Source organism: Albidovulum salinarum, assembly GCF_025673475.1.
GTDB lineage: Bacteria > Pseudomonadota > Alphaproteobacteria > Rhodobacterales > Rhodobacteraceae > Albidovulum > Albidovulum salinarum.
Genome location: NZ_JAOVQO010000002.1, coordinates 1 through 57,671, shown reverse-complemented (window position 1 = coordinate 57,671; position 57,671 = coordinate 1). Strand labels below are relative to the sequence as shown.

The following is a 57,671-nucleotide window of genomic DNA, read 5'->3' as shown; positions in this document are numbered from 1 at the left end:
TTGATCGTGTTGCCGTGCATCGGGTCGCAGGTCCAGACGACCTTGGCGCCCTCCTCCTCGACCGCCCGGATCAGGCGCGGCAGGTGATCGCCGACCTTGCCCGCGCCAAAGCGCGCGATGAGGGTCAGGCGGCCGGCCTCGTTCTCCGGATTGAGCTTCTTCAGAAGCACCTTGAGGTCGTCCGAGGTGAGCGACGGGCCGCACTTGAGTCCGATCGGGTTCTGCACGCCGCGGCAGAACTCGACATGGGCGCCGTCAGGCTGCCGGGTGCGGTCGCCGATCCAGATCATGTGGCCCGAGCCCGCGACCGGCAGTCCGGAGGTCGAGTCGATCCGGCAGAGCGCCTCTTCGTATTCGAGAAGCAGCGCCTCGTGGCTAGTGTAGAAATCGACCGCCGCCATCGCATGGACGGTGTCCGAGGTCACACCCGCGGCAGCCATGAAGTCCATCGCGTCCTGGATCCGCGTCGCCACCTCGCGGTAGCGCTTGGCCTCGTCTTCGTCGGTGAAGCCCGCGATCCAGCTCTGGACCCGGTGCATATCGGCGAAACCGCCGGTGGAGAAGGCGCGCAAGAGGTTCAGCGAGGCCGCGGCCTGAGTATAGGCCTGCAGCATCCGCGCCGGGTCGGGCACCCGCGCATCCGCGGTGAAGTCGAAGCCGTTGATGATGTCGCCACGGTAGGAGGGCAGTTCCACCCCCTCCAGCGTCTCGGTAGCGGCCGAGCGCGGCTTGGCGAACTGGCCGGCGACGCGGCCGATCTTGACCACCGGGAGCTTCGCGCCCCAGGTCAGCACGATCGCCATCTGCAACAGCACCTTGAACGTGTCGCGGATATTGTCGGCCGAGAACTCGGCGAAGCTCTCGGCGCAGTCGCCGCCCTGAAGCAGGAAGGCGCGGCCCTGGCTCACCTCGCCGAGCGCGCGCTTGAGCTTGCGCGCCTCACCGGCGAAGACCAGCGGCGGATAGGCGGCGATCTGCGCCTCGACGGCGTTCAGAGCGGCCTGATCCGGATAGTCGGGCATCTGCACCCGCGGCTTGGCGCGCCAGTCGGATTTGGTCCAGCCCTTGGTCATCTCAACTCTCCTGAAAGCAGTGCCGTCAACGGGCGGCTTATACTCAAGCGACCGCGTCCCTGCAAACCGTTATGGTCGCAAATGTTGCTTGCGGGGAACCTGCAATAGTGATTTTTATGCGCAAAACGACAACGATGGGTCGCATTATGCCGGTCGCTCCCGTGAAGGGCAAGAAAGAGGCGGACAGCACGCTCCGGCAACGGCGCTTCGTGTTCCTGTTGCTGAACCGTTTCACCATGCTCTCCTTCGCCGGTGCGATCGAGCCGCTGCGCATCGCCAACCGTGTCTTGGGGCGCGAGGCCTACACCTGGGTCCTGGCCGGCGAGGGCGGCGAATTCAGCACCTGCTCGAACGGCGCGGCCTTCAAGCTCGACATGGGGCTCGAAGAGATCGACCGCGAGGACACGATTCTCGTCTGCGGCGGCATCGACGTGCAGTCCGCGACGACCAAGCCGATCCTCAACTGGCTGCGGCGCGAGGCGCGGCGCGGCGTGCCGATCGGCGGGCTTTGCACCGGCGCTTACACCGTCGCCAAGGCCGGGCTGCTCGACGGCAAGCGCGCGACGATCCACTGGGAGAACCAGGACAGCTTCCTCGAGGAGTTCGAGGAGGTGAAGCTGACGAAGTCGGTCTTCGTCGTCGACGGCAACCGGATGTCGACGGCGGGCGGCACCGCCTCGATCGACATGATGCTGAAGATCGTGGCCCAGGACCATGGCGAGGATGTCGCCAACACAGTGGCCGACCAGCTCATCTATTCCTCGATCCGCACCGACCAGGATACCCAGCGGCTGTCGATCCCGACCCGGATCGGGGTCCGGCATCCGAAGCTCAGCCAGGTCATCCAGATGATGGAGCAGAACATCGAGGACCCGATCAGCCCGGCGGACCTTGCCGAGGATGTCGGCATGTCGACGCGCCAGCTCGAGCGGCTCTTCCGGCGCTACCTCAACCGGTCGCCCAAGCGGTATTACATGGAGCTGAGGCTGCAAAAGGCGCGCAACCTCCTGATGCAGACCGACATGAGCGTGATCAACGTCGCGCTGGCCTGCGGCTTCGCGAGCCCCTCGCATTTCTCCAAATGCTACCGGGCGCATTACAAGACCACGCCCTACCGCGAGCGCGGCTCGCATGGCACGCCGAACGTGGCCACCCCACGCCTGTCGATCTGACCCGCGTCATTCCGGGCGGATCCGGTAGACGGCGCCGCGGTCGACGGAGAGGAACCAGATCGTGCCGTCCGGCGCCTCGCGGATGTCGCGGACGCGGGCGGTCTCGTCCGTCTTCAGCGCCTCCTCGGCCCAGCCCGCCTCGGGGTCGAGCCGGGCGATGTAGTCGAACTTGAGACTGCCGACGAAGTGATGGCCGCGCCAGCCGGGCCAGAGCTTGCCCGAATAGATCATGTGCCCCGAGGGCGCGATCGAGGGATCCCAGTAATGCTTCGGCTGCTCCATTCCGGGCGCCGAGGTGCCGCGGCCGATCTTCAATCCGCTGTAGTGGCGACCGTAGGCGATCTCCGGCCAGCCGTAGTTGGCACCACGCTCGATCAGGTTGATCTCGTCGCCGCCCCGCGCACCGTGTTCCGAGGCCCAGAGCCTGCCCCGCTCATCGAAGGCGAGGCCCTGCGGGTTGCGGTGGCCATAGCTCCAGATCACGCCGCCCGCGCCGTCGGGGAACGGGTTGCCGGGGGCGGCGGCGCCATTGCGGGTGATGCGGATGATCTTGCCGTGCAGCATGTCCAGATCCTGCGCCGGATCGAATGCGCCGCGCTCGCCGATGGTGAGGAAGATCGCACCGTCCGGCGCCTCGGCCAGCCGTCCGCCGAAATGCCGCCCGCCGGAGGAGCCCGCCGGCATTTCCCAAAGGATCCGCAGACCGTCGAGCCGGTCCGGCCCGAGCCGCGCCGCCACCACCGCGGTTCCCGCCCCCCGGCCCTGGGGTCGCGCGAAACTGAGGAGCACCTCGCCGCTTTTCCCGAAATCGCGCGGCACGAGGATGTCAAAGAGCCCGCCCTGCCCTTCGGCCCGAACCTTCGGCACGCCGCCGACCCGCACGGCCGCGCCGCCGGGGCCGATCCGCGTCAGCCGTCCCTCGCGCTCGGTGACGAGAAATCCGCCATCGGGCAGGAAAGCCAGCGACCAGGGCTCGCGGAACCCCTCCGCAACGGTATCGATTCCGAGCCTGCCGACCGTCGTTTCCAGGGGGGCGGCTTCGGCGGCGCCAAACACGAAGGTTAGCGCAAGGACAGTCCGCCGTGCGAGGGCCGCGACACCGGGCATGGTCTTCCCTTTCGGATTGCTTGTCCGAAAATAATGCCGTTCGGCGGCCGGTCCAGTCACATTGCCGACAGGCGCCGGCGAATTGCTAGCTGTTCTGTGGCTTTTCTTTTCGATTCAGCCGCTCTAGTTTGCCCTCAGGACAACGTTCCAACATGGGAGTGAACTATGAAAAAACTTCTGGCCGCCACCGCGGCTGCAGCCCTCATGACCGGCGCGGCCGGCGCGGAGGACATCAAGATCGGCGTGATCCTCGGCTTCACCGGACCGCTGGAATCGATCACTCCGATGATGGGCTCGGGCGCCGAGCTGGCAATGAAGGAAGTGTCTGACTCGGGCAAGCTGCTCGACGGCTCGACCGTGACGTCGGTCCGCGGCGACTCGACCTGCGTCGACGCCGCCGCCGCGCAGGCCGCCGCCGAGCGCCTCGTGACCACCGACGGCGTCAGCGCGATCATGGGCGCGGACTGCTCGGGCGTCACCGGCGCGGTTCTCGCCAACGTCGCGGTGCCGAACGGCATCGTGATGGTCTCGCCCTCCGCAACCTCGCCCGGCCTGACCTCGGCCGAGGACAACGGCCTGTTCTTCCGCACCGCGCCGTCGGATGCGCGCCAGGGCGAGATCCTCGCAGCGATCCTGAAGGAGCGCGGCATCGGCTCGGTGGCGATCTCCTACACCAACAACGACTACGGCAAGGGCCTCGCCGACAGCATCCAGGCGGCGGTCGAAGCCTCGGGCGGTTCGGTCACGATCTCGGCCGCGCATGAGGACGGCAAGGCCGACTACTCGGCCGAGGTCGGCGCGCTGGCCTCCGCCGGCGGCGACGCGCTGATCGTCGCGGGCTATGTCGACCAGGGCGGCTCGGGCGTCATCCAGGGCTCGCTCGACACCGGCGCCTTCTCGACCTTCGTGCTGCCGGACGGCATGTACGGCACCGTGCTCGAAGAGAAGTTCGGCTCCTCGCTCGACGGCTCCTTCGGCACCGTGCCGGGCACCGACAGCCCTGGTGGTGCAACCTTCCAGGAAATGGCCACCGCCGCAGGCTTCGACGGCACCTCGTCCTATGCGGGCGAGAGCTATGACGCCGCCGCGCTGATCATGCTCGCCATGCAGGCCGCCGGCTCGTCGAAGTCGGCCGACCTGATGGGCAAGATCATGGACGTCGCCAACGCTCCGGGCGAGCCGATCTATCCGGGCGAGCTTGCCAAGGGCCTCGAGCTGCTCGCGGCTGGCACCGACATCGACTATGTTGGCGCCTCGGCGGTCGAACTGATCGGACCGGGCGAAGCCGCCGGTGCGTACCGCGAGTACGAGTTCACCGACGGCAAGATCACCACGACGAAGTTCCACTGAGGGATCTTTCGCGCGACTTCGAGTCAGCCCGGCACGCCCGGGCTGACTTTTCGTTTAACAACAACAGCTTCTGACGCGAACCTTGCGTCACGGAAGCGAGGGGGATGCATGATCGTCGTCGAGGGTCTGCACAAGCATTTCGGCGGCTTCCGGGCCGTCGACGGCGCGTCGATCGAGATCGCCACTGGCTCGATCACCGGGCTGATCGGACCGAACGGAGCCGGAAAATCCACGCTTTTCAACGTCATCGCGGGGGTTTACCAGCCGACCGCGGGCCGGGTGATCATGGACGGCGAGGACATCACCGGGCTGCCGCCGCACGACCTCTTTCACAAGGGGCTGCTGCGCACCTTCCAGATCGCACACGAGTTCTCCTCGATGACGGTGCGCGAGAACCTGATGATGGTTCCCGCCGGTCAGTTGGGCGAGACGCTCTGGAACACCTGGTTCCATCGTGGCCGGATCGCCCGAGAGGAGGCGGAGCTTGCGAAGAAAGCCGACGACGTCCTTGACTTCCTGACGATTTCGCATCTCGCCGACGAGCGTGCCGGCAACCTTTCCGGCGGCCAGAAGAAGCTTCTGGAACTTGGCCGCACGATGATGGTCGACGCCAAGATCGTCTTTCTCGACGAGGTCGGCGCGGGCGTGAACCGCACCCTTCTCAACACCATCGGCGACGCCATCGTCAGGCTCAACAAGGAGCGCGGCTACACGTTCTGCGTCATCGAGCACGACATGGATTTCATCGGCCGGCTCTGCGACCCGGTGATCGTCATGGCCGAGGGCAAGGTGCTCGCCAAGGGCTCGGCTGACAGCATCATGAAGAATGAGGCGGTGATCGAGGCCTATCTCGGCCGCGGCCTGAAGAACAAGGTGAAGGCGGAGGCCGGGGCATGAGCAGTTCAGGAAATCCCTACAAGGACGACCGCGGCAACAAGGACCGGTCGATCACCAAATCCGGCGGCGGCGAGTTGGAATATCCGACCAAGGGCGGCAAGGCCCGTCCCGCCCCCGGTGGCCCGTTCCTCGCGGCCGAGAATATGACCGGCGGCTACGGCGCGGCGGACATCTTGCATGACTGCACGCTTACGGTCGAGAAGGGCCAGATCGCGGTCATCGTCGGCCCGAACGGCGCCGGCAAGTCGACCGCGATGAAGGCCGTCTTCGGCATGCTGAACTTGCGCGGCGGCCATGTGAAGCTCGACGGCGAGGACATCACCGCCCTCACGCCGCAAGACCGGGTGGCCAAGGGCATGGGCTTCGTGCCGCAGGTCAACAACGTCTTCCCCTCGATGTCCGTCGAGGAGAACCTCGAGATGGGCGCCTTCATCCGCAAGGACGATTTCCGCGCCACGATGGAGCAGGTCTACGACCTCTTCCCGATCCTCAAGGACAAGCGCCGCCAGCCGGCGGGTGAACTGTCGGGCGGCCAGCGTCAGCAGGTCGCAGTCGGCCGGGCGCTGATGACCAAGCCGAAGCTCCTGATGCTCGACGAACCGACGGCCGGGGTTTCGCCCATCGTCATGGACGAGCTCTTCGACCGCATCATCGAGGTCGCTCGCACCGGGATCTCGATCCTGATGGTCGAGCAGAATGCCCGCCAGGCGCTGGAGATCGCCGACAGGGGCTATGTGCTCGTGCAGGGCGCCAACAAATACACGGATACCGGAGAGGCGCTTCTGGCCGATCCGGAAGTCCGCCGCACCTTCCTCGGGGGCTGAGACATGGATTTCCTCAACGCGATCGTGGCACTTCTGAACTTCGTCGTGATCCCCGCCACCTCCTACGGCGCGCAGCTTGCGCTGGGGGCGCTCGGGGTCACGCTGATCTACGGGATCCTGCGCTTTTCGAACTTCGCCCACGGCGACACGATGGCCTTCGGCACCGCGATGGTGATCCTCGTCACCTGGGCGTTCCAGTCGGTGGGCATCCATTTCGGGCCGCTGCCGACCGCCCTTCTGGCCCTGCCCTTCGGCATCGCGATCACCGCGGCGCTGGTGCTGGCCACCGACAAGGCGGTCTACCGCTTCTACAGGCGACAGAAGGCGGCGCCGGTGATCCTCGTCATCGTCTCGATGGGCGTGATGTTCATCATGAACGGCGTCACCCGCTTCATCATCGGCGTGGGCGAGATCCGCTTCGACGATGGCGGCCGGTTCATCGTCAACGCGAACGAGTTCAAGAAGGCCACCGGCCTCGCCGAGGGCCTCGCATTCCGCTCGACGCAAGGTCTGACCATCCTCACCGCGATCATCGTCGTGGCGGCACTCTTCTGGTTCCTCAACAAGACCCGCACCGGAAAGTCGATGCGCGCCTATTCCGACAACGAGGATCTGGCGCTTCTCTCGGGCATCAATCCCGAGCGCGTCGTCGCGGTGACCTGGATCATCGCGGCGGGGCTCGCGGTGATCGCCGGCACGCTCTACGGGCTCGACAAGTCGTTCAAGGCTTTTAACTACTTCCAGCTCCTGCTGCCGATCTTCGCCTCCGCCATCGTCGGCGGCCTTGGCAGTCCCCTGGGTGCGATCGCGGGCGGGTTCCTCATCGCCTTCACCGAGGTCGGCTTCACCTATGCCTGGAAGAAGGTCGCGACCTACGTCCTGCCCGACGCGCTGGCGCCGGACGGGCTCGCCCAGCTTCTGTCGACCGATTACAAGTTCGCGGTTTCCTTCGCGATCCTCGTCATCGTCCTGCTCTTCAAGCCCACCGGGCTTTTCAAGGGGAAAGCGGTATGAACCTGCGCAACCTCCTCCTTTTCGGTTTCGTCGCCCTGCTGATCGTGCTCGAGGGCACGACGACCGCCTTCGGGCTTTTCGGTGGCAGCTGGAACACCGCGCTCGGCATCCTCAACATGGGGCTGATCTCGGCGATCCTTGCGCTCGGCGTGAACATGCAATGGGGCTATGCCGGGCTCTTCAACGTCGGCGTCGTCGGCTTCGTCGCACTCGGCGGTCTCGCGCCGGTGCTGGTCTCGACACAGCCGGTGACCGAGGTCTGGACCACGCAGGGCGCGGGCCGGCTGATCCTGGCGCTCCTCATCGGGCTCGCGGTCATCGTGCTTGCGATCGTGCTTTACGGCCGGCTCCGGGGTCGCAACCGCACGCTTGCGATCCTCGCGGTGCTGATCGGAGGCTTCTTCCTCTTCCGCGCAGTCTTCGACCCGGCTGTCGACGTCGTCGAATCCTTCCAGCCCGCGACGCATTCCAACCTCGGCGGTCTCGGCCTGCCGGTGCTCCTCGCCTGGCCGGTCGGCGCGCTCTTCGCCGCCGGCGCCGCCTGGGTGATCGGCAAGACCGCGCTTGGCCTGCGCTCCGACTACCTCGCCATCGCTACGCTTGGCATCGGCGAGATCATCATCGCGGTGATGAAGAACGAGGACTGGCTGGCGCGCGGCGTCAAGAACGTGATCTCGATCCCGCGGCCCGTGCCGTACGAGGTCGATCTGCAGCGCGATCCGGGCTTCATCGACCTGGCCGCGAGTTTCGGCTCCGATCCGGTCACGGCCTCGACGGTGGCTGTGAAGCTCCTCTATGCCGGGCTCTTCGTGGTGATCCTCCTCGCGCTCATCTGGGCGTCGGAGAAGGCGCTCAATTCGCCCTGGGGCCGGATGATGCGGGCGATCCGCGACAACGAGACCGCGGCCGAGGCGATGGGCAAGGACGTCACCCGCCGGCACCTGCAGATCTTCATCCTCGGCTCGGCGGTCTGCGGCCTCGCCGGCGCGATGATCGTGACGCTCGACAGCCAGCTCACGCCCGGCACCTACAACCCCTTGCGCTTCACCTTCCTCATCTGGGTCATGGTGATCGTCGGCGGCTCGGGCAACAACTGGGGCTCGGTCCTCGGCGGGTTCCTGATCTGGTTCCTCTGGATCAAGGTCGAGCCGTGGGGCCATGCGCTGATGGGTCTCATCACCTCGGGCATGGCCGAGGGCGCGCTGAAATCGCACCTGCAGGACAGCGCCGCGCATATGCGGCTCCTGACGATGGGGCTGGTGCTGCTGCTGGTGCTGCGGTTCAGCCCAAGGGGTCTGATCCCGGAACGCTGAGGCCACGCCATCGCAATCGACGATAGCAGCGCGTTCCCGGGGCCCGGGGGCGCGCTGCGGTCGTTTTGGAGGCCGTATCTTTATGACGGTTAGTCGCGAATGTTGCTGGTGACCGTCGCGCTGGACCAGAAGCCGTAGCGGATCCCGTTGTAGAATGCCTCGTCCTCAGGCTCCGCGGTAACCGGCACGCGATCGACGGGGCCGAAGAGGAGCCCCTCGGGATGCGCCGCACCCCAGCTGCGCAGGGCCTCGGGCCCCGACAACACGGCGACGGGCGTGGTCAGGCGCGCGCCGAAGTTGAACTCGGCATTGTAGATCATCTCGGCCACGGCGAGCCCGCCCTTCTCCGCCTCCGCCAGCTTCGCGCTGATCTCGCGGTGGTCGTAGGCGGCGTAAAGCCCGGTCGTCACGATGAGCACATGCAGCGCGGCGGCGAGTCCGATGCCAAACACCGCGTGGGCCGGCGTGAAACTCAGCCGCCAGCCGAAAACGCCGAGCGCGATGCCGACGAGGCCGAAGAGCGCCACCGCCCAGCCCGGCTTCAGCGGCGCGAGGTCGCCCGTGGCCGGGATCAGCCCCACCGCGAGCGCAAGCGCGGCGAGCCCGAGAATCACCGGAAAGACCGCTGCCGCCGAGCCGCCGCGGCCACTCCGCTCGATGCCCCCGAGCGCCCGCGCCATGAGGAGCGCCACCGCGGGAAACTCCGGGATGAGGTAGTGGATCTGCTTGCCCGAGATCAATGAGAAGAGGACGAGCCCCGACCCCGCCCAGATCGCGAGCATCCGCCCTCCGGCATCACCCCTGACCACCCGCACGGTGGCGGGCCAGAGGCGCCAAGACCAGGCCCAGGGAAAGAGCAGGATCGGCAGGAGTGCAACGAGGAACCAGACCGGCCGGTCATGGGCAAGCCCCCCAGCGACCCGCGCCGCCGACTGCGTCCACAAGAGCTCCTCGCGATAGGCGGCGGTGCCGCCGATCAGCGCCGGCACCAGCCAGACCGCGACGAGAATAAGCCCCGCGCCAAGCGCCATGCCGAAGCCCTTCCCGGCCTCGCTCAGCCGTGGCGGTTCCGGCGCCCAGAGCGGCATCGTCAGAAGAGCCGGCATCAGATGGACGAAGATCACCGGCCCCTTGGCATAGACCCCGAGCGCCAGCACGAGCCCGAAAGCGATCCAGAGCCGGCGGCCGCGCTCGCCCTGCCCGATGCGCCACAGGATGCCGACGCCGAGGATCGTGGCAAAGGTCAGCATCGTGTCGAAGAGCGTCAGGCTCGCATAGATCAGGAAGACCGTGAAACTCGCCAACACGAGGATCGATCGCGCGCCGACGCCGGAATCCTCGGGCCAGAGCCGCCGGGCGAGCCCCGCCATCGCGAGGGCCGAGGCGACGCCGAAGGCCGGCGCCACCAGCCGCGCAGCAAATTCGCTCACGCCGGTGAATTGCCAGACGAGGTTGATCAGCCAGAACAGGAGCGGCGGCTTGTGGGTGTAGAGGTCGAAGTTCCGCGTCAGGTGGAAGACGTCGCCCGAGAGCCACATCTCCCACGCGACACCGAGATAGCGCGTCTCGTCGATCGGCAGGAGCGGCCTGAAGCTGGCGAGGGTGACGAGGATGACGAGAAGGACGAGCGCCCAGACGGCGGATTGAGGACGAATCAAACTCGGCTCCATTGGCTGTCGGGCGTTATCCTCTCCTAAGCGCACCGCCCCCGAAGCGCAAATCCGGCCTGAGACCGACGCGGCTAATATCGATCCTGCGCGCAAGGAAAGCGACAAAGTTTGTCGCGGACGCGCTCTCGTGGTGATCGGCGATTTGCCATCCTCGCGCAAAACCGGCCCGACCGGGGCCGCAACGCGGGGGTATCCATCCATGAAGTCTCATGTCCAAGTCGCGGTCATCGGCGGCGGCGTCGTCGGCTGCTCGGTGCTTTATCACCTGACGAAATACGGCTGGAAGGACGTGATGCTGATCGAGAGATCGACGCTCACGTCGGGCTCCACCTGGCACGCGGCGGGCGGGTTCCACACGCTGAACGGCGACACCAACATGGCGGCGCTGCAGGGCTACACGATCCAGCTCTACAAGGAGCTGGAAGCGATCACCGGCATGTCCTGCGGGCTCCACCACGTCGGCGGCGTGACGCTCGCGGACAATCAGGCGCGCTACGAGATGCTTGTCGCGGAACGCGCCAAGCACCGCTACATGGGGCTTCATACCGAGATCCTTGGCCCGTCGGAAATCGAGAAGCTCACCGACGGCCTCGTCAACACCACGGGCATCATCGGCGGCCTCTACGATCCTCTGGACGGCCATCTCGACCCCTCCGGAACCACCCATGCCTACGCCCGCGCGGCGAAGATGGGCGGGGCCGAGATCGTCGAGCACAACCGGGTGCTGGAGACCAATCCGCGCCCCGACGGCGGCTGGGACGTGGTCACCGAGAAGGGCACGATCCACGCCGAGCACATCGTCAACGCGGGCGGTCTCTGGGCGCGCGAGGTGGCGGCGATGGCAGGCGTCTACCTGCCGCTTCTGCCGATGGCGCACCAGTATCTCGTCACCGACGACGTCCCCGAGATCATGGAGATCCTGAAATCCGGCCGCGAATTCCCCCATGTCATGGATCCCGGCGGCGAGAGCTATCTCCGCCAGGAGGGCCGCGGCCTCTGCATCGGATTCTACGAGAAGCCCTGCGAAGGCTGGTCGCTCGACGGCACGCCCTGGACCTTCGGGCATGAGCTTCTGCCCGACAACCTCGACAAGATCGAGGAGTCCGTCGCCTTCGCCTACAAGCGCTTCCCGGTGCTTGAGAAGGCCGGCGTGAAGAGCGTCATCCACGGCCCCTTCACCTTCGCGCCCGACGGCAATCCCCTGATCGGCCCGGTGCCGGGTTTGCGCAACTATTGGTCCGCCTGCGCCGTCATGGCCGGCTTCTCCCAAGGTGGCGGCATGGGCAAGTCGCTCGCCGAATGGATGATCCACGGCGAGACCGAATGCGACCCGCGCGGCTTCGACGTCGCGCGCTTCGGCAAATGGACGACGCCGGGCTACACCGTCCCGAAGGTGATCGAGAACTACCAGATGCGCTTCTCGGTCTCCTATCCGAACGAGGAACGCCCCGCCGCCCGCCCCTTCCGCACCACGCCGATGTACGACATCTTCGACGGCATGGGTGCGGTCTGGGGTCAGCAATACGGGCTTGAGGTCGTCAACTACTTCGCGCTCCCCGGCGAGCCGCGCTACGAGACGCCGAGCTTCAAGCGCTCCAACGCCTGGGAGGCGACGGCGGCCGAGGTCCGCGCGGTGCGGGAAGCGGTGGGCATCAACGAGGTCCAGAACTTCGGCAAGTTCCGCGTCACGGGGCCGAACGCGCGCGCCTGGCTCGACCGGATCATGGCCGGCGCGATCCCGAAGGCGGGTCGGCTGTCGCTGACCCCGATGCTCTCGCCCGAGGGCAAGATCATCGGCGACTTCACCGTAACCTGCCTTTCCGAGACCGAGTTCCGCATCACCGGCTCCTACGGCGCGCAGGACCAGCACCTGCGCTGGTTCGAGGCAAACCTCGACGCCGGCGTGACGGTCGAGAATGTCTCGGACCGCGTCACCGGCTTCCAGATCGCCGGTCCGAACGCGCGCGAGCTTCTAAGCCGCGTCACCCGGTCGGATGTCTCCGGCGAGGCGTTCCGGTTCATGGATGCGAAACGCATGACCATCGGCATGGCCGACTGTCTCGTGCAGCGCGTGAGCTACACCGGAGACCTCGGCTACGAGATCTTCACCGATTTCATGAGCCAGCGCACGCTCTGGCACACGCTCTGGACCGCCGGCCAGGATCTGGGGCTGAAGCCCTTCGGCATGCGGGCGATGATGTCCCTGCGCCTCGACAAGCTCTTCGGCTCCTGGGCGCGCGAGTTCTCGCCCGACTACTTCCCCGGCGAGACCGGAATCGACCGCTTCATCCGCTGGAACAAGGAGGCCGACTGGATCGGCAAGGCCCCCGCGTTGAAGGAAAAGGCAGAAGGTCCGAAGCGCCGGCTCTGCGCCTTCATCGTCGATGCGGCCGATGCCGATGTCGTGGCCTACGAGCCGATCTGGATCGGCGACGCGGTCGTGGGTTTCTGCACTTCGGGCGGTTATTCGCACTGGACCGGCCAGTCGGTGGCGCAGGGCTTCGTCCCGGTCGACTTGATCCGCGATGGGCTCGAGGCCGAGGTCGAGATCCTCGGCCAGCGCCGCAAGGCACGGATGGTGACCGGTCCGCTCTGGGACGCCGACGGCGCCCGCATGCGCGGCTGAACGCGCCGCGCCGCGGTCCGTCAGGGGCGCGGCGCGGGACGCAGCGTCGACAGGGTTGCAGCTGCAGGTTCCAGTTGGAATAGTGGGGCGGGACGAATGGCGGGCTCACGGCCCGCGATGCAGGAGCGCCGGGAATGGCTGGGCTTGCAATTCTGATTCCGGCCGCGGGGGCATCGCGGCGCATGCGCGGCTCGGACAAGCTGCTCGCCGAGGTCGATGGCCAATCTTTGCTTCGACGGGCCGCAGCAATGGCGGCCCGGACCGGCGAGCGGGTGATCGTGACCCTGCCCGAGAGCGGCCCATCCGCGCCGGGGCGCCGCGCCGCGCTGATCGGGCTCCCGCTGCAGATCGTACCGGTCGCGGACGCCCATGACGGGTTCTCGGCAAGCCTGCGCGCCGGCGCGGATCATGCCGGGCCGGTCGAGGGCCTGATGGTGCTGATGCCGGACATGCCCGATATCGAGCGAGAAGACCTGACGCTCCTGATCGCGGCATTCGCGGAGGACCCGACCCAGCCGCTGCGGGCCGCCACGGAGACCGGTGTCGAAGGCCATCCGGTGATATTCCCCCGCCGGCTCCTGCAGGAGCTGAGGGTTCTGACCGGGGACCGCGGCGCCCGCGTCGTCCTTGAAGGCGAATCCGTCCGCACCTGCACCCTGCCGGGAGACCGGGCCATCCTCGATCTCGACACACCCGAAGACTGGGACGCGTGGCGCCGCCGTCGCGAGGACTGACGAAGCGATCGGTCAGGCCGCCAGGGCGATACGCTTGTCGCCGGGACGGCTCCACCCGGCCCGCGCGGGCACGTAGGCGGCCAGACCGGCCTCGGTCGCGAGTTCGGGGAAGATCGCCAGGATTTCCCACAGCTGCGCCGTGTGCAACCCGTCGAGCGCCGCGCGATCCGGCCGGAAGCTCTCGCTCCAGGCGCCGTCGGCGAGGATCACCTCGTGGGCGTCGAACATGAGATGGAAATAGGTCACCTCGGTGTGGACCTCCGGCACGCGCTGCGCCGGGTGGAGGTCGCAGGCCGCCACCAGAACCTCACTCTCGGCGCCGAGAAGGCGCGCCGCCTCGCCACTCATCAGTATCCGGTGCTGCGGGCTGACGGTCAGGTCGCGTGACGGCATGTCGGGGCCAAGACTGCCGCGCCGGATCGTGACGGGGCGAAGCTCAGCGAACCGCTCCAGCGCGTCGGCATCGAAATGCCGCGCGCCGATCCAGCGCAGGGGGCGATAGCCGTTGTCGCGCGTCAGGACCCGATCGCCGGGCCGAAGGTTTTCGATCTCGACCTCGCCGCGCAGCGTCGCGATACGAACGCCCGCGATGAAACAGGGCGTGCGAGGGCATGTTTCGGGTATTTGCGCGTCAGCCGTCGACGGCATCTCCTTCACATCGGCCTCACAGGATCGGTTTGCCACAACCTTCGTTTCCGTTTCGACATTCATCGCGACTCGTTCCTACACCATGACCACTTAGCACAATAAACCACTCGATTTTGTGGCTAAGAGCTAAATGCGGTCGCATTTAGGCAAGCCTGCGACATTTCGGTCGCGTCGCGGTGAAACTCGCGCCCAACTCATTTTACGGTTGTTATTCGTGCAAAGAGTTCGCGCTTCGGAATTGAGTTGAACTCCGCTCCGCCGCGTCCCTGGCCTGGCCTGGACGACTCGCGTTACGCCTCGAGGATCCGGACACAAGCCCACAAAGGCTGTCCGCCTTGCGGGCGGCGTCATGTGATTGGAGGTTCCGCGCGATGCCGGCACCGGTCGTCAGGGCGGCGCCGATCGCTTTAATGGCGACGTAGGCTATTCCACAGTCGCCGCGATCTGAGCGCCGCCCTTGGCCGCGACGCCCCGGCAGCGGTTCGGTCTGAGGCTTTTACCATGCTGGAGGACATCGTCGGATTTCGATCCGAGACAAAGTCCGGCTATTTCTGCCGGATCGGCTTTCGATTTTTGGGAAAATTCGGCGGCCGGGAATCCGTCTTTGAAAATAAACCCCAGGCCGCCAATAATGCCGCACTCAGAAATTGCCATCCACCGTTTACCCACGCCTCGCACCCACTCAATGAACTCATAGACGTCCCGCAATTTCGGGTCGTGGGATGGCCGCACTCGTGACTAACCGCGGAACCGATTGTTTCCGCGCTACTCGTAATGGGGCTAAATCCCCATCGGTCGTTCTGGATATCCAGCTTCCTGCGGCGCGTCCATTTGCTTGCCGCCGCCAGAAAACCGAGACCCCCAGCCCCCAGACAATGCTCTCCGAAGGACGTCTATCAGGATACCTTTGGTGCCCCCCGAGGCCAACCAAAAAATGGCGACATAATGGCAGGAGAAGTTCAAAGAATATTGCCAATTGTTGAGAAAATTGATCTTGCAAGGTTCGAAAAAAGCGACGACCCGGATGCTCGGAAAACTAGATAAGGGGGGTCAACCCTTCACCCCACACTAATTAGCCGACACATTCGCCAGCCGACGCGAAACCGGCAAAGGCACGGACTCGCACCCCGCCTCACATAAGTTTCCTGCTTGGATACAATAAAGATCCTAGCGGTCACGCCGCCGCGAGCTTTGTGTCAAAATTAGGGCATCCAATCGTTCACAAACCACCGCCAATTCGGTGCGCCGCAGCCGGTTTGTTCGCCCTCGCCCATGCGTCTGCATGTTTCGATTCGCCCGCCAGTGGCAGACTCGAGGCCGACTCAGTCTGGGTGGTGCCCGAGGCGAGACTCGAACTCGCACGCCTTGCGGCGACGGATTTTGAATCCGCTGCGTCTACCATTCCGCCACTCGGGCAACGCGACGAGCGGTCTAGCTGCCCGCGCGGTCAAAGACAAGCTGTTTGGCGGTGCTCAGAGCGCGTTCGCGCTGAACGTGTCGCAGGCGGCGACCGAACCGCTCTCGTAGCCTTGCGCGAACCATCGCTGCCGCTGTTCGGACGTGCCGTGGGTGAACGTGTGCGGCATCGGCCGCCGGCCGGCATTGCGCTGCAACGTGTCGTCGCCGATCTGGCGGGCGGCATTCATCGCCTCGCCGATGTCGCCGGGCTCCAGACTGCCGAACCGCTCGCCGGCATGGCGCGCCCAGACGCCCGAGAGGCAATCGGCCTGCAGCTCGATGCGGACCGAGATCGCGTTCGACTGGGCCTCGCTGGAACGTTGGCGGATCTTGTTGGCCTCGCCAAGGATCCCGAGCTCGTTCTGGACGTGATGGGCGATCTCGTGGGCCACGACATAGGCGGCGGCGAAGTCGCCCTTCGCCCCGAGGCGCTGCGCAAGGGTCGTGAAGAACTGGGTATCGAGATAGGCCTTGCGGTCGAGCGGACAGTAGAACGGGCCGGTCGCGCCGGACGCGCCGCCGCAGGGTGATTGCGTCGCCGCCTTGAACAGGACCAGCGTCGCCGGCTCATACCGCTGGCCGAGCTCGCGAGAGATGATCTCGGCCCAGATCTCTTCGGTGTCGGCCAGCGTGACCGAGACAAACTCGCCAGCGCGCCTGTCGGCTTCGGTCAACTCGCCGCCGCCGCTCGTACCGATGCCCGGCCCGCCGGTCAGCATCGGCGTGACATCAACGCCGAGGAAATACCCGATTGCGAGGATCGCAATGAGACCGCCAATCCCGATCCCGCCTGCCCGCCCGCCGCTCATGCGGCGCCGGTCCTCGATGTTGCGGCTGCCGCGCCGCCCCTGCCATCTCATATCGTCCCCCTTGGACAGCCTCAGGTGTTCACAGCCTCCAAATTACCCCCGCGAAGGCTGGAAGACAAAGATTGTCCCGCTTGACGCCAAGGCCGGCACATGGCCTAACGGCGGCGAGGCTGTTTGGGCAGGTCCGATGATCCGCACCTTGTATGACTGGACGATCCGGCTCGCGGAGCATCCGCGCGCGTTGTCGGCGCTTGGCGTCGTCTCCTTCGTGGAAAGCTCGTTCTTCCCGATCCCGCCCGACGTGCTGATGATTCCGATGATCATCGCGCGGCCGTCGCGGGCCTGGCTCATCGCCGCGATCGCGCTCGTCACCTCGGTTCTCGGCGGGCTTTTCGGGTATTTCATCGGCGCAGTTCTCTTCGATAGCGTCGGCCAGCCGATCCTCGAGTTCTACGGCAAGACCGAAGCGGGCGCGGTCTTCGCGGAGCGGTTCAACGAATATGGCGGCTGGGCGGTGCTGATCGCCGGCGTCACCCCGTTCCCGTTCAAGGTCATCACGATCGTCTCGGGCTGGACCGGGCTGTCGCTGCCGGTCTTCATTATCTCGGCCATTATCGCGCGGGGCCTGCGCTTCTTCATCGTGGCCGGCCTGCTGTGGCAATTCGGCCCGCCGATCCGCGACTTCATCGAGCGCCGCCTCGGTATCGTCTTCAGCCTCGGCATGGCGCTCCTGATCGGAGGTTTCGCGGCGGTGAAATACCTGTGACACGCACACGACTGATCCTGCTTGCCGCGGGCGGCTCGCTCGCCCTCCTCGCCGGCGCCTTCGTCTTTCAGGCGCTCGGCTACGCGCCGTGCAAGCTCTGCATCTGGCAGCGCTGGCCGCACGGGATCGCGGTCGCGATCGGCGGGCTCGCGCTTGTCACGTCGCTTCCGTGGCTGCCCTGGCTCGGTGCTCTGGCGGCGCTGGCCACGGCCGGGATCGGCGTGTTTCACAGCGGCGTCGAACTGCGCTGGTGGCCGGGCCCCGACACCTGCACCGCGTCCGGCGACCTCGCCGGGTCGGCTGAGGATCTGCTGAACCAGATCATGGCCGCGCCGCTGGTGCGCTGCGACGAGGTCGCCTGGATGTTCGCGGGCCTTTCCATGGCGACATGGAACGCGATCCTGTCCTTCGCGCTCGCCGCGCTCTGGATCGCCGCCGCCCGCCGAACCTGAACAGTTTTCAACGCCTGCCGGCGCGCCGGGTAGAGAGCATCAGGCTCGTCTCGCTCGCAGTGACCCCGTCGAGCTTGCGGATCATCGCCAGCACCCGGTCGAACTCCTCGAGCGTCCGGGTTCCGATCTCGGCGATGAGGTCCCAGCGGCCATTCGTCGAATGCACCGCCTGCACCTCCGGCAGGCCGGAGAGCCGCGCCAGGACCCGGTCCGTGCCGCGGCCCTCGATGCCGATCATCATCAGTCCGCGCACCGGCATCGCGGTCAGGTCGCCGCGCGTGACCACTGTGAAGCCCTGAATCTCGCCGCGCGCCACCAGCCGTTCCATCCGCGCCCGCACCGTCGCCCGTGCAAGACCGAGCCGAGCGGCCAGTTCGGACAGCGACGCGCGCCCGTCGCGCCGGAGAGAGGCAATCAATGCCTGATCCGTTTCGTCCAGTTCGTTCATATTGGCCGCCGTTTTGGACATTCATCTGAACATATTGATCATTGATTTACTTCAAACCGACGCAATCCGGCAAGAGACTGCGCATCGCCCCCCGAAACACCGGAGACGCCCATGAAACCGACCTGCATCCTGATCGGCGCGCCGATCGACACCGGCCAGAAACGCGAAGGCTGCCTCATGGGGCCGGCCGCCTACCGGGTCGCCGGCCTCGCCCAGAGCCTCGAAGCACTTGGCCAGTCCGTGATCGACCACGGCGACGTGACGCCGGCGCCGCTGCGCGAGACCGACTGCGCCAACCCGGCCGTCCACCACCTCGCCGAGACCGTCGCCTGGACCGAGGCGCTCGCCGAAGCCGGCGAGGAAGCCATGGCCAAGGGCCTGCCGATCTTCATGGGCGGCGACCATTCGCTCTCGCTCGGCTCGGTCGCCGGGGTCGCGGCCCATGCCGCGAAGGTCGGCCGGCCGCTCTTCGTGCTCTGGCTCGACGCGCATTCCGACTACCACACGCCGCTCACCACCCAGTCCGGCAACTTGCACGGCACGCCCGTCGCCTACATCGCGGGCCGGAACGGCTTCGAGGCTTTCCCGCCCTTCCCCGCGCCGGTCCCGGCCGAGCGCATCTGCCTTTACGGCATCCGTTCCGTCGACTCGGCCGAACATGCGGGTCTTCTGGAAAGCGACATGACCGTCTGTGACATGCGAGTGCTCGACGAACGCGGCATCGTCGCGCCCCTGCGCGAGTTCCTCGACACGGTGCGGGCGCAGAACGGCCTGCTCCATGTCTCGCTCGACGTCGATTTCCTCGATCCCGGGATCGCGCCCGCGGTCGGCACCACGGTTCCCGGTGGCACCACCTTCCGCGAGGCCCATCTGGTGATGGAGCGTCTGCACGAATCCGGCCTCGTCACCTCGCTCGACCTCGTCGAACTGAACCCCTTCCTCGATGAACGCGGCAAGACCGCGCGGCTGATGGTGGAGCTCGTCGGCTCCCTCATGGGCCGCAAGGTATTCGACCGCCCCACCCGCAGCTTCGGATAACCCAGATGGAAAACCTGAACATCGTCCCCTTCGTCAGCGTCGACAACATGATGAAGCTCGTGCTTCACCTCGGCCCTGAGCGCGTGATGACCGATCTCGCCGGCTACATCGAGGCCGACTTCCGCCGCTGGCAGAGCTTCGACAAGACCCCGCGCGTGGCCTCGCATTCCGAAGTCGGGGTAATCGAACTGATGCCGACCTCGGACGGCGAGATGTACGGCTTCAAATACGTCAACGGCCATCCGAAGAACACCAAGGAAGGGCTCCAGACCGTCACCGCCTTCGGCCTTCTGGCTGAGGTGAACACCGGCTACCCGATCCTCCTGACCGAGATGACGATCCTCACCGCGCTGCGCACCGCGGCAATGTCGGCGCTCGCCGCGCGGCAACTCGCGCCGAAGGGCGCGACGGTGATGGCGATGATCGGCAACGGCGCCCAGGCCGAGTTCCAGGCGCTGGCCTTCAAGGCGATCTGCGGCGTGAACGAGGTCCGGCTCTACGACATCGACCCCGCCGCGACGGCCAAATGCGTCCGGAACCTCGCGGGGTCCGGCCTCGCGCTGACCGCCTGCAAGACCGCCGAGGAGGCGATGGAGGGGGCCGGCATCATCACCACCTGCACCGCCGACAAGCAATGCGCGACGATCCTGACCGACAACATGGTCGGCGCCGGGGTCCATATCAACGCGGTCGGCGGCGACTGCCCCGGCAAGACCGAGCTTCACCGCGACATTCTCCTGCGCTCCTCGATCTTCGTCGAATACCCGCCGCAGACCCGCATCGAGGGCGAGATCCAGCAGCTCGACCCCGACCACCCGGTCACCGAGCTCTGGCAGGTTATCACCGGCGCCGCGACCGGCCGCTCCGATCCGCGCCAGATCACGCTCTTCGACTCGGTCGGCTTCGCGATCGAGGACTTCTCGGCGTTGCGCTACATCCATGACCAGTTGAAGGCCCTGCCCTACAGCGAGCCGCTCGACATGATCGCCGATCCCGACGATCCGCGCGACCTCTATGGCATGCTCCTGCGCGCCAAGGCGAAGGCGGCCTGATCCGCCACTTTCTGTCCGAAATATTCTCGGGAGTCGCCATTGGTGTGCCACCGGTTCAAGCACCAATGGCGACGGGGCAGACAGCCCCCGCCTTCCCCGCCAAACACCCTTGCGCCGGATCGGACAAGGCAATATTCCCCGGCCATGACACACGCCCATGACCGCCTCCTCATCATCGACTTCGGCAGCCAGGTCACGCAGCTCATCGCGCGGCGCCTGCGCGAGCTAAACGTCTACTGCGAGATCCACCCCTACAACCGGGTGGACGATGCCTTCCTGAAGGATTTCGCCCCGAAAGCGGTGATCTTCTCGGGCGGCCCCGCCTCGGTCTTCGCCGAGGGCGCGCCGATGCCGCCCGCAGGCGTGTTCGATCTTGGCGTGCCGATCCTTGGCATCTGCTACGGCCAGCAGGTGATGATGCACTGCCTCGGTGGCCGCGTCGAGCGCGGCCACAAGACCGCCGAGTTCGGTCGCGCTTATGTCACGCCGACCGAGGACAGGCTGCCGCTCCTCGACGGCTGGTTCGCGGAAGACCGCGAGCAGGTCTGGATGAGCCACGGCGACCACGTCTCGGCGATCGCGCCCGGCTTCCAGGTCTACGGAACCTCGCCGAACGCCCCCTTCGCGATCACCGCCGACCCCGAGCGCCGCTTTTTCGCCGTGCAGTTCCACCCCGAGGTGCACCACACGCCGAAGGGCGCGAAGCTCTACGAGAACTTCGTCCGCCTCGCCGGCTTCAGCGGCGACTGGACTATGCGCGCCTACCGCGAGGACGCGATCGAGAAGATCCGGGCCCAGGTCGGTGACCAGAAGGTGATCTGCGGACTTTCGGGCGGCGTCGACAGCTCCGTCGCCGCGATCCTCATCCACGAGGCGATCGGCGACCAGCTCACCTGCGTCTTCGTCGACCACGGGCTCCTTCGCCTCAACGAGGCCGAGGAAGTGGTGTCGATGTTCCGCGACACCTACAACATTCCCCTGATCCACGCGGATGAATCCGACCTCTTCCTCGGCGCGCTCGAGGGCGTCTCGGACCCCGAGGTGAAGCGCAAGACCATCGGAAAGCTCTTCATCGACGTCTTCCAGAAACACGCCAACGAGGTCGGCGGCGCCACCTTCCTCGCCCAAGGTACTCTCTACCCCGACGTCATCGAGTCGGTCAGCTTTTCCGGCGGACCCTCAGTCACCATCAAGTCGCACCACAACGTGGGCGGCCTTCCGGAAAAGATGGGCTTGAAGCTTGTCGAGCCGCTGCGCGAGCTTTTCAAGGACGAGGTCCGCGCGCTCGGCCGCGAGCTCGGACTTCCGGACCGGTTCATCGGCCGCCACCCCTTCCCCGGCCCCGGCCTCGCGATCCGCTGCCCGGGCGAGATCACCCGCGAGAAGCTGGAGATCCTGCGGCAGGCTGATGCGGTCTACATCGACCAGATCCGCAAGCACGGGCTTTACGACGAGATCTGGCAGGCCTTCGTCGCGATCCTGCCCGTGAAGACCGTGGGCGTGATGGGCGACGGGCGAACCTACGACTACGCCTGCTCGCTTCGCGCGGTGACCTCGGTCGACGGCATGACCGCCGACTACTACCCCTTCACCCACGACTTCCTTGGCGAGACGGCAACGCGGATCATCAACGAAGTGCAGGGCATCAACCGGGTGATGTACGACATCACCTCGAAGCCCCCCGGCACGATCGAGATGGAATAGGCCGCGCGACTGCCAACGGTTCGGTCTCGCGAGACCTTGCACGCAAGCTTCAACTGAAACGCCCCGGCGCGATGCGCCGGGGCGTTCCTTTCGCGGGGAGGCGGAAGCGTCAGTGAGCGCCGGCCCACCCACCGGCAGACGCCTCGCCACTGGCCGCGGCAGTCTCCCGCTCGGCGGCGGCGCCGAACCACAAGATCAGCACCGGCATGATCAGCAGGTTGACCAGCGTCGAGCTGACCAACCCGCCGAGGATCACCACCGCCATCGGGAACTCGATCTCGTGTCCCGGTATCTCGCCCGCCACGACCAGAGGCAGAAGCGCCGCACCGGTCGTGATCGCGGTCATCAGGATCGGCGCCAGCCGTTCGCAGGCGGCCTGGCTGACCCGCGCGGGACCGAAGGGCATGCCCTCCTCCCCGAGCCGCTGGCAATGGCTGATCATCAGGATGTTGTTCCGCGCGGCGATGCCGAGCACGGTGATGAAGCCGACCAGCGAACCGAGCGAGAAGATCCCGCCGCCGAGCCAGGCGGCGACGACGCCACCGGCCAGCGCCGCCGGCATCGCCGCGAAGGCGACCGCGGCGTAGCGGATCGAGCGGAACGAGGCGTGCAGGAGCGCGAAGATCCCGAGCGCGACCGCGATTTCCACCGCGATGAGCCGGGTCTGCGAGGCCTGCAGCTCCGCGAACTCGCCCAGCATCTCGAAGTGATAACCGAGCGGGAACTCCATCTCCTCGACGATATCCTCCACCTCGGAGGCGACCGAGCCGAGATCGCGGCCCGAGACATGGGCGCCAACCTCGATCGAGCGCGAGAGATCCTCGTGCTGGATGATGTTGGGCGTCGGCGTGACGGCGATTTCCGCCACGTCCTTCAGCGCCACCTGCCCGCCGATCGGCGCGTCGATCAGGATGTTCTCGATATCCGTCAGCGACGCCCGGACTTCCGGCGTGCCCCAGACCTGAACGTCATAGGTGCGCGCATGGGTATGGATGTCGCCCGCCTCGATTCCCGAGATGATCGTCGAGACCGCGCGGCGCACGTCGCCCGGCTTCAGGCCATAGGCGGCCGCCTTCCCGACGTCGGTCCGGATGTCGATCTGCGGCACGTTCTTCTGCAGGCCGACATGCAGCCCCACGAGCCCCTCGACACCGCTGATCGCTTCGGCCACGCGGTCGGCCTGTTCGCGGATCCCCTCGAAATCGGGACCGAAGATGCGCACGACGATAGGCTCGCTCTCGCCGGTCAGCACCTCGCGGATGCGCTCCTTGAGATAGGTCAGCACGTCCCGGTAAAGCCCCGGATAGCCGTCGACCACTTCCTGAATTCGGTCGAGCGTGGCGTCATAGTCCGCCGCGGGATCGACCGAGACCCAGTTCTCGCCGAAATGCATGCCCACGACCTCGTCCATGTAGAGCGCCTGGCCGATATGGGCGCCGAAGTTGCGCACCCCCTCGATATCTCGCAACTCCTTGCTGCCCTGGACCGTGATCCGGTACATCTCGGGCTGCGAGACGCCGGGGGCCGTGACCCAGTGCATCAGGAAGTCGCGCTCCTTGAACGAGGGCAGGAGCTGCTGGCCCATGAACGGCAACAGCGTGAAACAGGCGCCGAGCAGCACCACGCAGGCCGTGACGGTCACGCGCGGGACGGCGAAGATCGCGTCCAGCATCCGGCGGTAACCCGCAACCAGGAACCGGGCCAGCGGCGCCGGCTTGTCGCCGATGTCGCGATTGCCGAGCAACACATAGCTCAGGGCCGGCGTGATGGTCACCGCGACGACGAGCGAGGCCATCAAGGCGACCGCGTAGGACCAGGCGAGCGGCCGGAAGAACGACCCCGACAGTCCTTCGAGGAAGAAGACCGGTACGACCGCCAGCACGATGATCGCCGTCGCGAAGACGATCGCGGCCCGGATCTCGAGAGACGCCTCAAGGATCACCCGGAAGGTAGAGCGGCCGAGCCGCTTCGCGCGGTTTTCGCGCAATCGTCGGACGATGTTCTCGACGTCGATGATTGCGTCGTCCACCACCGCGCCAAGCGCGATCGCAAAGCCCGCAAGCACCATCGTGTTGATCGTCATTCCCTGCCAGTCGAGCACCAGGAGCGCCCCAAGCAACGACACCGGCACGGCAACGATCGAGATGAGCGCGATGCGCCAGTCGAAGAGGAACACCCAGAGCACCAGCGTGACCAGCACCGCCGCCACGAGAAGCGCCTTGGAAAGATTGTCGATAGAGGTCTCGATGAAGGTCGCCGGACGGAAAATCTCGCTGTCGATCTCGATGTCCTGCAGACCCGGCCGCATCTTGTCGAGCGCCTCCTCGATCTTCAGCGACACGTCGAGCGTGTTGGCCCAGGGGAACTTCTCGACGATGAGGAGGAGCCCCGGCCCGTCGTTGATAACCGCGTCGCCGATCAGCGGCTGGTGGTCGATCTTGACGTCGGCCACGTCGGCCAGCGTCTTGTCGGTGCCGGTGACACTGACCTTCTTCAGATCGTCGATCGAGTGGATCGGCAGCACATGGTGGATCGGATAGCGGTTCGTATCGGTGTCAATGAAACCGCCGGTGCCGACACGAGCGCCGTCGGAATACTGCAACAGCCCGACATCGAGCGCGTCGGCGGTGCTTTCCATCACCGTGTCCAGAGTCACGCCGTTTTCCGCAAGGCGTGCGGGATCGACCTGCACCTGCAGCATCTCCAGCCGCTCGCCCCAGATCGCGACGTTGGCCACGCCGGGCACCCGCAGGAGCCGCTCGCGGATCTTCCAGTAGGTCGTCATCGACATGTCGATCAGCGAGTATTTCTCCGAGGACAGGCCGATCTTCATGATCCGGCTCGTCGCCGAGAGCGGCGGCAGGATCACCGGCGGGCTCGACCAGGTCGGCAGCGTCGGCGAGATCTCGTTGACCCGCTCCTGCACCAGCTGACGGGCGCGCAGAAGATCGGTGTCGCGCGTGAAGATCATCACGATCGACGACAGTTGCGGTGCCGATTTCGACCGGATGATGTCGAGCCCGTCGATTCCGGCCAGACCCTGCTCGAGCGGGATCGTCACATATTCCTCGACCTCGATCGACGTCAGCCCGAGCGAGGGCGTCTGGATCTCCACCAGCGGTGGCGCGAATTCGGGAAACACATCGACCTTCAGATCGTTGGTCCGCTGCGCCCCGAAGATGACCAGCATGGCCGCAAGCGCGATCACAATATAGCGAAAGCGCATGCTTGCTTCGATCAGAAACCTGAACATCACGCGCCTCCGTTCAATGACCGGTGCCGGTCTCGGCACCGAAGAGTTCGGCAGCGCCAACCGCGACGATCTGGGTTCCGACGGGCGGCCCCGACCGCAGATAGACCGTTTCACCCTCGATCCGATCGACGTTCACTGGCAAGCGGACATAGTGCCGTTCGGCCCCGTTTTCGCCGTAGACCCAGGTGGTGCCGTCGGCCCAGTAGATCAGCGATCCGTATGGCACGGTGAGCTGCGGCAGGACCGGCACCTTGACGATCTCCGGCGGATCCTCGATTGCAGCCGCTGTCTGGAGCTCCTCGGCCGAGGCGACCACGATCTCCTGTGCCGGCGGTTCCGGCGGCATCCGTTCGGTGACTTCCGTCAGTTCCAGCCCGATCCGCAACTCGGCATGCGGGATCAGCTCGATGACATTGCGTCCCTCGCCGTCCTGCGTCATGTGCCAGGGGATCGGGGCGTCGGAGACATATCCGCCCCCGCCCCCACCGGCCGCCAGAAGCGGCGCGGGACAGGTCAGACCGAAGGCGAGGCACAGCATCGGTATGTGTCTGATATCACGCATTGACTTGTCCTCCGCTAGCAAGTGCCGTTTCCGGCTGGGCGCCCGCGAGCGCCGGCAGGATGAAGCGCGCCATTGCAGCCGCACCCACCAGGCCCGCAACCAACGCCACGGATGCCGGCCAGACGAATTCCAGCCCCGGCGCGAACAGCAGGATCGCCGGCGCAAGCGCCACGATCGTCGCCACCTTGGCCGTGAAGAGCGCCGTCATCGCCGGATCGCGGGCATCGAACCGCATCGCAGTCGCCGCATCCCTGAGCCCGATGCCGAACGCCGCCACCGCGCCGATCGCCGCGGCCACCGACCAGACACCAAGCGCAAAGGCCGCAATCGCCGCGACCGATCCGATCGACGCCGCATAGAGCGTCACCAGCGCCGCGCGCGACCAGCTGTCAAGCGCGACCTGCATCAGAAGCACGATCCCGATCAAGGCCGCGACAGCGACCTGCCAGATCGGAATCCCGCCGCCCGTCGAGGCGAGCGCGGTCCCGCCGACCACTTCCGCATGGTATTCGAGCGGAAAATCGATCGACGCGAGCGTGGCCTCGACCTCGCGCACCAGCGCCGCATTCGCCGAAGGCGCCGTCACGGCGATCTCGACGAAGCGCGACACCGCCGAGCGGTTGATGAAGGCCGGCGTCGACGCGATCCGAACGTCGGCCAGGTCAGACAGCGCGACCTTGCCCGCAGGCACGTCGATCAGCGCGGTCTGGAGAGCCTCGACCGAACCGCGATGGGTTCCGTCGCCCCACACCACCACGTCGAACACCTTCTGGTTCTCGAAGAACTGGCCGACCTGAATCCCGGCGACCAGCGCCGAGAGCGCGCGACGGACGTCGCCCGGCTTGGCACCGTATTTCGCGGCGCGGTCCAGATCGACTTCGACTTCGACCACCTGCTCGAGATCGGTCTGGCGCAACTCGGCGCCGCTGATGCCGCCGATGGCGGTCAGCCGATCAGTGACTTCCTGAGCCTTGGCGTTCAACTCGTTGAAATCGTGACCATAGACCCTAACCAGCAGGTCCGCGTTCGCCGTCGGCGGCGCCGCGCGTGCGATCTGGCGGTTCTGGTAACTCGTGACCGCAGCCGCAAGACCGGCCTGTTCCACCATCCGGGCGATCTCGGGCTCTGCTTTGGCCGGGTTCACGCCATCGGCGAGCGTCAGCCACAACGAACCGGAGTTCGCGTTCAGAACCTCGTCCGAAATCTCGGCCCGGCCGACCTGCAGTGCCGCGTGCGCGACCATGTCGCTCGCAAGCAGCGTATCGGACAGTGCCTGGCCTTCCGCCATCACGACCTCGAGCGACGTACCGGGCGCCGAGTTCCACTCGACCAGCACGTTTTCGTTGCGGAAGTTCGGCGCCGCGGCCATGTTGACCGTCGCGACGACACCCGCTCCGCCGGCCACCAGAAGCGCGACGAGCGCGAGTCCCGGCATCCGCGAGACGCTGCCCCCGGCCGCGAAGGCCGGTGCGGCGGCGAAGCCGCGGCCGCCGATCAGCGTGCCGAGAGCCGGCGCAACCAACAGCGCCGCCACGAGCGACAGCGCGACCGCGACCATGTAGGGCCAGACCGACGCCGCCGCGACGGCACCGCTGACACCGTCCAGGAACATGAGCGGCACCGCGGCGAGAAGTGCCGCGAACGTGGTGACGACCAGAAGCGTTCGCTTGCGATCGTTCGCTTCGGCACCGGCAGGAGCCGCCGCCTGAAGCGCGTCGTGAAGGATCATCCCGATCGCCGCGAACAGCCCGGCCATCAGTGCACCGCTGACCACCCCTGCCATGCTGGTGAGCAGCCAGACCGACATGAGCGCCGCAGCACCGGCGGTGACGCCGGAGACGGCAGTGAACCGCCAGTCGCGCGATGCCAGCGCGATCACGGCGAGGGCGGCGGCCGCACCGATCGCGGCCACGAGCCGGATCCGGTCGGCCGCCTTTTCGGCGATCGCGCCGGCGCTGTAGACGTCCATGTTTACGTCAACGCCGGGCAGACCCGGTTTCATGCCGGCCATCGCGCGTTCAATGCTGCGCGCGACCTCGGAAGTGCTGGCCCAGGGGAACTTCTCGACAACCATGAGAAGCCCGGGCTTGCCATTGATCAGTGCATCGCCGATGAGCGGCTGGTGCCCCTCGACGACCTCCGCGACGTCACCGATCGACATCGCGGGATTGTCCGTAAGCGGGAGCCCCTTCATGTCCGTCGGGGACACGATCGGGAACACGTGCTGGATGCCGAGCCGCTGGTTCGGCGTATCGATGAATCCGCCGGTACCGGGCGTCGATGCGTTCAGATACGACAGCGGCGACACCCACATCGAGTTACCCGATGTCCGGATGATATCCTCGAGCAGCACATCGTTCTGCGACAACACGTCGGGATCCGCGATCACCTGCATCTGGCGCTGGCGTTCGCCCCAGATCGAGATGTTCGCCACACCCGGAACGCCGGAAAGCCGCGGCCGGATGGTCCAGCGCGCAAGCACCGAGAGGTCGATCTGCGAGAGGGTTTCCGAGCTCAAGCCGATCTGCACGACCCGCGCGTCGGTTGCGACCGGCTGCCGCATGATCGGCGGCTTGGAGACGTTGGGCAGCGCGTGGGCGGCCGTCAACCGCTCCTGGACCATCTGGCGCGCGATCATCAGGTCGGTGCCCGGTTCGAACACCATCTCGATCGACGACAGCCCCGTGATCGACCGCGAGTCGATGCGGTCGACCCAAGGCAGACCATTGAGCATGTCGGCCTCGAGCGGAACGGTGATCATCGCCTCAACTTCCTGAGCCGACAGCCCAAGCGCCTCGGTCTGCACCTCGACGATGGTCGGCGAGAGGTTGGGAAGCAGATTGACCGACATCCTCCGGAACTCGATGGCGCCCGCCGCCATGGCGACGACACCGATCACGAGAATCAAAAGCCGGTATCGAACGGCAGCCTCGTGGATCCTCGTCATGTCAAAACCTCCTATTAGCAGTCGCTACAACCTGCTCGCTCGGCCTCCTCGTTTTTCGTCCGGTCGGCGCTCTTCCGGCGCTACCGGTTCATTCCTCGGTTTGTTGTGCTGGTGTCGTCGCGGCATACCCATAGCCGCGTCCGTCAATTTCGAGCGCGAGTTCTCTGGCGCGCTCCATTCCCGCTTCGTCCAAATCAATCACTTCGGTCAGAAAAAGTTCTTCCTTGTTCGGATCGTCGCCCTTGAAGCCGATCTTCACGAGCCCGACGTCCGGCGCGTAATACTTGGTCTGGAATATGCCCTCCTCGGTCTCCTGATCGTGCTCGTCGATCGCGATCACGTCCGAGAACTCGCCGGCGGGCACCGACACCACGAGACCCGCTTCGGTCACCTGACCACTGTCGGTCCAACTGACCGGCGGCGGCGCGTAACCTTGCGAGAGTTCAGGGTCGCCGACCTTGGGGTCGGCCACCAACTTGATGCCTGCCCTGGCGCCTTCGGGGGCACCGGGGAACCAGTATTTCGCGCCGATCAGGTCGTCGCCGTCGAAGGCTTCGGTCAGTTCGCCGACATGCCAGACGTTGCCGTCCTTGTCCTGCGCCCGGAAGGCGATCTCCTGTTCGATCAGCGTATCGTCCTGGAAATCCTCCTCCAGGAGCACGAGGACGCGGACTCCCGCAATCATCTTCGTCAGGTCGGTCACGGTGGCGACATAGAGATGCTTCACCTTTTCGCCGGCATCGTCGACGGTCCACCCTTCGTAGGACATACGTTCGCCCGGTCTCAGCGGCGTCCAGCGGTTGTCGATGACGTGAGAACGATCGCTGAAATTGTTCGCATCAATTTCCAGCAGTTCCACTTCCGCCACCACCGGCGTCACGAAAAGACAAGCGAACCCTGCAAGTAGTCCAAACCGAACACCCATGACCCCCCCAAACCCACTCGGCCAATAAATAAGGCCTGACAAATGTATGACTTGCACATGAATAGCGTTGAAATTGCATTGTCTCATAAGCCTTTTCGGCCAGCAATTACCCAAAAGATCTAGAGATAAGAACCGAACGCCGCCTTTGGAAAGTCGTCGATTTCAATGCATCGCCGCATCGGGACGATCAGGAAATTCTCCTATTAATCAATAGGATTCCTGGGCTTTCAGTTGAACTCCGGAGGCTCTTCCGGCGGCGATGAACCTCGCGGACCGCGTCCCGATGTAGGAACCTAATGGTTAGTCTGCCGCTTTGTGGCGAATAGAGCGCACCGGCGTTCGATCAGCACGACATGGTTCACAATTTCACCTGACATGTGTCAGATTGGTCCCCGTCGAGCAGCATAGATGCGACCAGGGTGACCATGACAATTGAATACGAAGACGCACCGGAATCTCGGTTGCTCCGCACGTTCTGCCTTGCCGGTATCGGGCTGGCCGTCTCAACGATGGCGGCGGCGGCCGAGGAGTGCACCGCACCGTGCCTGGACACCGCATTCACGCTGGAGTTGCAGGGCGACTGGATCTTCGATGCCACGCCGCCGCCCAGTACATCGAGCACGCTCGAACCGACCCTCAGCGTCGACCTCCTGTTCCGGGCGACCGACGCATTGAGCTTCGTCGGATCCATCACCGCCGAGAACATCAGCGAAGCCCCCGACGAGGACGGCTTCGTGTCGGATGGTCCCGGCGCCTTTCTCGGCGAGATTTACGGCCAGTACGAAGCCGATCCGTTCAGCTTCAGGCTCGGCAAGTTCGATCCCGATTTCAGCCTCGCCAGCGCGGCGCTCAGCGACCTCTACGGCACCGACATCGTGAGCGACTACGACGCCGAGGAGCGCTGGGGCGTCCAGGCCACCGTGCCCTTCGAGGCGGCGTCGCTGTCGCACGCGGTGACCGTCAACGTCTTCACGACCGACCGCACGATCCTGAACCGTTCGATCGGCACCCAGCGGCCACGTCTGACGCTCGCCGATGGCGGAGCCGGCAATGTCGAGGGGATCGGCTCGGCCGGGATCTTCTACGACTTCTGCTCCGGCGCCGAGGCCACGAGCTGTTTCGAGGACGGCGATGCCGGCGGCCGTTTCGGGCTGCGTTACCAGAAGGCCGGCGCACAGACCGAGGAGCAGATCGAGGACGAGATCGTTCCGGAGGACGAGATCGGCTATCTCGGCGCGGTCAACAAGCGCTTCGCGCTGTCGGACGCAGTCGATCTGGTCCTGCTCGGAGAGGTCGCCTATTTCCGCAACTTCGAGAGCGCGCCCGAGGATGCGCTGTTCAGCACCGGAACCGCGGCGATCGAAACCGGACCGCTGACCTATACCGCGACCTATACCAACCGCAAGACCGAGGTCTTCGGCGAGCCCGACGCGACGGACGAGCTCATCGCCCTCGGCGTGATCTATCGCCCGGCCGGCTCGGCGTTCGGAACCGGCGCCAGTTGGGTCCTCGACGCCGGCCTTTCGTTCCTGAGCACCGCCGATGGCGAAGAGGAGAACCGGCTGGGTCTCCGGGCATCGCTCGAATTCTAGGCCGCCAGGCCAGGCGTTCCGGAAGACAATTCCGGCACCCCGAAAAACAACGCCCCCCGGACAGCCGGGGGGCGTTTTCTTGTCTGGAGCCACGCGGGACGATCACCGCGTCCATCGCCTCGACGCCACAAGGGATCCGCCCCCGCTCCCTTTCAGGACCGGGGGCGTCAGAATTACGCCGGGAACGGCTCCGAGCCGGTGCGGGCCGACACTTCCAGCGCGCCAAACACATAGCCCGCGGCGGAGCGGAACGAGACGAGGCTGAACTCGTCCTCGGCCGATTTCCAGAGTGCCGCGGCGACCTGGGCCGCGCGGGTGCGGCGGATCTCGCCCTCCGCCAGCGTCTCGAAGTCGACCGGGCAGAGCTTCAAGAGCGCCTGGCTCGCCTTCGCGCCCTTGATGCGGAACATCGCGCGGGCGTCGGAGACGTCCGCGACGATGTGGTGCTCACCGGCAAGCGCCTCTTCCAGCGCCGCGACCGTGGCCACTGCCTCGGTGTAGGGCACCAGGATCAGAAGCTCGTCCGGCGACATCCAGGCCGCGGCCTTGTCGCCGGCGATGACGATCCGGCGGGCTTCCGGAACGGCGGTGCCGGTCGCAGCCTTCACCGCCTTCTTCATCTTGGCCGAGGACAAGTCACCGCGAACGGTGATCATGCCCTGCAGGCCTGCCTCGGAAACCTCTACGAAACCTTTGTGAGAAACGCCCCCCAAGGCGCTGACTGCCTTAGACATTCTGCTTTTCTCCATCCTTGTCGTAGAAGACCGGATCGACGATCCGCGCCTTGACCACCTTGCCATTGTCCACCGGGAACTCGATCACCTCGCCCATCCGGTCGGGACCGTGCTTCACGAGCCCCATCGCGATCCCCTTGTTGAGGGTCGGCGAGTGGTAGGTCGAGGTCACCCGGCCCTGCATGTTGCGCTGGCCGTTGGCATTGTAGCCCTCGGCAACGGTATAGGCACCGTCCGGGATCACCGAACCGTCGAGGGTTTCGAGGCCGACGAGCTTCCACCGGTCCGGGCTCGCCATGAAGGAGCGTTCCTGGGCGCGCTTGCCGAGGTAGTCTTCCTTCTTCTTCGAGATCGCCCATTGCAGGTTGAGATCCTGCGGGATCACGGTACCGTCGGTCTCGTCACCGATCATGATGAAGCCCTTCTCGGCCCGCATGATGTGCATCGCCTCGGTGCCGTAGGGCATCACGCCGAACTCCTCGCCGGCCGCGATCAGCGCGTCCCAGAAGGCGCGGCCTTCCGACGCCGGAACCGCGACTTCGAAGGAAAGCTCGCCCGAGAACGAGATCCGGTGCACCCGCGCGCGGAACCCGCCGAGCACGCCCTCACGCCATTCCATGAACGGCAGCGCCTCCTTCGAGAGATCCATGCCGCCGAGTTTCTCGAGCAGTTTCCGGGCGTTCGGGCCCGCAATTGCCACCTGGGCATACTGTTCGGTGACGTTGGCGGTATAGACCTTGAAGTCCCACCACTCGCACTGGAGCCAGTCTTCCATCCAGCCGTGGATTCGGTCCGCACCCCCGGTCGTGGTGTGGCAGAGCCAGGTGTCCTCGGTCAGGCGCACGACGACGCCGTCATCCGAGAGGAACCCGTTCTCGTTGCACATCAGACCGTAGCGGCATTTGCCCACCGGCAGCGTCGACATCATGTTGGTGTAGAGCATGTCGAGGAACTTGCCCGCGTCCGGCCCCTTCACGAGGATCTTGCCGAGTGTCGAGGCGTCGAGAAGGCCGACCGAGTTCCGGACCTGCCGGATCTCGCGGTTGACCGCGTCGTGGACGCCCTCGCCCGAGCGCAGGAAGCAGTACGGACGGCGCCAGAGACCGACCGGCTCCCAATGGGCGCCGTGGGTCTCGTGCCATTCGTGCATCGGCGTCTTGCGCAGCGGCTGGAAGATCTCGCCGCGCGCCTCGCCCGCGATCGCGCCCATCGAGATCGGCGTGTAGGGCGGGCGGAAGGTCGTGGTGCCGGTCTCCGGGATCGCGCGGTTGAGCGAGTCCGAGAGGATCGCCAGACCGTTGATGTTGGAGATCTTGCCCTGGTCGGTCGCCATGCCGAGCGTGGTGTAGCGCTTGGTGTGCTCGACCGACTCGTAACCCTCGCGGGCGGCGAGCTGGACGTCCGACACCTTCACGTCGTTCTGCGGGTCGAGCCACATCTTGAAGCGCAGCGCGGGGCCTGCGCCCTGCGGCATGATCCAGACCGGGATCAGCGGTTCTTCCGCCTCGGAGACGGCGCCGGGCGCCGTGCCCTTGCCACCGACAGCCTGATGCGCGTCCGCGAGCACGTCCTGCGCCGCGAGGATTCCGTTGGCCGAGCCCACCGCCGTCACCATCGCCGCGCCGTCCTCGCCCGTCGCCGGACGCTTCGGGTCGGGGCGGAACATCGCCAGCTTGTCGTCCCAGATCAGCTTGCCGCCGCAATGCGACCAGAGATGGACGACCGGCGACCAGCCGCCGGACATCGCCACGGCGTCGCAGGCGATCTGCTCCAGCTCGGCGCCCTCGCCGGCCTGGATGCAGGTCGCAACCCCGGTGACGCGCTTGCCGCCCTTGACCTTGGCAATGCCGTGGCCTTCGAGCACGCGGACGCCGCGGGCGCGCACCGCCTGCGGCAGCTCGCCCTTGGCTTCGGGGCGCGCGTCGATCACGGCCGGCACCACGAGGCCCGCGTCGAGCAGCGCGAGCGCGGTGCGGTAGGCATCGTCGTTGTTGGTCACGATCACGGTGCGGTCACCGGGGCTGACCGCCCAGTTGACGACGTAATCGCGCACGGCCGAAGCCAGCATGACGCCCGGAATGTCGTTGCCCGCGAAGGAGAGCGGCCGCTCGATCGCGCCCGTCGCGGTGACGATATGGCCGGCGCGCATCCGCCAGAGGCGGTGGCGCGGACGGCCGTCGCCCGGCGTATGGTCGGCGATGCGTTCATAGGCCATGAGATAGCCGTGGTCGTAGAGACCGGAGGCCATCGTACGGGTGCGGAGCGTGACATTCTCCATCTTCTCAAGCGCTTGGACGGCTTCCTTCACCCAGGCGCCGGCATCCGTGCCCTCGATCTGGACACCGTCGACGACGGCGCGGCCGCCCCAATGGGCGGTCTGCTCGATGAGCCAGACGCGCTTGCCCTGCTTGCCGGCGGCAAGGGCCGCGGCAAGGCCGGCAATGCCACCGCCGACGATCACCAGATCGGCGAAGGCATAGGCATATTCGTAACGGTCCTCGTCGCGGTTCTGCGGCACTTTGCCGAGACCGGCCGACTGGCGGACGATCGGCTCGAAGACGTGCTTCCACGCGAAGCGCGGGAACATGAAGGTCTTGTAGTAGAAGCCCGCCGGAAGGAACCGGTAGAACTTGTCGTTGATCGCGCCGATGTCGAACTCGAGGCTCGGCCAGTGGTTCTGGCTGGCCGTGACCGCGCCGTCGAAAAGCTCGGTCGTCGTGGTGCGCTGGTTCGGTTCGAACCGGCCGCCGGTCCCGAGGCCGACGAGCGCGTTCGGCTCCTCGGCGCCCGACGCGACAACGCCGCGCGGGCGGTGGTACTTGAACGAGCGGCCGACCATCATCTGGTCGGCACCGAGAAGCGCCGAGGCCAGCGTGTCACCGGCAAAGCCCTTCATGCGCTTGCCGTTGAACGTGAAGGACAGGGCCTTCGAGCGGTCGATCAGGCGGCCGCCTTTCTGAAGACGCGTGCTCATTTGTAGCCCTCCCAGTCCGGGCGTTTCGCCTTGATCTTTGCCTGCAGGTCCGCAGGCGGCTCCTTGGTCTGCGCGCTGTAGGTGCCGAACACCTCGAGCGTCGCGGTGCAGCGGGCGGCGAGGAACCACTTGCCGCAGCCATAGGCATGCCGCCAGCGCTCGAAATGCACGCCCTTGGGGTTCTTGCGAAGGAACAGGTAGCCTTCGAATTCGTCGTCGGAAGAGCCCGGCCCGAAGCGCTTCAGATGCGCCTCACCGCCGGCCTGGAGCTCGGTTTCCTCGGCTTTCACGCCGCAATAGGGGCATTCAAGGGTCAGCATGTCTGGCCTCCGGACATGAAAAGGGCGGGCGCCGAATGGCACCCACCCTGGAAGTCGTGAATCGGTCGTGTCGCGTTAGTTGCTCTGGCCCGAATCCGCCGGGGCAGCGTCGCCATCGGCAGGCGCTGCAGCGTCCGGCTCCGGAGCGACGTCGGTCGAGTTGTCGATGGTGACACTTGTCGAGCCTGCATCCGGGCTGCTGGTCGCGGCCGGCGGGGCATCGCCGCCGAAAATGAAATACGCGAGAATTCCGACAGCGACGACCAGCCCGCCCACGATGAAGGCGATGTTGGCGCTGCTGCCTGTCTGCGATGAATTCGCCATGTCTTCAGCTCCTTGGCAATGGTATCAGCCTTGCCAACGCAGAAGATGCCGCTTGTGTTCCCAGTGTTCCGCATCAATGCGCCACCCCAGCAGCGACGCTTTCATCGATGAACTTGCCTTCGCGGAAGCGGTACATGGAGAATTCCTCGGCCAAGGGCGAGTGGCCGCGGGCCATGAGCTCCGCCATCGCCCAGCCCGAGCCCGGGATCGACTTGAAGCCGCCGGTGCCCCAGCCGCAGTTGACGAAGATGCCCGAGACCGGGGTCTTGGAGATCAGCGGCGAGCGGTCGCCGGTCATGTCGACGATGCCGCCCCACTGGCGCAGCATCTTCAGGCGCGAGATCATCGGGAAGGTCTCGACCAGCGCACGGACGGTTTCCTCGATGTGGTGGAAGGAGCCGCGCTGGGTGTAGTTGTTGAATCCGTCGGTGCCGCCGCCGATCACCATCTCGCCCTTGTCGGACTGCGACATGTAGCCGTGCACCGTATTGGCCATCACGACCACGTCCATGCAGGGCTTGATCGGCTCGGAGACGAGCGCCTGGAGCGCCAGCGATTCAATCGGCAGACGGAAGCCCGCCATCTCGGCGAGGACCGAGGAATGGCCGGCGACGACCATGCCGAGCTTGTCGCAGTCGATCGCGCCCTTAGAGGTGTCGATGCCGACGACCTTGCCGCCTTCGGTGCGCACGCCCGTCACTTCGCACTGCTGGATCACGTCCATGCCCATCGCCGAACAGGCGCGGGCATAGCCCCAGGCCACCGCGTCGTGCCGCGCAGTGCCGCCACGCGCCTGGTAGAGCGCGCCGAGGACCGGGTAGCGGGGACCCTCGATGTTGATGATCGGCACCAGCTCCTTCACGCGCTGCGGCGATATCCACTCGGTCGCGACGCCCTGGAGGTTGTTGGCGTAGACGGTGCGCTTGTAGCCGCGGACCTCGTGCTCGGTCTGGCCGAGCATCAGGAGACCGCGGGGGGAGAACATGACGTTGTAGTTCAGGTCCTGGCTCATCGTCTCGTAGAGCGAGCGCGCCTTTTCGTAGATCGCGGCCGAGGGATCCTGCAGGTAGTTCGAGCGGATGATTGTGGTGTTGCGGCCGGTGTTGCCGCCGCCGAGCCAGCCCTTCTCGATGATCGCGACGTTCGTGATCCCGTAGTTCTTGCCGAGATAATAGGCCGAGGCGAGGCCGTGGCCGCCGGCACCGATGATGATCGCGTCGTATTTCTTTTTCGGCGCGGGCGAACCCCATGCACGCTCCCAGCCGAGATGATAGCTCATCGCGTGGCGAGCGACTGCAAAAGCCGAGTAGCGTTTCATGGCCATGTCGAATCCCCCTTTGGGCAGCGTATCCACCCACGGCGCCTGCTTAAACGCAGGGCGAAAAGCGACAGGCTGGCAAGCGTCGCTATTGGGAAAAATGCGACATGAGCCGCAATCTGCGACAATCGCGCCGCCCCCGAGCCGGGCTTTTCCCTTTCGGCAGGGCACCGAAAGGCTTAGATGAAGGCGGAACTTCGGAGGCAAAATGCTCTTCTGGATCGTGTCGCTCGCCCTTTCCGCCGCCGTCGGCGCGGCGCTTCTGCGCTCGCTGGCCCAAGGCGGCCAGACGGTCTCCGCCAATGCCGACATCGGCGTCTACCGTGACCAGCTGGCCGAGGTGGAGCGCGATCTTGCCCGCGGCGTCGTTGACGCGGCGGAGGCGGAGCGGGCGCGCATCGAGATCTCGCGGCGGATTCTCGATTCCGACCGGAGCGCCGGCCCGGCCCGCGTGGCGCGCGGATCGGTCGCCCTGCCCGCACTCGGCATCGCCGTCGCCCTCGCGGGCGCCTTCGCGCTGTACCTCTCGATCGGCGCTCCGGGCTATCCCGACCTGCCGATCGGCCAAAGGATCGAGCGCGCGGCGATCTTCCATGAGGACCGCCCCTCGCAGGCCGAGGCCGTCGAGACCGCGCAAATACCCACGCCGCCAACGCCCGAAGCTTCCTACGCCGAGTTGATGGAGCGGCTCCGGACCGCGGTGGCGGCGAATCCCGGCGACATCACCGGGCAGCGGCTGCTCGCCCGCAACGAGGCGGCCCTTGGCAACCATACCGCCGCCGCCGAGGCGCAGGCGCGCGTCATCGCGCTTGCCGGCGATGCAGCGACAGCCAACGATCACGCGACCCTCGCCGACAGCTACGTGCTCGCGACCGGCGGCTATGTGTCGCCCGAGGCGGAGGCCGCGCTGAACGAGGCGTTGCGGCTCGATCCCGGCAACCCGACCGCGCGGTTCTATACCGGGCTGATGTGGGCGCAGACCGGACGCCCCGACCGGGCGTTCCAGTTCTGGAAGGCCCTGCTCGAAGACGGACCGGAAGACGCGCCGTGGATCGCGCCGATCCGGGCACAGATCGAGATGCTGGCCGCCGCAGCCGGTGTCCGCTACACGCCCCCTGCCCCGGCGGCTTCCGGCCCGGATGCCGGCGACGTTGCGGCAGCGGCCGGGATGAGCCAGGAGGAGCGCCTCGACATGATCCGCGGCATGGTCGACGGCCTTGCCGAGCGTCTCTCCAGCGAGGGCGGGCCGGCCGAGGACTGGGCGCGGCTCATCACCTCGCTCGGGGTCCTGGGAGAAACCGAGCGCGCCAAGGCGGTCTGGACCGACGCGCAGTCTGTATTCGCCGGCCACGAGGCGGATCTGGAAACCGTGCGGGCCGCCGCACGTCAGGCGGGGGTCGCAGAGTGATCCACGACGCTTTGGACAGCTTCGTCGCGGCGCTACCGCGCGATCGCGCGCTCGCGGGCCTCGATCTTGGCGAGAAGACCATCGGCGTCGCCGTCTCGGACCGCCGGCTTTCGGTGGCGACGCCGCTGGAGACGATCCGGCGCAAGAAGTTCACGCTCGACGCAGCCGCGCTTCTGGCAATCTGCGAGAAGCGCGAGATCGGCGGGATCGTGCTCGGCCTGCCCTTCAACATGGACGGCAGCGAGGGTCCGCGCTGCCAGTCGACCCGCGCCTTCGCGCGCAACCTCAGCCGCCTCACCGACCTCGCGATCGGCTTTTGGGACGAGCGGCTGTCCACCGTGGCGGCGGAACGGGCGCTTCTTGAGGCAGATACGACGCGCAAGCGTCGCTCGGAGGTGATCGACCACGTCGCGGCGGGGTATATCCTGCAGGGAGCGTTGGACAGGATCGGGCACATGAGGCGGCAGGGATGACGGACGAGGTCTGGAAGCGGCAGGAGATCGACAGCCCCTGCGTGAAGATCTGCACGATCCACCCCGTGGAACGGCTCTGCGTCGGCTGCCTGCGCTCGATCGACGAGATCGGCCGCTGGGGGCGGATGACCCCCGAGGAGCGGCGCGCGATCATGGCCGATCTGCCTGCGCGCCAGCCGCGACTGCGGCAAAGGCGCGGCGGACGGGCGGCGCGGACGGGCGGCAGGGACTGAGCCTTCAGGCGTCAGACCGTCAGCCAGTCGGCAATGCCGCCGGGCAGTTCGGGGCGGAAATAGGCGATGATGCGGCCCTCCGGAGGGGCCTCTGCGGCCTCCGTCCAGGGGCTGATGCCGTGGAGCGCAAGGCGATGGATCAGCACCGCCTCGCCCGGCTCGGCATGAAGCACGACCCGATCGCACACGGCGAAGACCTCGCGCCGGGCGGCGTGGTAGGCCTCGGTGACGTCGACCTCGGCCCAACGGCTCAGCGGATGCCCGGCGAGCGCCTCGGAAAACGCCCGTGACATGATGTGGTGGCTGCCCTCCCAGACGACCGGCGGGCTCGCGCCCGGCGCGGTTCGGGTTAGCGGCAGGCCGAGGATCCAGGCATGCGGTTCGCGGATCATCCGACGCCGCTCGGAGCCGACGGGCAGCAGGCCGTCCACGTGAGCCGCGTCGCGCAAGAGCCTGTAGCGGAAGGCGGCCTCGCCCTCCTCGACCCAGGGGCGCGGATAGCCGGGATGGACGGTCGAGAGCTGCGCGCGGTGAAGCTGAAGCCGTCCCGCCAGGGTCTCGACCGCGTCGATGGCGGCGCCCGCCAGCGGCACGCCCGCGACCGCGCCCTCGGCGTCGTTCGGCAGCGCCTCCAGCCCGACATCCCAGGTGCCGCCGCAGCGCAGCGCCTCGGTGGCTTCGGCGAGCGCCCGCCGCGCGGCCGGCAGCGCCGCCTCGGCCCAGCGGGCAAGCGCCGGATCGGTCGGAAACCTTGCCCAGCCGCGCGCCGCGAATCCCGCTACCATCCGGCCGCCTTCCTCAGCATGTTGAGCGCGACGAGCGCGAGGAAAGCCGCGAAAACGCGCCGCAAGGGCTTCGGGTCCATCGCGTGGGCGAGCTTCACGCCCCAGGGCGTGGTGATCAGCGTCATCGCGATGATCGTGACGAAGGCCGGAAGGTTGACCGCCCCCACCGTGTAGGGCGGCGCGCCATCCACCCCGGTCAAAAGGAACCCGGCCACCGAGGGCACCGCGATCACGACGCCGAACCCCGCCGCCGTCGCCACCGCGCGATGGATCGGCACCCCGTGGAGGCTCATAAGCGGCACGCCGAACGAGCCGCCGCCGATCCCCATCAGCACCGACAGGAACCCCACCGCCGGCGAGAGAACCGCGCGCCTCCCGCCTAACGGCATCGCCAGAGCGAGCCGCCAGTCCGCCCGCCCGAAGCCGAGATAGAAGGCCACCACGAGCGCCAGCGTCCCGAAGATCGCCTGCAACGCCGGCGTCCTGAGCTGCGCCACGGCGAGCACGCCGAGTACCGCGCCGGTGGCGATCCCGGGCGCCCAGCCCTTCAGGATCGCCCAGTCGACCGCGCCCTTGCGGTGATGCGCCAGGACCGAGCGGGTCGAGGTCACGATGATGGTCGCGAGCGAGGTCGCGAGGCAGACCTGCATCACGTCCGGCCCGCCGTAATCGAGCCCGGTGAAGGCGTAGAAGAAGGCCGGCACGAGCACGATGCCGCCACCGACGCCAAGAAGCCCGGCGATCACCCCGGCAAACGCCCCGATCGCAAGAAGCAGCGCCAGCATCGGCAAGAGATCGGACATGAGCGGCATGAGCTTCCCTTCCCAAACGCGCCCTTGCGGGATAGCGCGGGGCGCGGGCGAACGCCAGCGGGCTCGCGCCGGAACTCAGGCAGCGAGATCGTTTAGCGGCGCCAGCGCCGCGTCGATCACGTCGAGACCGGCCCCGGGCGCGTTGGCGCGCTCCGACAGGATCCGCCGCCAGGCCCGCGCGCCGGGCTGGCCGTGAAAGAGCCCGAGCATGTGCCGCGTGATCTGGTGCAGCTTGCCGCCGGCTTCCAGATGCCGCGCGATATAGGGGCGCATTCGCTCCACCACCTCGTGCCGACTGGGTCCCGGCCCCGCGCCGAAGATCCGCGCGTCGGCCTCGCCCAGCACCTCGTAGGGTTCGTGATAGGCCGACCGCCCGATCATCACGCCGTCGAGCCCGTCGGCCAGGAATGCCTCCGCGTGATCGAGCGAGGTGATACCGCCATTGACCGAGACGTGAAGATGCGGGAATGCGCGCTTCATCTCGGCAACGAGCGGATAGTTCAGCGGCGGAATGTCCCGGTTCTCCTTCGGGCTCAGCCCCTTCAGCCAGGCCTTTCGGGCATGGATCGCGAAGCGGCTGACGCCGGCGGCAGAGACGGTTTCGAGAAAGGCCGGCAGCACCTCCTCGGGCACCTGCTCATCGACGCCGATCCGGCATTTCACCGTGACCTCGACCGGGCTCGCCGCGATCATCGCGGCGACGCAGTCGGCCACGAGGCCGGGCCGCTCCATCAGCACCGCGCCGAAACAGCCCGACTGCACCCGGTCCGACGGGCAGCCGACGTTGAGGTTGATCTCGTCATAGCCGAAACCGGCGGCAATCCGGGTCGCCTCTGCCAGCTCGTCCGGCTCCGAGCCGCCCAGTTGCAAAGCCACCGGCCTTTCGGTGGCGTCGAACCCGAGCAGCCGCTCGCGGTCGCCGTGGATCACCGCCGGCGCCGTGACCATTTCGGTATAAAGCAGTGCCTCAGCGCTGATCTGGCGGTGGAAGTGGCGGCAATGCCGATCCGTCCAGTCCATCATCGGAGCGACGGACAGACGCGCGGCACGGAGAATGTCGGTTATAACAATTATTCCAGTCACTTCCGTCATATCTCGCTTGCATCGTTCAGCATCATGCCGGGCTATTTCACATCATCCCGCATGTTGAGTAGTCCATAGGACTACTGAATTCAGCGCAAGGACTACCGCACGTGGGCACCATCATCGAACGCAGACGTAAGGACGGCACAGCTTCATACCGGGCGCAGATCGTCATAAAGCAAGGCAGCAAGATCGTCCATCAGGAGTCCTCCAGCTTCGACCGAAGGACTACCGCCGCTTCTTGGCTAAAGAAACGCGAAAAGGAACTGAAGGCGCCGGGCGGGCTGGCGGCGGCGAAGGTCAGAACCGGCACTATTGGCGAAATCGGCAGAAGGTATGTCTCTGAGAAGCGAGACGGTATAGGCAAGACCAAAGCTCAGGTGCTCCGATCGATCGAGCGGGATTTCTCAATATCCGACATCCGGTCCGATGAGCTATGCTCCGAGGATATCGCAACGTTTGCCAGGACGCTCTCAGAGGGCCGCGCGCCATCGACCGTCCAGAACTACCTATCGCACCTCTCAGCAGCACTTGACCTCGCGGGGCCTGCGTGGGGCTACGACATTGACAGAAACGCCGTCGGCGATGGTGTGAAGGCCAGCCGTCAGCTAGGCATTGCAGGCAAATCGAACCAGCGAGACCGGCGCCCTACCCTCGACGAGTTGGACGCGCTCTTGCAGCACTTCATCGATCCGATCAGATATCGGGAAAGCTATAGTAGAAAAGGTGAACCGCATTGAGGAGGAGTATCTCAATGACAAAATATCAAGAGATGACTTCACTGAATGGGTAACTCTTTACCCGTGGCGACGCTGTTTGCCGCTCTCCCGTCAATTTCGCACAAATAACTTCGAGCCATATACACCTGTATGGCATTCGCTGCGGATTCTTCACCACTACAGCCACATTACAGAAATCAATACCCTATCAGAACACGACGAAGGACTAGGTTTCGGATTCTTTTTGGATGCGGCTTACTTCATTGGGCGGTCACATGAAGCTCTCCGAAAAAGAAATACGAACCGCACGCAATTCGTGGCATTGGCACACTTAAGGCGGCTCGTGCTGGGGCCGAAGGGCGGCGCAATACCTTGGCCCCTCGTACGGCAGAGGTGATTGCCGGAATGGAGCGGCTCTTAGGCGAGGCGTGCATGACGGGCGATGACTTGAAACGGGAACGGCTTGAACGCGGACTGAGCAGCGCGACCTGGCCCGCCGCGCCGGGCTGCATCATCGCTCGGTTCAGTATTGGGAAGGGCAAGCGGAGATTGATCCGCTCGCCCATGCCATCCAGGCAATCGCGCGGGCGTTCGGGTGGCGCATTTCCCCGCACCATTATGCACGCGCGCGATGTGGGGTCTTAGACCGCGAGGCGGAGCTTGCCGCCATAGACCATTATTTCGCGGGGGCGCTGCGGCGACGGCTGCGCCGGATGGTTAACCGCCGCGTCATCTGCGGCGCCAAGACGCGCAAGGGTACGCCGTGCAGAGCGAAGTCTGAGCCGGGCCGGAAGCGGTGCCGGTTTCACGGGGGCAAGAGCACGGGGCCGAGAACGCCAAAGGGCGTGGCCCGGATTGCCGAGGCTCAACGATTGCGCTGGGCGCGGTGGCGGGCCGAGCGGGCAGCACCAGAATAATGGCCATGTCTCGAAACCGTGTTGGTCCGCTTCGAGCCCGAAGCGGTCGTTTTCCACCACTGTTGGGAGTCGTTACTGCGCAGCCCGTTTTGGGCCGTGGATCCCGACGCAAGGAACTTTGTCCGCTCGGCGTTACACGAACAGGAAGTCGCCTTCCGACAACATTGTGTAATCGAAGTCCGACAGGACGATCTCGCCGAGCCCCGCGCCGGTGATTACCGCATCGGTTCCGACACCGAAGATCGCGAGATCTTCAAAAGACAGGCCCGTTCCCGAAAACCGGATTAGATCAAGACCGTCTTCGAAGTCACTGATCACGTCGTTTCCGTCGTCGAGGTTGAACACGAAAACGTCGTTGCCCCAACCGCCCGAGAGCGTGTCGGCAAGATTGCCGCCTTCAAGAGTGTCGCTGCCCGCGCCGCCCTCCAGTGTGTCGTCTCCCCATCCGCCGAAGAGCTGGTCATTGCCGTCGCCGCCATAGAGTTCGTCGGACCACGCGTCGCCGTAAAGCCTGTCCCACCCCCCGCCGCCGTAGAGCACGTCGCTCCCCTCTCCACCGTAGAGCCAGTCGGCTCCCGTGTCGCCGTGAAGCCGGTCATTGCCGTCGCCCCCATAAAGCCGGTCGAGATCGTTGCCGCCAAAGAGCCGATCGTTGCCACCCTCGCCTTGAAGCGTATCGTCGCCGATGCCGCCCTCCAACCGATCGTCTCCCCATCCACCGAAGAGCTGGTCATTGCCGTCGCCGCCATAGAGGTCGTCGGACCACGCGTCGCCGTAAAGCCTATCCCACCCGACGTCGCCGTAGAGCACGTCGCTCCCCTCTCCACCGTAGAGCCAGTCGGCTCCCGTGTCGCCGTGAAGCCGGTCATTGCCGTCGCCCCCGTAAAGCCGGTCGAGATCGTTGCCGCCAAAGAGCCGATCGTTGCCACCCTCGCCTTGAAGCGTATCGTCGCCGATGCCGCCCTCCAACCGATCGTCTCCCCATCCACCGAAGAGCTGGTCATTGCCGTCGCCGCCATAGAGGTCGTCGGACCACGCGTCGCCGTAAAGCCTGTCCCACCCCCCGTCGCCGTAGAGCACGTCGCTCCCCTCTCCACCGTAGAGCCAGTCGGCCCCCGTGTCGCCGTGAAGCCGGTCATTGCCGTCGCCCCCGTAAAGCCGGTCGAGATCGTTGCCGCCAAAGAGCCGATCGTTGCCGCCCTCGCCTTGAAGCGTATCGTCGCCGATGCCGCCCTCCAACCGATCGTCTCCCCATCCGCCGAAGAGTTGGTCATTGCCGTATCCGCCATAGAGGTCGTCGGACCACGCGTCGCCGTAAAGCCTGTCCCACCCCCCGTCGCCGTAGAGCACGTCGCTCCCCTCTCCACCGTAGAGCCAGTCGACCCCCGTGTCGCCGTTAAGCCGATCGTTGCCGCCACCGCCGTCAAGGTAGTTTGCAGCGTCGTTTCCAATTATTGTGTCGTTCCCCGAGCCGCCAAAGGCGTTCTCGATCACGGTTCCATTGGAAATCGTGAACCCGCCAAGCACGTCTTTCGCATGGGAAACGAACCCTCCGCCGCCCGGTTCGCCCAGCAATGTGGCCGCTCGTAAGTCAAGCGTTGCATCCTTAGCGCCGCCGTAGCGCATCGTATCGGACCCGCCCACATCCCATATTGCCTTGAAAGAAGTTCCGAGACCATTGCCGACGGGGAGTTCATAAAGTGAATCACCGGCACCTGTCGTCGTATTTGCGCCGTATTTGCTTTGCAGCAGGGCGATATCGAGCGCCATGGGTGTGGCTTGGTATCCGTATGAAAAGGCGGGTTGGTAATAGGTTCCATCCCAGTACTGGTCTCCGTTCGGTCCGGCCGGCCAGCCTTCATTGTAACCCATAATCGTGTAGATGCCCTGGTTCAGATCTCCCGTTCCGTAAGATCCGTAGGGTGCCGTCACGCCTTCCCAGATCGTTGAGGTTCCACCATCATCGTGCATGTGGGCCAATCCCAGCCCGTGCCCTAACTCTTCCAGCAAAATGGCGAACACAACTCCGCCCTGCGACAGCATCGGATCGCCAGTAGTACTGTCGACCCCGCCAAGGTAATCGGGGTCAAATCCCATAAACCCCGCAAACGATTCCCCCGGCGGGACCATGAATGAGATCGCGTTGTACGCATCCAGTTCGAACGCGCCCAAACGAAACTCGGCGCCGGTTTGAGTCGATGTTTGGCGGAATTCCAGATCCAGAACCTTGGAGAACTCGTTTAGTGCAAGCCTGATCTGATACTCCTGGTAACCCGTAAACCCCAGTGCCGGACCAAAGTCGGTCACGCCGTCGATGTAGGTGCCCACCGGGGCCAGGTAATAGTCGACGATGTTTGTCGCTAGCTTCGTGCCCCAATCTATTGCCGCCAAGGGATCTGCGGAGGTCACGGAAGTTTCCGGCGCGGGAAACGCCGTGGGCAGCCCACCCTGCGAAGGATCGCCCCCGTCGGCGGTCCAGGCCTGCCTCGCGTACTCTGCCAACTGGACGTCAAAATCCTCGCGTGGAAAACCGGCAGTGAGCCGCGAACTTCCGGCCCAAGATAACTGAGGTGCCGCGAATTCCCCGACGAGCTTGGTCCGCTCCGTCGCTGCCTGCGGATCAGTCGAGGACGCGGAATCCCAAGGCCGGAAAAACAACGAAGGCAACACGCCTGACGAAAGATCGCCCGAGTAGTCTGCCGAGGCTGGTTCTACATCCTCTGGCAGCAGGGCGCCAAAATCATCGTAGGAAAAACCGGCAACGCGAAGCGACCACCCCGAAAAAGAAACTTCAGAACGCGGGAATTCCCCGAGGAATGCGCCCGGGAAATCGTTGCTACCATTGGCGGCCTCGCCCCCGTCACCCACAATCGGTTCGCCGTTGCGTTCAAGACCTTCGATGAAGTCGTCATCCGTCGCGCGGCCGACGACGCCACCGAGATCCACACCCTTCACAAATCCTTTCACGGCACTCTTCCACTGCTGCACGCCAGAAATCTGACCCATAATCTCAGCGACGGCCCAATTGTCCGCCCCATACACATCTTTCATCGTATATGACGGGGGGGGGTCCCAATTGACCTGCATCAAGCCGCGGGAAGACCCATTTGCAGATACCGGAGGCTTTAGGTGTTTGATCCCACGGTTTGATGGCGCGATCCATTCGTTGGAATTGAAGGAAGCACTATGGGACAGATACGTCACGGCAGCGCTGGGCGCGATGGCGGGCCGAGCGGGCAACGCCAAAATAGTGGCCATGCCTCGAAACCTTGACGGTCCGTTTCGAGCCCGAAGCTGACATTCAGTTCAACACGCACGAGCGCGCAGACTGCATCCCTCTTGCTCGGAATACCTGTTCGATTTGACCAGCATCATTCATAGCGCTTCGCGGAACGATTAATTTCATGGGAGGGAGGGTTGATGAATGAAATTGCTTGTTGCCGGGATCACCACCATAGCTTCCCTGCTGTTCGCGCATGCGTCGGTCGCCGAAGATTTCCAAGTACCGGTCGATGACAGCTTCGTCGAAGGCGGACTCAACATTCAAGGCTACGGTAAGGTCTACAGGTTCATGATCGGGATATTGGACGACAAGACACAAATCTTTGTGTGCGGCGTCGGAATTTTTCCTGATGCGAGTTCGGCCTATGGGGCCCGGCGCATAACGCAGCGGGCCGGTGTAACCCTAAACGGGAAAGTGATTCTAAGGGGACTGAGTTTCTTTGCTCGGGCGCCAAAGGGCGCAGACCTCAAGAAACAGAAAGCGACTTGCCGTGGCACAGGTGTGACGCCGCCAAAGGGCAAGGCGACTTTTGGCATTTCCTGGCCTTCGGGCGCTATCCGCTTTTGAACGTAGCGCTGGCCTTAGGGTCAGGTGGGGTATTCGGCTTGCGTGGTCTTTCGAAGTGTTCGACAACATGGTACGCGGAAATGCCGAGCGTTTGCCAGTTTTCGAAGGTCTGCTTCGTCCGCAAAGCGGACGGGCACGGTTTGCAGACATGGCCAAAACAATCAGAGGAAATCAGTGGTAGGGTGACTATGGACGACCAGGGGTGGGTTCAGTCCCTGTGACCTGCTGGCTTGGGACCGGTGCGGGCACTGGGCGTGCATAAACCGCAACATTTCTCCGCGTCCAACGCCATGCGGAATCGTAATGGCGGTCAAAATGGGGGATTGAGAATATCCATCCAGAGTCAAACCGTTGAGTTTAATAATGATATTTAGATGATATGGCGGAGCTGTCAGACGGATTCGAACCAGTCTCCGAATGTACAGTGAGCTTGCCCCTTATGCGGCGCCGAGTTGACGCCACTCGGCGAGACCGGCGGCGCGGTTCTTCTTGAAATTTGCCCTCGAGGAGAAGCTACGCTCCGAGTTGAAATGGTTGAAGACTGAGGCGTGGACGGCAGCGAACATCTGCAGACTTCGCATGCGCCGGAAGCGCTGCATCGCACTTTCTCGTCGTCGGAATGGCAGGTGCGAATTCTCAGCCCGATTGTTGAGCCAGCGGCCCGTTTCCTGCCGGTCCGCCGCGCCGACCTCCCGTAGCGCGGCACCGTAGGACCGGAGCTTGTCGGTGACGAAAATGTGCGGCCGGCCGTAGCGCTTCATTGATTTCCTGAGAAATTTCAATGCCGCCTTCTGTCCCGCGTCTTGATCACGAAGCTCTCGAGAACCTCGCCCTCATGATCGACGGCCCGCCAGAGGTAGTGCCGCTCGCCGTTGATCTTCACAAACATCTCGTCGAGGTGCCATCGCCACTGCGGCCCGGAGCGCAGGCGCTCGACGCGTTTCTGGCGAATTTCGGCGGCGAACTTCGGATCGAAGCGTTGCCACCAGAACCGCACCGACTCGTGGCTGATCTCGATCCCGCGCTCGTGAAGCAGGTCCTCAACGTTCCGAAGCGACAGCGGAAACCGGACATAGAGCATCACTGCAAGGCGGATGATCTCCGGGCTGCTGTGGAACTACTTGCAAGGGTCGCGTTTCGTCATGGCCGGACGCTACGAGGCCGACCTGCCCGTCTCAACCGGATTCCTTCTGACAGCGCCGGCTGCATGGCTCGAGGGTCAGGGCATGAAGCATGTCCGTGGTGCGCCGAACCACCCCCAGACCCAGGGCAAGATCGAGCGGTGGCACCAGACGCTGAAGAACCGCATCCTGCTCGAGAACGACTACCTGCCGGGCGCGCTCGAACAGGCCATCGACGTCTTCGTCGAGCATTACAACCATCGCCGTCACCACGAGAGCCTCGGCAACCTTACCCCGGCCGACGTCTACTTCGGCCGCGCCAACGACGTTCTCAGCGAGAGGAGGAAGATCAAGGAGCTGACCATGAAGCGGCGCCGCTTGCTCAATCAACAGCACGCCGCATAGGATCGAAACCAATGAGCCAGATCCTCCAAAGGCCCATCACGTCAGGACGCCCACTTTATCTGACGACGGACACCGCTCAACACTCAAATCCGACCGGGAGATTCCAGATCAAGCCGGCCCTGATTCAGGGCGAAGGCCACTCTGATTGTAGGCGTTCGGTGCCCAAAACCGGCGATCAACTTGCCGGATTTCCGATCCGTTGATACCCTCAGAGGGTACTTTTTTGGGGAGCTGAGAATGCTTTTGCACCGATCAAGGCATTTCCTATCTGCTGCAGCCGTCCTTTTCACGTTGGGCAGTGTGACCCTAGCGTCAGATAGTGTCACGGTCACGACGCTCAACTGGCCACCCTACACTGGCGAAGATTTGCCTCAAATGGGCGCAACCACGGAGGTCGTGCGCGAGGCATTCGCGGCGGCGGGCATTTCTACGAAAGTCGAGGTGTTGCCCTGGAAGCGCGCCATTGACATGGCGAAGAACGATGCTGAAGCAATCGCGTATTTTCCTGGATATCACTGCCGTCATGTAGATGGCTTCGTTGCATCGGAACCGATCGGTAACGGCCCACTAGGCTTGGCAGAGCACATCGACGGGCCCATCACATGGGAAACGGTTGATGATCTCGGCGAACAGAAACTCAAAATCGGAACGGTCCTCGGCTATGCCAACACCGACGAGTTCGACGAGAAGGCGGGAACCGGATGGATCCGCGCACTTCCTGCGAAAGACGATCTGACGAACCTCAAGAAACTGGTGCGTAGGCGAATTGACGCGGCGGTGATCGATAAACTCGTGCTGTCCTACCTTCTCGCTACGGAAGCCGAGCTTAAGGCGGACGCGGCGTCGATCCGCTTCAACGAGCATCCCTTGGAGGACAAGACGCTCTTTCTCTGTTTCCGCGACACTGAGGAAGGCCGGACCCTTCGCGACAAGTTCAACGATGGCCTGCGACAGATAGACGCCGACAAGATCGTAGACGATTACTTCAAGTATCAGTTCTGATGCGGCGGGCGCAGACGAAAGAAGGGGTGCCGCGCGGCCCCGATCGCTTTCGTCGACATCACGTCCGGCGATTTCGTTTGCGCTCCGTTCAAAGCAAGTTTCTCGCCTACGCCATTCCACTGGTCTTGCTTTCGACATTGATGGTGTTTGGTGCCTTCGAGTTCAACGCTCGTCGCTCCGCACAGGAGCAGTTGCAGACCAAGTTGAATGAGCTTGCTCAAATACAAAGCCGCGTCGTGGCGGAGTCGCTCTGGAACGTCGCTGACCAACAGACCAAGCTGATACTCAAGGCGCTTTTGACCGATACGGATGTCGTCGCCGCTGCGGTCTACGACGAGCGGAAAACGCTTGTTGCGTCGGCAGGTGACGTCGAGGGGCTGAGAGGTTCCCGCTACTTCGCGGAGCGAGACATCATCTATACGGACGAGGGCGATGAGATCCGCATCGGCCGGCTGGAGATCGCGTTCTCGGATGCACGGCTGAAGGCAATCACACGCGAGCGCCTCACGCTTGCGGCGGTGCTTGCGGCGATACTTCTCCTTGGGGTCACCAGCGCCGCGCTTATCGCGAACAGAAGGATCATCGGGCGACCCCTGAGCCTGTTGCTCGAGTCGATCAACATGGCCCACAGATCTGGCCAGAGACAGACTGTCGACTGGCAGAGCGATGACGAAATCGGGCGTGTCGTGTCAGCGTTCAACGACCTTCAGGAACAGCAAGACGCGTACGAGGCAGAACTGCGGGCATCGCGCGACGAACTTGAGGTCCGCGTCGAAGCGCGGACTGCCGAGCTTGCGCAGGCTGAGGCAGAGGCTCTGAAAGCGCAGAAGCAGCTGACGGACGCCATCGCCAGCATTTCGGAGGGCTTTGCGCTCTTTGACCGGGACGACAAGCTCGTAGTCGCGAACCAGCGCTATCGCGAGATCATGCTTGGCGACGGCGACGTCGATCTGCCCGTTGGGATCCTGTACACCGACATTGTACGTCGCGCGGCGGCTTCCGGGCGATTTCCCAAAGCCAACGAAGATGAGGAAACCTGGGTAGAAAGGCAAGTTCTACGCCACCGTAAAGTAACCGAGCCGTTCATTCAGGAGGTGCTTGGCGACCATTGGCAGCAGATCAGCAACCGGAAGACCGACGAAGGAGGCACCGTCGCCGTTCACTCCGACATTACGGACATCAAGCGGATTTCCGACGAGTTGAAACGGGCGAAGGATTCCGCCGAAGCGGCGAACGAGGCGAAGAGCGTCTTCCTCGCGACGATGAGCCACGAGATCCGCACGCCGCTAAATGGCATCATCGGGATGAGCACGCTCTTGGGCGGTACGAAACTCGATCCCGAACAGCGCGACATCAGCGCGACGATTATGACCGCTGCCGAGACGCTACTCACGATCATCAATGATATTCTTGATTTCTCGAAGGTCGAGGCGGGCGCCCTCGAACTCGAACGTCTCCCCTTGGAACTCGCGGAAACCGTCGAAAGCTCGGTTGAACTTATCGTGTCGAAAGCTGCTGAAAAGGGCATCGAACTCGCCTGCAGCATCGATCAGAGCGTTCCCTCTTGCGTCTATGGGGATCCGGTGCGGCTAAAGCAGATCCTCATGAACCTGCTCAACAATGCTGTGAAGTTCACCGAGAAGGGTGAAGTCGTGCTGACCCTGTCCAACAAGCTGGGAATCGAGACGCTGAAGCCAGGCGACACGATGCTCCTTTCGTTCAGTGTGCGCGACACGGGCATCGGCATTCCTCCCGACCGGATGGATCGCCTGTTCAAGTCTTTCAGCCAGGTCGATGCATCCACGACGCGGCGCTATGGCGGTACCGGATTGGGTCTCGTGATCACGAAACGCCTCGTCGAACTGATGGGGGGCGAGATAACCGTAAGCAGCCAACTCGGCGTCGGTACGACATTCGCCTTCACCCTGCCATTCGAGGTCGCACCGCCGCCCGATCGGTCGCAGCGTGACCACAGCCTTGCGCGGATCAAGGGGCATCGGGTGCTCGTGGTCGACGATAACCGCACGAATCGGCTGATTCTGACTGAAAGGTTGAGGGCATGGCAGCTTGTTGCGAAAGCGACGGGTTCGCCGAATGAGGCGCTGGACTGGCTCGCGGCCGGCGAGAGGTTCGACCTGTGCATCGTCGATTTCAAGATGCCCGAAATGAATGGTTTCGAGCTCACCGAGGCGATCCGCCGGCAACTTGGAGCGGAAGCGCCGCCGGTTGTCCTCTTCAGTTCCGTCTCGCCCGTGGATTCCGATTTTCGGGTGGAGGCCGAGCGGGTCGGGTTCTCTGCGACCCTCACAAAGCCCGCCAAGTCCAGCCACCTGCTCAACGCAATTGCTGGCGCGATCGTCAAGGATGCCGAGCTTATGACGCCTGGCGATGATCGGCCGGATCTCGGGCTCCCCGAAAGACTGGCGCGGCTCAAGATTCTTCTGGTCGACGATAACCTGATCAACCGAAAGGTTGGTGCCAAGATATTGAAACGGATGGGCGTCGACCCCGATGTGGTCAGCAGCGGCGAGGAGGCGGTAACGTCCTGCCAATCCGCGCACTACGACGTTGTGTTGATGGACATCGAGATGCCTGAGATGGACGGCCTTGCGGCGGCGGGGCTGATCCGGGCGAACCTCTCTGAAGCCGAGCGGCCTTTCATCGTCGCGCTGACCGCCAATGCAATGTCTACGGAGCGTGAGACCTACCTGCAAGCCGGCATGGACGATTACCTGAGCAAGCCGATCGATGTCGATGCACTGGTGAAAAGCCTTGGCAAGGCGGCGTTTTTTCGAGGGTCGCGTCCTATCGACTAGCGGCAGAGCCGAACCCGGGACCGGAGGTGTGAATGAGTGACGAGAGGATCGACAAGAGCGCCCTGAAGCGGCTAATTGCCGTGATCGGCGGAGCGTTCGAAGACTTCGAGGAGTTGCGGGACGATTATGTTTCGGGCGCGCCAGATCTCGTGGAGGCGCTGCGGACAAGCGGTGCCGAAGCGGATTGGAGTGCAATGCGGATCGCGGCCCACACACTAAAGTCCAATGCGCGCGATTTCGGAGCAACCCGTTTGGCGCAATTGTGTGAGCGGTTGGAGCACCAGTGTCGTGACGGCTCGGTGGACGCCCCGCAACAAAAGATCGATGAAATCGCCGCGGAAGAGCGCGCATCGCGCGAGGCTCTGATCAGCGTGAGCGCGAACGATGTCACCGGCGACTGAGAACAAGCCCCCGTCGGCGAACGCCCGCGGGCCGGCGCATGTGCTGGTCGTCGATGACAATTCGCTCAATCGCCTGAAGATGCGCAAGGCGGTCGAACATATCGGCCATCACGTTGATGTCGCCAGAAATGGTGCCGAAGCGATTACGATGCTTCGGGAGCGCCCGTACGACGCGGTCCTGCTCGACATCATGATGCCCGAGGTCGATGGTTTCGAAGTCCTCGGCATGCTCAAGTCCGATGACATTTTGCGCGAGATCCCGGTGATCATCATCTCTGCGCTCGACGACGAAACCGACAAGGTGGTGCAGGGGATCGAACTCGGAGCGGAAGACTTCCTGCCGAAGGATTTCGATCCGGTTGTGCTCAGCGCGCGGCTCAACGCCTGCTTGAGCAGGAAATGGTTTCGCGATCGGGAACTCGAATATCTCGAACGCGTCAAGAAGCTCACGCAAGCCGCCGGGATACTCGAGGCGGGCAGCTTCACGCCCGGAGATCTCAAGCTGGACGACCTGGCCGAAAAGGCCGACGCGTTGGGCAGGCTTGCGATCGTCTTCCGTGGGCTGGCACAGGAGATCTACAATCGCGAAAGGCGCCTTGACCGAAGCGCGAGAACGCTACGTGGCGCTTTGCACGTTCTTATCGCCGGAGTCATCTTCGGGATCGCCCCGGCGCTTGGCCGAATGGCCGCTGGCGCCGACGGGTATTCGCCGCTCAGCATCGTCATCTGGGCCAATACCGTGTCCGCGGTTCTGTGCATCGCGATCGCCGCGGCACGCGGTGGACGGCTGCGGCCGACGCTCAAGGACATGGGGTTTCTGGGACTCTGGGCGATAACGATCGGATGCCTCTATCAATTCTTGACAGTTCTGATTGCTGGGCATGTAGAAGCGTCGACCATTGCGCTGCTCGGCAGTTCGCGGGCGTTCGTGGTTTTCACCATCGCCGTGATAATCGGGCTCGAAAAGCCCAGCTTGAGACGGACGTGTGGCCTCGGAGCGGGCTTCGCTGGCGTTGCTGCGGTCATCATCTTCGCCGGAGCTGGCGCCCATGACGACAGTCTTCACTGGTCAATAGCGGCGTTGGCGCTTCCCTTGCTGCTGGCATTTCACACGCTGTTGATGGCACGGCGACCCACGCACCTTGATCCTTTTGCGACTGTGGGCCTCATGATGGTCGTTTCGGTCGTTCCGCTCGGGGCGACCGCCGCCGGGTCGGGGGAGTTCTACTGGCCTCAACCTGCATTAGGCACGATCGAGATTGTGATCCTGGTGCTGGGCGCTGCGACGGCGATTGCGCTCGCTCTCGCTTTGGATCTGGTGCGGTTGACCGGTGCGGTGTTCGCGAGCCAGCTGGCCTATTCGCAAACGCTTGCCGGCATTCTTTGGGCCATGCTGCTCCTCGGCGAAACGCTCTCTCCAGAGGCCTGGGGGGCGCTGGCACTGGTTATGGTCGGAGTTTGGCTGGCCGAGCCAAGGTCCGCGCGGGAGGAGTTCCGCGCGCGAATTCAGGTGTCCAAACCGTCAAAATCGACGGTCGGAGACCATGGAGGCTGAGGTGATCACGCTGGATAGGGCATTCGCCTGTTGCGTGGTTTGGTTCATTTGGCGGGGATGCAGTGGAGCGGGGCGTCATGAGTGACAGCGTGAGGATTCTCGTCGTCGACGACAGTAGTGTCAGTCGGGCGAAGCTGAGACTCGCGGTTGTGGCGCTCGGCCACCAGGCCGTCGAGGCTCGGGACGGTTCCGAGGCGCTTCAGCTTTTGGGGCAACATCCCTATGACGCAATCCTGCTCGATATCGTCATGCCGGGGCTCGACGGATTCGACGTTCTGGAGGCGATGAGGCGGGACGACATCCTGGCAGAGATCCCGGTTATCGTGGTTTCGGCGCTGGACGACGATATGTCGAGTGTTGTCAGGGCCATCGAACTTGGCGCAACGGATTTCCTGCCAAAGGATTTCGATCCGGTGATCCTGCGCGCGCGGCTCGAAACCTCGATCCGCAAAAGACGGCTGCGCGAGCGTGAGCGCGCCTATCTCGACCAAGTGGAGGAATTGAACCGAGCGGCCCAGATCATTTTGGATGACGAGTTCTCGCCCGACAGGATGAATGTGGACGACGTCGCTGCCCGCGATGATGCCTTGGGCACCTTAGCCCGCGTGCTCGCACGAATGGCGGATGAAATCTATGACAGAGAGGTCGCGCTTCGGCGTCAGGTGATTACCCTGAAGGGTATCCTGATGGTGATCGCGCTCGGGGTGATCTGGGGGGTAGTGCCGACGCTTTCGCACATCGCGGCCGACCTCGACGCGACGCCGGTCGGACTCGCGATCTGGGTCAACTTGCTGGCGGGACTGATGTGTCTTGCCGTTGCATTATCACGAAAGCGCCTGTCGCTGCCCGGCCGGGGCAGCCTCCGTTTTCTCCTAGCTTGGGCGGTGCTCGGTGGCGTGTTTCAGAACGTGACGATTTATTGGATTGCTGGCCATGTGGAGGCTACGACACTGGCTCTCGTCTCGGCGCTGGAGGGCTTCATGGTGTTTGCTCTGGCGGCGATGTTCGGGGTGGAAAAGGCGACGCTACGCCGTCTCGTCGGGCTTGTTGTCGGGTTGGTCGGGGTCGTGACCGTTCTCCTGAGCCGTGGGAGCCTTGCATCATCGACGGAGGTGCATTGGGTGGCCTTGGCGTTGCTTGTCCCTTTTTTATTCGCGGTTGAAGATCTCGGCCTCTCGACCGTTGAGCGAGACGAGCTGGATCCCGTCAACTCAGTTGGCTTCATGATGCTGTTTTCCGTGCCGATGATGATGCCCTTGGCTCTGGCCACCGACGGTTTTCTTCAGGTGGGTCCGACGTTCGGGCAGACCGAACTGGTCGTGGTTCTGATGGGAGCCGCCAGTGCCTCGGCAACGATCATCTTGGTATTGCTGATCGCCATGGCCGGCGCCGTCTTCGCGGCGCAAAGTGCCTATGCCGTGACGATTGCTGGTATCGTCTGGAGCATGTTGATCCTGGGGGAAAGCATGTCCGTTACTGCATGGTCGGCTGTCGGGATAATGTTTCTCGGGCTTTACCTGGTGGAGCCGGAGGCCGGCGAAGAAACCATCCAGATCCGAATGCCATTCAAGCGGTCGCCGCGTGTTTCCGGCTAGGTTCCAGACGGAGCTGTCAGACGGATTCGAACCAGTCTCCGAATGGACAGTGAGCTTGCCCTTTATGCGGCGCCGAGTTGACGCCACTCGGCGAAAGCGGCGGCGCGGTTCTTCTTGAAATTTGCGCTCGAGGAGAAGCTACGCTGATAACGTACAAAGTCTTTCGCACATTTGACCGTGAGGTCGGCCCCTTTCAGACTGGCTGAGAGGAGCTGAGAATGGACGAGAACGAGACGCCGAAACCGATGGGCAAGTGATCCAGATCGACGAGGCCCGGATACGGGACCATCTGGGCGAGATGGTGCGCGGTACGGTCGAGGAAGCCCTGAACGCGATGCTGGATGCCGAAGCCGACCGCCTATGCGGCGCGGGCCGGTATGAGCGGAGAGAAGGGCGCAAGGACACGCGTGCAGGCAGCTATGAACGGTCGCTGGACACCAGGGCCGGCCCGGTGAAGCTCAAGATGCCAAAGCTGCGGCGCCAGACCTTTGAGACGGCGATCATCGAGTGCTACCAGCGGCGGGAGAGCAGCGTCGAGGAGGCGCTGATCGAGATGTATCTCGCGGGCGTTTCGGTGCGCCGGGTCGAAGACATCACCGAAGCGCTCTGGGGCACCAGGGTCAGCCCCGGGACGGTGTCGAACCTCAACAAGAAGATCTACGCCAAGATCGACGAATGGCGGCACCGGCGGATCGAGTGTGATCACCCGTACGTCTTCCCCGACGGCATCGTCATGAAGCGCAGTTGGGCGGGCGAGGTACGCAATGTCTCGCTTCTGGTGGCCATCGGCGTCACGACGGACGGCTACCGCGAGATCCTCGGCATCATGGAAGGCCCCAAGGAGGACAAGTCCGGCTGGTCGATGTTTCTGCGGCACCTGGCCGACCGCGGCCTCTCTGGCGTCCAGCTGATCGTCTCGGACGCGTGCCGCGGTCTGGTCGAGAGCGCGGCCGAGGTCCTGCCCGAGGCGCAGTGGCAGCGCTGTGTCGTGCATTTCTACCGCAATGTCTTCAGCCTCGTGCCCTCCGGCAAGGTCCGTGAAGCGGCGAAGATGCTGAAGGCGATCCACGCTCAGGAAGACCGCAAGGCAGCGGCCGAGAAGATGCAGGCCGTCATCGCCGAGCTACGCGCACAGAAGCTGGCCAAGGCCGCCGAACTGCTGGACGAGCACGGCTACAAGACCCTGACCTACTACGGCTTTCCGGACAGCCATTGGATCAAGCTCAGAATCAACAACCCGCTGGAGGGTGGCGTCAGACCAATTCGAACCCGTCTCCACAAGGGCAGGATCGCTGTCCCTTATGCTGCGCCGAGGCCGCGCCACTCGGCGAGAGCGGCGGCGCGGTTGAGCTTGAAGTTTTGTCGCGAGTAGAGGTGGCGTTCCTGACTGAA

Annotated in this window: 45 protein-coding genes, 1 tRNA gene and 4 pseudogenes (1 of these 50 running past the window's edge); 27 read left to right on the top strand and 23 right to left on the bottom strand. The window is 64.7% G+C overall.

Translation table 11 applies throughout. The annotated features are described in order from the left end of the window. A protein-coding gene (locus OEZ60_RS02290; RefSeq protein ID WP_263332816.1) for a class II 3-deoxy-7-phosphoheptulonate synthase crosses the window boundary here: on the bottom strand, positions 1-1,073 show its 5' portion. 298 nt of this gene lie to the left of the window's left edge; 1,073 of the gene's 1,371 nt are visible here — the first part of the coding sequence; it begins with the start codon at positions 1,071-1,073; the stop codon falls past the left edge of the window. Between the two features lie 146 nt (positions 1,074-1,219). Here OEZ60_RS02290 and OEZ60_RS02285 point away from each other — a divergent pair, with 146 nt between their 5' ends. After that, positions 1,220-2,245 (top strand): GlxA family transcriptional regulator, encoded by a 1,026-nt coding sequence (locus OEZ60_RS02285; protein WP_263332814.1) that lies wholly within the window; start codon positions 1,220-1,222, stop codon positions 2,243-2,245. A gap of 6 nt (positions 2,246-2,251) precedes the next feature. Here OEZ60_RS02285 and OEZ60_RS02280 read toward each other — a convergent pair whose 3' ends face one another. Beyond that, positions 2,252-3,352 carry a PQQ-dependent sugar dehydrogenase gene (locus tag OEZ60_RS02280; RefSeq protein WP_263332812.1) on the bottom strand — a complete coding sequence of 367 codons (1,101 nt, stop codon included), beginning with the start codon at positions 3,350-3,352 and terminating at the stop codon, positions 2,252-2,254. 165 nt (positions 3,353-3,517) lie between these two features. On the opposite strand from OEZ60_RS02280, the gene OEZ60_RS02275 reads away from it, so the two are divergent. The 5 genes from OEZ60_RS02275 to OEZ60_RS02255 all read left to right on the top strand — a co-directional run bounded on the left by OEZ60_RS02275 (position 3,518) and on the right by OEZ60_RS02255 (position 8,750). Further along, on the top strand, positions 3,518-4,702 hold the full coding sequence (locus tag OEZ60_RS02275) for an ABC transporter substrate-binding protein (protein WP_263332810.1): 1,185 nt from the start codon (positions 3,518-3,520) through the stop codon (positions 4,700-4,702). Positions 4,703-4,810: 108 nt separating this feature from the next. Further along, entirely contained in the window at positions 4,811-5,599 is a 789-nt protein-coding gene (locus OEZ60_RS02270; RefSeq protein ID WP_263332808.1) for an ABC transporter ATP-binding protein, read from the top strand. After that, positions 5,596-6,423 (top strand): ABC transporter ATP-binding protein, encoded by an 828-nt coding sequence (locus OEZ60_RS02265; protein ID WP_263332807.1) that lies wholly within the window; start codon positions 5,596-5,598, stop codon positions 6,421-6,423. Before OEZ60_RS02270 ends, OEZ60_RS02265 begins: the two co-directional genes overlap by 4 nt. A gap of 3 nt (positions 6,424-6,426) precedes the next feature. Next, the gene (locus tag OEZ60_RS02260) at positions 6,427-7,437 is read left to right on the top strand and encodes a branched-chain amino acid ABC transporter permease (protein WP_263332805.1); all 1,011 of its coding nucleotides are present in this window, start codon (positions 6,427-6,429) and stop codon (positions 7,435-7,437) included. Further along, a complete protein-coding gene (locus tag OEZ60_RS02255; protein WP_263332803.1) occupies positions 7,434-8,750 on the top strand; it encodes a branched-chain amino acid ABC transporter permease in 1,317 nt (438 codons plus the stop codon). The genes OEZ60_RS02260 and OEZ60_RS02255 overlap by 4 nt, the downstream gene beginning before the upstream one ends. Positions 8,751-8,839: 89 nt before the next feature. Here the strand turns inward: OEZ60_RS02255 and OEZ60_RS02250 are convergent, their stop codons facing one another. Next, positions 8,840-10,408 (bottom strand): ArnT family glycosyltransferase, encoded by a 1,569-nt coding sequence (locus OEZ60_RS02250; protein ID WP_263332801.1) that lies wholly within the window; start codon positions 10,406-10,408, stop codon positions 8,840-8,842. Between the two features lie 211 nt (positions 10,409-10,619). Here OEZ60_RS02250 and OEZ60_RS02245 point away from each other — a divergent pair, with 211 nt between their 5' ends. Next, positions 10,620-13,046 (top strand): GcvT family protein, encoded by a 2,427-nt coding sequence (locus OEZ60_RS02245; protein WP_263332799.1) that lies wholly within the window; start codon positions 10,620-10,622, stop codon positions 13,044-13,046. A 134-nt stretch (positions 13,047-13,180) separates the two neighbouring features. Further along, the gene (locus OEZ60_RS02240) at positions 13,181-13,780 is read left to right on the top strand and encodes a nucleotidyltransferase family protein (protein ID WP_263332797.1); all 600 of its coding nucleotides are present in this window, start codon (positions 13,181-13,183) and stop codon (positions 13,778-13,780) included. Positions 13,781-13,792: 12 nt separating this feature from the next. On the opposite strand, the gene OEZ60_RS02235 is transcribed toward OEZ60_RS02240, so the two are convergent. From OEZ60_RS02235 to ypfJ, 4 genes are all read right to left on the bottom strand, one after another. After that, positions 13,793-14,428 (bottom strand): Hint domain-containing protein, encoded by a 636-nt coding sequence (locus tag OEZ60_RS02235; protein ID WP_263332795.1) that lies wholly within the window; start codon positions 14,426-14,428, stop codon positions 13,793-13,795. 423 nt (positions 14,429-14,851) lie between these two features. Then, complete coding sequence (locus tag OEZ60_RS02230; protein ID WP_263332793.1) at positions 14,852-15,082, bottom strand: hypothetical protein; 231 nt, start codon at positions 15,080-15,082, stop codon at positions 14,852-14,854. A gap of 678 nt (positions 15,083-15,760) precedes the next feature. Further along, positions 15,761-15,844 (bottom strand) — tRNA-Leu (locus tag OEZ60_RS02225). A gap of 56 nt (positions 15,845-15,900) precedes the next feature. Continuing rightward, complete coding sequence (ypfJ, locus tag OEZ60_RS02220) at positions 15,901-16,746, bottom strand: KPN_02809 family neutral zinc metallopeptidase (protein WP_263332791.1); 846 nt, start codon at positions 16,744-16,746, stop codon at positions 15,901-15,903. A 136-nt stretch (positions 16,747-16,882) separates the two neighbouring features. Here ypfJ and OEZ60_RS02215 point away from each other — a divergent pair, with 136 nt between their 5' ends. Beyond that, on the top strand, positions 16,883-17,461 hold the full coding sequence (locus OEZ60_RS02215; protein ID WP_263332788.1) for a YqaA family protein: 579 nt from the start codon (positions 16,883-16,885) through the stop codon (positions 17,459-17,461). Then, complete coding sequence (locus OEZ60_RS02210) at positions 17,458-17,913, top strand: disulfide bond formation protein B (protein WP_263332786.1); 456 nt, start codon at positions 17,458-17,460, stop codon at positions 17,911-17,913. The genes OEZ60_RS02215 and OEZ60_RS02210 overlap by 4 nt, the downstream gene beginning before the upstream one ends. A gap of 7 nt (positions 17,914-17,920) precedes the next feature. Here the strand turns inward: OEZ60_RS02210 and OEZ60_RS02205 are convergent, their stop codons facing one another. Further along, positions 17,921-18,352, bottom strand: coding sequence for an Lrp/AsnC family transcriptional regulator (locus OEZ60_RS02205; RefSeq protein WP_263333238.1), 432 nt, complete (start codon positions 18,350-18,352; stop codon positions 17,921-17,923). 120 nt (positions 18,353-18,472) lie between these two features. On the opposite strand from OEZ60_RS02205, the gene rocF reads away from it, so the two are divergent. From rocF to guaA, 3 genes are all read left to right on the top strand, one after another. Further along, positions 18,473-19,399 (top strand): arginase, encoded by a 927-nt coding sequence (gene rocF, locus OEZ60_RS02200; RefSeq protein ID WP_263332784.1) that lies wholly within the window; start codon positions 18,473-18,475, stop codon positions 19,397-19,399. Positions 19,400-19,404: 5 nt separating this feature from the next. Beyond that, positions 19,405-20,451 carry an ornithine cyclodeaminase gene (locus tag OEZ60_RS02195; RefSeq protein ID WP_263332782.1) on the top strand — a complete coding sequence of 349 codons (1,047 nt, stop codon included), beginning with the start codon at positions 19,405-19,407 and terminating at the stop codon, positions 20,449-20,451. 144 nt (positions 20,452-20,595) lie between these two features. Continuing rightward, positions 20,596-22,155 carry a glutamine-hydrolyzing GMP synthase gene (gene guaA, locus OEZ60_RS02190; protein WP_263332780.1) on the top strand — a complete coding sequence of 520 codons (1,560 nt, stop codon included), beginning with the start codon at positions 20,596-20,598 and terminating at the stop codon, positions 22,153-22,155. A gap of 109 nt (positions 22,156-22,264) precedes the next feature. On the opposite strand, the gene OEZ60_RS02185 is transcribed toward guaA, so the two are convergent. The 4 genes from OEZ60_RS02185 to OEZ60_RS02170 all read right to left on the bottom strand — a co-directional run bounded on the left by OEZ60_RS02185 (position 22,265) and on the right by OEZ60_RS02170 (position 29,785). Then, a complete protein-coding gene (locus OEZ60_RS02185; protein WP_263332778.1) occupies positions 22,265-25,408 on the bottom strand; it encodes an efflux RND transporter permease subunit in 3,144 nt (1,047 codons plus the stop codon). A 13-nt stretch (positions 25,409-25,421) separates the two neighbouring features. Continuing rightward, a complete protein-coding gene (locus OEZ60_RS02180) occupies positions 25,422-25,970 on the bottom strand; it encodes a hypothetical protein (RefSeq protein ID WP_263332776.1) in 549 nt (182 codons plus the stop codon). Then, positions 25,963-28,917: an efflux RND transporter permease subunit gene (locus tag OEZ60_RS02175; protein WP_263332774.1), complete on the bottom strand. Its 2,955-nt coding sequence runs from the start codon at positions 28,915-28,917 to the stop codon at positions 25,963-25,965. Before OEZ60_RS02175 ends, OEZ60_RS02180 begins: the two co-directional genes overlap by 8 nt. Before the next feature lie 88 nt (positions 28,918-29,005). Next, complete coding sequence (locus OEZ60_RS02170; protein ID WP_263332772.1) at positions 29,006-29,785, bottom strand: hypothetical protein; 780 nt, start codon at positions 29,783-29,785, stop codon at positions 29,006-29,008. 476 nt (positions 29,786-30,261) lie between these two features. Between OEZ60_RS02170 and OEZ60_RS02165 the strand changes: the two genes are divergently transcribed. Continuing rightward, a complete protein-coding gene (locus OEZ60_RS02165) occupies positions 30,262-31,434 on the top strand; it encodes a hypothetical protein (protein WP_263332770.1) in 1,173 nt (390 codons plus the stop codon). A gap of 173 nt (positions 31,435-31,607) precedes the next feature. Here OEZ60_RS02165 and OEZ60_RS02160 read toward each other — a convergent pair whose 3' ends face one another. The 5 genes from OEZ60_RS02160 to OEZ60_RS02140 all read right to left on the bottom strand — a co-directional run bounded on the left by OEZ60_RS02160 (position 31,608) and on the right by OEZ60_RS02140 (position 37,104). Continuing rightward, entirely contained in the window at positions 31,608-32,168 is a 561-nt protein-coding gene (locus OEZ60_RS02160; protein ID WP_263332768.1) for a sarcosine oxidase subunit gamma, read from the bottom strand. Further along, the gene (locus tag OEZ60_RS02155; protein ID WP_263332766.1) at positions 32,161-35,142 is read right to left on the bottom strand and encodes a sarcosine oxidase subunit alpha family protein; all 2,982 of its coding nucleotides are present in this window, start codon (positions 35,140-35,142) and stop codon (positions 32,161-32,163) included. Before OEZ60_RS02155 ends, OEZ60_RS02160 begins: the two co-directional genes overlap by 8 nt. After that, complete coding sequence (locus tag OEZ60_RS02150) at positions 35,139-35,462, bottom strand: sarcosine oxidase subunit delta (protein ID WP_263332763.1); 324 nt, start codon at positions 35,460-35,462, stop codon at positions 35,139-35,141. The genes OEZ60_RS02155 and OEZ60_RS02150 overlap by 4 nt, the downstream gene beginning before the upstream one ends. A 75-nt stretch (positions 35,463-35,537) precedes the next feature. Then, positions 35,538-35,786 carry a hypothetical protein gene (locus tag OEZ60_RS02145; protein WP_263332761.1) on the bottom strand — a complete coding sequence of 83 codons (249 nt, stop codon included), beginning with the start codon at positions 35,784-35,786 and terminating at the stop codon, positions 35,538-35,540. 73 nt (positions 35,787-35,859) lie between these two features. Continuing rightward, the gene (locus tag OEZ60_RS02140) at positions 35,860-37,104 is read right to left on the bottom strand and encodes a sarcosine oxidase subunit beta family protein (RefSeq protein WP_263333236.1); all 1,245 of its coding nucleotides are present in this window, start codon (positions 37,102-37,104) and stop codon (positions 35,860-35,862) included. 208 nt (positions 37,105-37,312) lie between these two features. Between OEZ60_RS02140 and ccmI the strand changes: the two genes are divergently transcribed. From ccmI to OEZ60_RS02125, 3 genes are read left to right on the top strand one after another with little or no spacing between them, the layout of a single operon-like run. After that, positions 37,313-38,512: a c-type cytochrome biogenesis protein CcmI gene (gene ccmI, locus OEZ60_RS02135; protein ID WP_263332759.1), complete on the top strand. Its 1,200-nt coding sequence runs from the start codon at positions 37,313-37,315 to the stop codon at positions 38,510-38,512. Next, positions 38,509-38,985: a Holliday junction resolvase RuvX gene (gene ruvX, locus OEZ60_RS02130; protein ID WP_263332757.1), complete on the top strand. Its 477-nt coding sequence runs from the start codon at positions 38,509-38,511 to the stop codon at positions 38,983-38,985. Before ccmI ends, ruvX begins: the two co-directional genes overlap by 4 nt. Beyond that, positions 38,982-39,218 (top strand): DUF1289 domain-containing protein, encoded by a 237-nt coding sequence (locus OEZ60_RS02125; protein ID WP_263332755.1) that lies wholly within the window; start codon positions 38,982-38,984, stop codon positions 39,216-39,218. The genes ruvX and OEZ60_RS02125 overlap by 4 nt, the downstream gene beginning before the upstream one ends. A gap of 11 nt (positions 39,219-39,229) precedes the next feature. Here OEZ60_RS02125 and OEZ60_RS02120 read toward each other — a convergent pair whose 3' ends face one another. From OEZ60_RS02120 to dusA, 3 genes are all read right to left on the bottom strand, one after another. Beyond that, the gene (locus OEZ60_RS02120) at positions 39,230-40,003 is read right to left on the bottom strand and encodes a hypothetical protein (RefSeq protein ID WP_263332752.1); all 774 of its coding nucleotides are present in this window, start codon (positions 40,001-40,003) and stop codon (positions 39,230-39,232) included. Next, entirely contained in the window at positions 39,997-40,815 is an 819-nt protein-coding gene (locus tag OEZ60_RS02115) for a sulfite exporter TauE/SafE family protein (protein WP_263332750.1), read from the bottom strand. The genes OEZ60_RS02120 and OEZ60_RS02115 overlap by 7 nt, the downstream gene beginning before the upstream one ends. A gap of 75 nt (positions 40,816-40,890) precedes the next feature. Then, positions 40,891-41,907, bottom strand: a complete 1,017-nt coding sequence (dusA, locus tag OEZ60_RS02110; RefSeq protein WP_411709778.1) for a tRNA dihydrouridine(20/20a) synthase DusA — start codon at positions 41,905-41,907, stop codon at positions 40,891-40,893. 101 nt (positions 41,908-42,008) lie between these two features. Between dusA and OEZ60_RS02105 the strand changes: the two genes are divergently transcribed. Together OEZ60_RS02105 and OEZ60_RS22240 are read left to right on the top strand one after the other, a co-directional pair. Then, on the top strand, positions 42,009-42,638 hold the full coding sequence (locus OEZ60_RS02105; protein WP_263332748.1) for a hypothetical protein: 630 nt from the start codon (positions 42,009-42,011) through the stop codon (positions 42,636-42,638). A gap of 692 nt (positions 42,639-43,330) precedes the next feature. Next, a complete protein-coding gene (locus OEZ60_RS22240; protein WP_317852809.1) occupies positions 43,331-43,534 on the top strand; it encodes an HGGxSTG domain-containing protein in 204 nt (67 codons plus the stop codon). Positions 43,535-43,666: 132 nt separating this feature from the next. Here the strand turns inward: OEZ60_RS22240 and OEZ60_RS02100 are convergent, their stop codons facing one another. Further along, positions 43,667-46,585: a M10 family metallopeptidase C-terminal domain-containing protein gene (locus tag OEZ60_RS02100; protein WP_263332746.1), complete on the bottom strand. Its 2,919-nt coding sequence runs from the start codon at positions 46,583-46,585 to the stop codon at positions 43,667-43,669. A gap of 373 nt (positions 46,586-46,958) precedes the next feature. Here OEZ60_RS02100 and OEZ60_RS02095 point away from each other — a divergent pair, with 373 nt between their 5' ends. After that, positions 46,959-47,384, top strand: a complete 426-nt coding sequence (locus tag OEZ60_RS02095; RefSeq protein WP_263332744.1) for a hypothetical protein — start codon at positions 46,959-46,961, stop codon at positions 47,382-47,384. A 437-nt stretch (positions 47,385-47,821) separates the two neighbouring features. On the opposite strand, the pseudogene OEZ60_RS02090 reads toward OEZ60_RS02095, so the two are convergent. Beyond that, positions 47,822-48,465, bottom strand: a pseudogene (locus OEZ60_RS02090) (IS6 family transposase). A 121-nt stretch (positions 48,466-48,586) separates the two neighbouring features. Between OEZ60_RS02090 and OEZ60_RS02085 the strand changes: the two are divergent. The 7 genes and pseudogenes from OEZ60_RS02085 to OEZ60_RS02055 all read left to right on the top strand — a co-directional run. Beyond that, positions 48,587-48,910, top strand: a pseudogene (locus tag OEZ60_RS02085) (integrase core domain-containing protein); the annotation flags it as partial. Between the two features lie 237 nt (positions 48,911-49,147). Then, positions 49,148-49,912, top strand: coding sequence for a substrate-binding periplasmic protein (locus tag OEZ60_RS02080; protein ID WP_263332742.1), 765 nt, complete (start codon positions 49,148-49,150; stop codon positions 49,910-49,912). After that, positions 49,912-52,728, top strand: coding sequence for a response regulator (locus OEZ60_RS02075; protein WP_263332740.1), 2,817 nt, complete (start codon positions 49,912-49,914; stop codon positions 52,726-52,728). The genes OEZ60_RS02080 and OEZ60_RS02075 overlap by 1 nt, the downstream gene beginning before the upstream one ends. 32 nt (positions 52,729-52,760) lie before the next feature. Next, positions 52,761-53,129: an Hpt domain-containing protein gene (locus OEZ60_RS02070; RefSeq protein WP_263332738.1), complete on the top strand. Its 369-nt coding sequence runs from the start codon at positions 52,761-52,763 to the stop codon at positions 53,127-53,129. Continuing rightward, complete coding sequence (locus OEZ60_RS02065; protein ID WP_263332736.1) at positions 53,113-54,684, top strand: response regulator; 1,572 nt, start codon at positions 53,113-53,115, stop codon at positions 54,682-54,684. Before OEZ60_RS02070 ends, OEZ60_RS02065 begins: the two co-directional genes overlap by 17 nt. Positions 54,685-54,761: 77 nt before the next feature. Beyond that, positions 54,762-56,279, top strand: a complete 1,518-nt coding sequence (locus OEZ60_RS02060) for a response regulator (protein ID WP_263332735.1) — start codon at positions 54,762-54,764, stop codon at positions 56,277-56,279. Positions 56,280-56,577: 298 nt separating this feature from the next. Beyond that, a pseudogene (locus OEZ60_RS02055) lies at positions 56,578-57,529 on the top strand (IS256 family transposase); the annotation flags it as partial. Between the two features lie 49 nt (positions 57,530-57,578). Here OEZ60_RS02055 and OEZ60_RS02050 read toward each other — a convergent pair. Further along, positions 57,579-57,671 (bottom strand): annotated as a pseudogene (locus tag OEZ60_RS02050) (IS6 family transposase); the annotation flags it as partial.

Excerpts from the sequence above, each read along its gene's own strand:
- OEZ60_RS02060 (WP_263332735.1), top strand. The coding sequence starts at position 54,762 with ATGAGTGACAGCGTGAGGATTCTCGTCGTCGACGACAGTAGTGTCAGT.
- OEZ60_RS02260 (WP_263332805.1), top strand. The coding sequence starts at position 6,427 with ATGGATTTCCTCAACGCGATCGTGGCACTTCTGAACTTCGTCGTGATC.
- OEZ60_RS02150 (WP_263332763.1), bottom strand. The coding sequence starts at position 35,462 with ATGCTGACCCTTGAATGCCCCTATTGCGGCGTGAAAGCCGAGGAAACC.
- OEZ60_RS02245 (WP_263332799.1), top strand. The coding sequence starts at position 10,620 with ATGAAGTCTCATGTCCAAGTCGCGGTCATCGGCGGCGGCGTCGTCGGC.
- OEZ60_RS02120 (WP_263332752.1), bottom strand. The coding sequence starts at position 40,003 with ATGGTAGCGGGATTCGCGGCGCGCGGCTGGGCAAGGTTTCCGACCGAT.
- OEZ60_RS02215 (WP_263332788.1), top strand. The coding sequence starts at position 16,883 with ATGATCCGCACCTTGTATGACTGGACGATCCGGCTCGCGGAGCATCCG.
- OEZ60_RS02180 (WP_263332776.1), bottom strand. The coding sequence starts at position 25,970 with ATGCGTGATATCAGACACATACCGATGCTGTGCCTCGCCTTCGGTCTG.
- OEZ60_RS02115 (WP_263332750.1), bottom strand. The coding sequence starts at position 40,815 with ATGCCGCTCATGTCCGATCTCTTGCCGATGCTGGCGCTGCTTCTTGCG.
- OEZ60_RS02095 (WP_263332744.1), top strand. The coding sequence starts at position 46,959 with ATGAAATTGCTTGTTGCCGGGATCACCACCATAGCTTCCCTGCTGTTC.
- rocF (WP_263332784.1), top strand. The coding sequence starts at position 18,473 with ATGAAACCGACCTGCATCCTGATCGGCGCGCCGATCGACACCGGCCAG.
- OEZ60_RS02070 (WP_263332738.1), top strand. The coding sequence starts at position 52,761 with ATGAGTGACGAGAGGATCGACAAGAGCGCCCTGAAGCGGCTAATTGCC.
- ccmI (WP_263332759.1), top strand. The coding sequence starts at position 37,313 with ATGCTCTTCTGGATCGTGTCGCTCGCCCTTTCCGCCGCCGTCGGCGCG.
- OEZ60_RS02100 (WP_263332746.1), bottom strand. The coding sequence starts at position 46,585 with ATGAAAGATGTGTATGGGGCGGACAATTGGGCCGTCGCTGAGATTATG.
- OEZ60_RS02145 (WP_263332761.1), bottom strand. The coding sequence starts at position 35,786 with ATGGCGAATTCATCGCAGACAGGCAGCAGCGCCAACATCGCCTTCATC.
- guaA (WP_263332780.1), top strand. The coding sequence starts at position 20,596 with ATGACACACGCCCATGACCGCCTCCTCATCATCGACTTCGGCAGCCAG.
- OEZ60_RS02125 (WP_263332755.1), top strand. The coding sequence starts at position 38,982 with ATGACGGACGAGGTCTGGAAGCGGCAGGAGATCGACAGCCCCTGCGTG.
- OEZ60_RS02195 (WP_263332782.1), top strand. The coding sequence starts at position 19,405 with ATGGAAAACCTGAACATCGTCCCCTTCGTCAGCGTCGACAACATGATG.
- OEZ60_RS02230 (WP_263332793.1), bottom strand. The coding sequence starts at position 15,082 with ATGGCAATTTCTGAGTGCGGCATTATTGGCGGCCTGGGGTTTATTTTC.
- OEZ60_RS02285 (WP_263332814.1), top strand. The coding sequence starts at position 1,220 with ATGCCGGTCGCTCCCGTGAAGGGCAAGAAAGAGGCGGACAGCACGCTC.
- OEZ60_RS02080 (WP_263332742.1), top strand. The coding sequence starts at position 49,148 with ATGCTTTTGCACCGATCAAGGCATTTCCTATCTGCTGCAGCCGTCCTT.
- OEZ60_RS02235 (WP_263332795.1), bottom strand. The coding sequence starts at position 14,428 with ATGCCGTCGACGGCTGACGCGCAAATACCCGAAACATGCCCTCGCACG.
- OEZ60_RS02175 (WP_263332774.1), bottom strand. The coding sequence starts at position 28,917 with ATGACGAGGATCCACGAGGCTGCCGTTCGATACCGGCTTTTGATTCTC.
- OEZ60_RS02265 (WP_263332807.1), top strand. The coding sequence starts at position 5,596 with ATGAGCAGTTCAGGAAATCCCTACAAGGACGACCGCGGCAACAAGGAC.
- OEZ60_RS02140 (WP_263333236.1), bottom strand. The coding sequence starts at position 37,104 with ATGAAACGCTACTCGGCTTTTGCAGTCGCTCGCCACGCGATGAGCTAT.
- dusA (WP_411709778.1), bottom strand. The coding sequence starts at position 41,907 with ATGACGGAAGTGACTGGAATAATTGTTATAACCGACATTCTCCGTGCC.
- OEZ60_RS02075 (WP_263332740.1), top strand. The coding sequence starts at position 49,912 with ATGCGGCGGGCGCAGACGAAAGAAGGGGTGCCGCGCGGCCCCGATCGC.
- OEZ60_RS02275 (WP_263332810.1), top strand. The coding sequence starts at position 3,518 with ATGAAAAAACTTCTGGCCGCCACCGCGGCTGCAGCCCTCATGACCGGC.
- OEZ60_RS02280 (WP_263332812.1), bottom strand. The coding sequence starts at position 3,352 with ATGCCCGGTGTCGCGGCCCTCGCACGGCGGACTGTCCTTGCGCTAACC.
- OEZ60_RS02255 (WP_263332803.1), top strand. The coding sequence starts at position 7,434 with ATGAACCTGCGCAACCTCCTCCTTTTCGGTTTCGTCGCCCTGCTGATC.
- OEZ60_RS22240 (WP_317852809.1), top strand. The coding sequence starts at position 43,331 with ATGGTTAACCGCCGCGTCATCTGCGGCGCCAAGACGCGCAAGGGTACG.
- OEZ60_RS02160 (WP_263332768.1), bottom strand. The coding sequence starts at position 32,168 with ATGTCTAAGGCAGTCAGCGCCTTGGGGGGCGTTTCTCACAAAGGTTTC.
- ypfJ (WP_263332791.1), bottom strand. The coding sequence starts at position 16,746 with ATGAGATGGCAGGGGCGGCGCGGCAGCCGCAACATCGAGGACCGGCGC.
- OEZ60_RS02185 (WP_263332778.1), bottom strand. The coding sequence starts at position 25,408 with ATGTTCAGGTTTCTGATCGAAGCAAGCATGCGCTTTCGCTATATTGTG.
- OEZ60_RS02155 (WP_263332766.1), bottom strand. The coding sequence starts at position 35,142 with ATGAGCACGCGTCTTCAGAAAGGCGGCCGCCTGATCGACCGCTCGAAG.
- OEZ60_RS02240 (WP_263332797.1), top strand. The coding sequence starts at position 13,181 with ATGGCTGGGCTTGCAATTCTGATTCCGGCCGCGGGGGCATCGCGGCGC.
- OEZ60_RS02270 (WP_263332808.1), top strand. The coding sequence starts at position 4,811 with ATGATCGTCGTCGAGGGTCTGCACAAGCATTTCGGCGGCTTCCGGGCC.
- OEZ60_RS02065 (WP_263332736.1), top strand. The coding sequence starts at position 53,113 with ATGTCACCGGCGACTGAGAACAAGCCCCCGTCGGCGAACGCCCGCGGG.